This window comes from Candidatus Melainabacteria bacterium, assembly GCA_003963305.1.
Classification (GTDB): Bacteria; Cyanobacteriota; Vampirovibrionia; order Obscuribacterales; family Obscuribacteraceae; genus PALSA-1081.
In genome coordinates, this window is record RXJR01000010.1 from 57,672 (window position 1) to 115,342 (window position 57,671).

The 57,671-nt window shown below is 55.7% G+C and carries 49 protein-coding genes and 1 pseudogene (2 of these 50 cut by a window edge); 22 read left to right on the plus strand and 28 right to left on the minus strand.

The annotated features are described in order from the left end of the window. Positions 1–1,550: the 5' portion of a hypothetical protein gene (locus tag EKK48_12695; protein ID RTL41772.1), read on the minus strand. The gene continues 259 nt to the left of window position 1, outside the view; only the first 1,550 of its 1,809 coding nucleotides appear in the window; it begins with the start codon at positions 1,548–1,550; its stop codon lies beyond the left edge, outside the window. A 167-nt stretch (positions 1,551–1,717) separates the two neighbouring features. Here EKK48_12695 and EKK48_12700 point away from each other — a divergent pair, with 167 nt between their 5' ends. Then, on the plus strand, positions 1,718–2,110 hold the full coding sequence (locus EKK48_12700; GenBank protein RTL41773.1) for a tetratricopeptide repeat protein: 393 nt from the start codon (positions 1,718–1,720) through the stop codon (positions 2,108–2,110). Positions 2,111–2,208: 98 nt separating this feature from the next. Here EKK48_12700 and EKK48_12705 read toward each other — a convergent pair whose 3' ends face one another. The 4 genes from EKK48_12705 to EKK48_12720 form a co-directional block, all read right to left on the minus strand. Then, positions 2,209–2,724, minus strand: a complete 516-nt coding sequence (locus EKK48_12705) for a flavodoxin (protein ID RTL41774.1) — start codon at positions 2,722–2,724, stop codon at positions 2,209–2,211. 52 nt (positions 2,725–2,776) lie between these two features. After that, positions 2,777–3,169, minus strand: a complete 393-nt coding sequence (locus EKK48_12710; GenBank protein ID RTL41775.1) for a hypothetical protein — start codon at positions 3,167–3,169, stop codon at positions 2,777–2,779. 371 nt (positions 3,170–3,540) lie between these two features. After that, on the minus strand, positions 3,541–3,897 hold the full coding sequence (locus EKK48_12715; protein RTL41776.1) for a hypothetical protein: 357 nt from the start codon (positions 3,895–3,897) through the stop codon (positions 3,541–3,543). Between the two features lie 54 nt (positions 3,898–3,951). Then, positions 3,952–4,626 carry an OmpA family protein gene (locus EKK48_12720; protein ID RTL41777.1) on the minus strand — a complete coding sequence of 225 codons (675 nt, stop codon included), beginning with the start codon at positions 4,624–4,626 and terminating at the stop codon, positions 3,952–3,954. A 173-nt stretch (positions 4,627–4,799) separates the two neighbouring features. On the opposite strand from EKK48_12720, the gene EKK48_12725 reads away from it, so the two are divergent. After that, the gene (locus tag EKK48_12725) at positions 4,800–5,006 is read left to right on the plus strand and encodes a hypothetical protein (GenBank protein ID RTL41778.1); all 207 of its coding nucleotides are present in this window, start codon (positions 4,800–4,802) and stop codon (positions 5,004–5,006) included. 199 nt (positions 5,007–5,205) lie between these two features. Here EKK48_12725 and EKK48_12730 read toward each other — a convergent pair whose 3' ends face one another. Continuing rightward, positions 5,206–5,763, minus strand: a complete 558-nt coding sequence (locus tag EKK48_12730; protein RTL41779.1) for a hypothetical protein — start codon at positions 5,761–5,763, stop codon at positions 5,206–5,208. A 632-nt stretch (positions 5,764–6,395) separates the two neighbouring features. Between EKK48_12730 and EKK48_12735 the strand changes: the two genes are divergently transcribed. After that, a complete protein-coding gene (locus tag EKK48_12735; GenBank protein ID RTL41780.1) occupies positions 6,396–7,226 on the plus strand; it encodes a BtpA/SgcQ family protein in 831 nt (276 codons plus the stop codon). 9 nt (positions 7,227–7,235) lie between these two features. On the opposite strand, the gene EKK48_12740 is transcribed toward EKK48_12735, so the two are convergent. After that, positions 7,236–8,144 carry a DUF4388 domain-containing protein gene (locus tag EKK48_12740; GenBank protein RTL41781.1) on the minus strand — a complete coding sequence of 303 codons (909 nt, stop codon included), beginning with the start codon at positions 8,142–8,144 and terminating at the stop codon, positions 7,236–7,238. 156 nt (positions 8,145–8,300) lie between these two features. Here EKK48_12740 and EKK48_12745 point away from each other — a divergent pair, with 156 nt between their 5' ends. The 6 genes from EKK48_12745 to EKK48_12770 all read left to right on the plus strand — a co-directional run bounded on the left by EKK48_12745 (position 8,301) and on the right by EKK48_12770 (position 16,280). Next, positions 8,301–9,734, plus strand: coding sequence for a proline--tRNA ligase (locus tag EKK48_12745; GenBank protein RTL41919.1), 1,434 nt, complete (start codon positions 8,301–8,303; stop codon positions 9,732–9,734). A gap of 7 nt (positions 9,735–9,741) precedes the next feature. After that, entirely contained in the window at positions 9,742–11,190 is a 1,449-nt protein-coding gene (locus tag EKK48_12750; protein ID RTL41920.1) for a TldD/PmbA family protein, read from the plus strand. A 44-nt stretch (positions 11,191–11,234) separates the two neighbouring features. Then, on the plus strand, positions 11,235–12,626 hold the full coding sequence (locus EKK48_12755) for a TldD/PmbA family protein (GenBank protein ID RTL41782.1): 1,392 nt from the start codon (positions 11,235–11,237) through the stop codon (positions 12,624–12,626). 600 nt (positions 12,627–13,226) lie between these two features. Beyond that, complete coding sequence (locus EKK48_12760) at positions 13,227–14,117, plus strand: hypothetical protein (GenBank protein RTL41783.1); 891 nt, start codon at positions 13,227–13,229, stop codon at positions 14,115–14,117. A 113-nt stretch (positions 14,118–14,230) separates the two neighbouring features. Beyond that, complete coding sequence (locus EKK48_12765; protein ID RTL41784.1) at positions 14,231–15,253, plus strand: hypothetical protein; 1,023 nt, start codon at positions 14,231–14,233, stop codon at positions 15,251–15,253. Between the two features lie 76 nt (positions 15,254–15,329). Continuing rightward, a complete protein-coding gene (locus EKK48_12770; protein RTL41785.1) occupies positions 15,330–16,280 on the plus strand; it encodes a hypothetical protein in 951 nt (316 codons plus the stop codon). Positions 16,281–16,424: 144 nt separating this feature from the next. Here EKK48_12770 and EKK48_12775 read toward each other — a convergent pair whose 3' ends face one another. Beyond that, positions 16,425–18,641, minus strand: a complete 2,217-nt coding sequence (locus tag EKK48_12775) for a methyltransferase domain-containing protein (protein ID RTL41786.1) — start codon at positions 18,639–18,641, stop codon at positions 16,425–16,427. A gap of 154 nt (positions 18,642–18,795) precedes the next feature. On the opposite strand from EKK48_12775, the gene EKK48_12780 reads away from it, so the two are divergent. Together EKK48_12780 and EKK48_12785 are read left to right on the plus strand one after the other, a co-directional pair. Further along, a complete protein-coding gene (locus EKK48_12780) occupies positions 18,796–19,203 on the plus strand; it encodes a hypothetical protein (protein RTL41787.1) in 408 nt (135 codons plus the stop codon). Between the two features lies 1 nt (position 19,204). Further along, positions 19,205–21,181, plus strand: coding sequence for a serine/threonine protein kinase (locus EKK48_12785; protein RTL41788.1), 1,977 nt, complete (start codon positions 19,205–19,207; stop codon positions 21,179–21,181). 48 nt (positions 21,182–21,229) lie between these two features. Here the strand turns inward: EKK48_12785 and EKK48_12790 are convergent, their stop codons facing one another. Continuing rightward, complete coding sequence (locus EKK48_12790; protein ID RTL41789.1) at positions 21,230–22,261, minus strand: hypothetical protein; 1,032 nt, start codon at positions 22,259–22,261, stop codon at positions 21,230–21,232. Between the two features lie 357 nt (positions 22,262–22,618). Here EKK48_12790 and EKK48_12795 point away from each other — a divergent pair, with 357 nt between their 5' ends. Continuing rightward, complete coding sequence (locus EKK48_12795) at positions 22,619–24,199, plus strand: hypothetical protein (protein ID RTL41790.1); 1,581 nt, start codon at positions 22,619–22,621, stop codon at positions 24,197–24,199. Here the strand turns inward: EKK48_12795 and EKK48_12800 are convergent. The 10 genes from EKK48_12800 to EKK48_12845 form a co-directional block, all read right to left on the minus strand. Then, the gene (locus EKK48_12800) at positions 24,196–24,735 is read right to left on the minus strand and encodes a GNAT family N-acetyltransferase (GenBank protein ID RTL41791.1); all 540 of its coding nucleotides are present in this window, start codon (positions 24,733–24,735) and stop codon (positions 24,196–24,198) included. The two genes, EKK48_12795 and EKK48_12800, sit on opposite strands and share 4 nt — an antisense overlap. A gap of 46 nt (positions 24,736–24,781) precedes the next feature. After that, the gene (locus EKK48_12805) at positions 24,782–25,348 is read right to left on the minus strand and encodes a hypothetical protein (GenBank protein ID RTL41792.1); all 567 of its coding nucleotides are present in this window, start codon (positions 25,346–25,348) and stop codon (positions 24,782–24,784) included. Positions 25,349–25,375: 27 nt separating this feature from the next. Beyond that, positions 25,376–25,927, minus strand: a complete 552-nt coding sequence (locus EKK48_12810; GenBank protein ID RTL41793.1) for a hypothetical protein — start codon at positions 25,925–25,927, stop codon at positions 25,376–25,378. Positions 25,928–26,111: 184 nt separating this feature from the next. Continuing rightward, entirely contained in the window at positions 26,112–27,182 is a 1,071-nt protein-coding gene (locus EKK48_12815; GenBank protein ID RTL41794.1) for a hypothetical protein, read from the minus strand. 223 nt (positions 27,183–27,405) lie between these two features. Next, a complete protein-coding gene (locus EKK48_12820) occupies positions 27,406–27,825 on the minus strand; it encodes a hypothetical protein (protein ID RTL41795.1) in 420 nt (139 codons plus the stop codon). 184 nt (positions 27,826–28,009) lie between these two features. After that, positions 28,010–28,222, minus strand: a complete 213-nt coding sequence (locus EKK48_12825; protein ID RTL41796.1) for a hypothetical protein — start codon at positions 28,220–28,222, stop codon at positions 28,010–28,012. A 95-nt stretch (positions 28,223–28,317) separates the two neighbouring features. Next, positions 28,318–28,620: a hypothetical protein gene (locus EKK48_12830; protein RTL41797.1), complete on the minus strand. Its 303-nt coding sequence runs from the start codon at positions 28,618–28,620 to the stop codon at positions 28,318–28,320. 150 nt (positions 28,621–28,770) lie between these two features. Then, positions 28,771–30,135 carry a tRNA pseudouridine(13) synthase TruD gene (gene truD / locus EKK48_12835; protein ID RTL41798.1) on the minus strand — a complete coding sequence of 455 codons (1,365 nt, stop codon included), beginning with the start codon at positions 30,133–30,135 and terminating at the stop codon, positions 28,771–28,773. A gap of 142 nt (positions 30,136–30,277) precedes the next feature. Beyond that, positions 30,278–31,015, minus strand: a complete 738-nt coding sequence (locus EKK48_12840; GenBank protein ID RTL41799.1) for an HAD family hydrolase — start codon at positions 31,013–31,015, stop codon at positions 30,278–30,280. 174 nt (positions 31,016–31,189) lie between these two features. Beyond that, positions 31,190–31,849: a hypothetical protein gene (locus EKK48_12845; protein ID RTL41800.1), complete on the minus strand. Its 660-nt coding sequence runs from the start codon at positions 31,847–31,849 to the stop codon at positions 31,190–31,192. 1,192 nt (positions 31,850–33,041) lie between these two features. Here EKK48_12845 and EKK48_12850 point away from each other — a divergent pair. The 7 genes from EKK48_12850 to EKK48_12880 all read left to right on the plus strand — a co-directional run bounded on the left by EKK48_12850 (position 33,042) and on the right by EKK48_12880 (position 38,936). Beyond that, positions 33,042–34,877, plus strand: coding sequence for a hypothetical protein (locus tag EKK48_12850; GenBank protein RTL41801.1), 1,836 nt, complete (start codon positions 33,042–33,044; stop codon positions 34,875–34,877). 187 nt (positions 34,878–35,064) lie between these two features. Next, positions 35,065–35,568 (plus strand): hypothetical protein, encoded by a 504-nt coding sequence (locus EKK48_12855; GenBank protein ID RTL41802.1) that lies wholly within the window; start codon positions 35,065–35,067, stop codon positions 35,566–35,568. Positions 35,569–35,613: 45 nt separating this feature from the next. Then, positions 35,614–36,312, plus strand: a complete 699-nt coding sequence (locus tag EKK48_12860) for a hypothetical protein (GenBank protein RTL41803.1) — start codon at positions 35,614–35,616, stop codon at positions 36,310–36,312. 42 nt (positions 36,313–36,354) lie between these two features. Next, positions 36,355–37,161, plus strand: coding sequence for an HAD family phosphatase (locus EKK48_12865; GenBank protein RTL41804.1), 807 nt, complete (start codon positions 36,355–36,357; stop codon positions 37,159–37,161). Positions 37,162–37,331: 170 nt separating this feature from the next. Further along, complete coding sequence (locus EKK48_12870; GenBank protein RTL41805.1) at positions 37,332–37,679, plus strand: hypothetical protein; 348 nt, start codon at positions 37,332–37,334, stop codon at positions 37,677–37,679. A gap of 102 nt (positions 37,680–37,781) precedes the next feature. After that, positions 37,782–38,183, plus strand: coding sequence for a hypothetical protein (locus EKK48_12875; GenBank protein ID RTL41806.1), 402 nt, complete (start codon positions 37,782–37,784; stop codon positions 38,181–38,183). Positions 38,184–38,282: 99 nt separating this feature from the next. After that, entirely contained in the window at positions 38,283–38,936 is a 654-nt protein-coding gene (locus EKK48_12880) for a serine protease (GenBank protein ID RTL41807.1), read from the plus strand. Positions 38,937–39,350: 414 nt separating this feature from the next. Here EKK48_12880 and EKK48_12885 read toward each other — a convergent pair whose 3' ends face one another. Next, positions 39,351–40,703, minus strand: a complete 1,353-nt coding sequence (locus EKK48_12885; protein RTL41921.1) for a DUF1254 domain-containing protein — start codon at positions 40,701–40,703, stop codon at positions 39,351–39,353. 287 nt (positions 40,704–40,990) lie between these two features. Here EKK48_12885 and EKK48_12890 point away from each other — a divergent pair, with 287 nt between their 5' ends. Continuing rightward, complete coding sequence (locus EKK48_12890) at positions 40,991–42,385, plus strand: hypothetical protein (protein ID RTL41808.1); 1,395 nt, start codon at positions 40,991–40,993, stop codon at positions 42,383–42,385. Between the two features lie 12 nt (positions 42,386–42,397). Next, entirely contained in the window at positions 42,398–43,429 is a 1,032-nt protein-coding gene (locus tag EKK48_12895; protein ID RTL41809.1) for a hypothetical protein, read from the plus strand. Between the two features lie 154 nt (positions 43,430–43,583). On the opposite strand, the gene hflB is transcribed toward EKK48_12895, so the two are convergent. From hflB to EKK48_12935, 8 genes and pseudogenes are all read right to left on the minus strand, one after another. Then, complete coding sequence (hflB, locus tag EKK48_12900) at positions 43,584–46,697, minus strand: ATP-dependent zinc metalloprotease FtsH (protein ID RTL41810.1); 3,114 nt, start codon at positions 46,695–46,697, stop codon at positions 43,584–43,586. A gap of 648 nt (positions 46,698–47,345) precedes the next feature. After that, on the minus strand, positions 47,346–48,017 hold the full coding sequence (locus EKK48_12905) for a YceI family protein (protein ID RTL41811.1): 672 nt from the start codon (positions 48,015–48,017) through the stop codon (positions 47,346–47,348). Between the two features lie 515 nt (positions 48,018–48,532). Beyond that, a complete protein-coding gene (locus EKK48_12910) occupies positions 48,533–49,867 on the minus strand; it encodes an aminotransferase class V-fold PLP-dependent enzyme (GenBank protein RTL41812.1) in 1,335 nt (444 codons plus the stop codon). Continuing rightward, positions 49,824–51,155: a pyridoxal-phosphate dependent enzyme gene (locus EKK48_12915; GenBank protein RTL41813.1), complete on the minus strand. Its 1,332-nt coding sequence runs from the start codon at positions 51,153–51,155 to the stop codon at positions 49,824–49,826. Before EKK48_12915 ends, EKK48_12910 begins: the two co-directional genes overlap by 44 nt. 11 nt (positions 51,156–51,166) lie before the next feature. Beyond that, positions 51,167–52,699, minus strand: a complete 1,533-nt coding sequence (locus EKK48_12920; protein ID RTL41814.1) for a Y4yA family PLP-dependent enzyme — start codon at positions 52,697–52,699, stop codon at positions 51,167–51,169. Between the two features lie 31 nt (positions 52,700–52,730). Further along, the gene (locus EKK48_12925; GenBank protein RTL41815.1) at positions 52,731–53,303 is read right to left on the minus strand and encodes a hypothetical protein; all 573 of its coding nucleotides are present in this window, start codon (positions 53,301–53,303) and stop codon (positions 52,731–52,733) included. Positions 53,304–53,375: 72 nt separating this feature from the next. Next, positions 53,376–55,751: a cadmium-translocating P-type ATPase gene (cadA, locus tag EKK48_12930; GenBank protein ID RTL41816.1), complete on the minus strand. Its 2,376-nt coding sequence runs from the start codon at positions 55,749–55,751 to the stop codon at positions 53,376–53,378. Positions 55,752–55,848: 97 nt separating this feature from the next. Then, positions 55,849–55,959, minus strand: a pseudogene (locus EKK48_12935) (copper resistance protein CopA). A 1,458-nt stretch (positions 55,960–57,417) separates the two neighbouring features. Between EKK48_12935 and EKK48_12940 the strand changes: the two are divergent. Then, positions 57,418–57,671, plus strand: partial view of a hypothetical protein gene (locus EKK48_12940; GenBank protein RTL41817.1) — the beginning only. 505 nt of this gene lie beyond the right edge of the window; 254 of the gene's 759 nt are visible here — the first part of the coding sequence; the start codon lies at positions 57,418–57,420; its stop codon lies off the right edge, out of view.

A 57,671-nucleotide genomic window follows, 5' to 3' on the forward strand; every position in this document is an offset into this window, starting at 1 on the left:
AAGTGCGGGCCGCTTGGTTCGGTATATCGCTTTTTGAACGCGGCAAAAATAGCCGGTTGAATCAAACCTGGAATCTCGCGCAGTGGAGTGCCGCGGAATGACGGGAATGGTGACTGAGAGCTAATCTTGGCAATGATTGCAGGCTCATTGGAAAATTCGGATGGTGCCATTCTGTACGCGCCGCCATCGACCAGCAAACCGCTCTTGCGCATACTTTCAGGCAACTCGCCCTTAGATGGACGGTAATAGACAGGTCTCATCGCGCCAGGGATTGATGAAGATGCGGCCAGGGCTTCGGCAAGGTCATAATTTTTCCCTTCGAAGACGATCGGCTTACGAGTTTTGAGATTGTAAGCGACTATACGCAAGTTATCCTGCGGACTGAGATGATATTTGTCGACGAAACTTTCCATCGAAGAACGCATGCTGACAAAATGACTTCCAACCGCCCGCAACGGATGACGCCAGCCTCTGGGAGTCTGTCCCAACTGCTGCATATCAGGATGCACCAACTCATCCTTCATAATCTGCTCGATCTGGCGTGATGAATAGCCATTAGAGTGCAAGGCGCTCACTATGGAACCGATCGAAACCCCAGTCTCAGTGCCTACTTTGACGTGGTTATCTTCGAGATAGCGCAGCAATCCCACCAGACCAAAACCACGCACCCCGCCAGCACCGAGTACTACCTCCATACCTTCTCGTCCATGAGTCGGCAGCTCAGGTACTCTGGTCTGCACAGGCAACTCTTCTTGAGGCTTCTGCTCAGATGCGAAAACCGCATCGTTACGAACCTCGACGTCAGGCTGCGACCGACGTTGTGCCATAGCGCCTGCTGCACCGAAGAGTCCACCAATCAATCCATACGAGTAAGCAGATTGAGTTAGCTCCTGCCCTGACGCCAGTCCTTTACCGGCTAAAATCGAACCAGTCTCGGCGCCAATCAAACCGGCAGGCACACCAGATACGATACCGGAAAAGATTTGATTGCCAACAAGCCTTTGAGCGAATGTGCCACTCAACGCCTCACTCTCTGCCAGTTTGCCCAGCGCACCATTGAAACCACCCAACGCCCCAAAAGTGACGCCGCTACCAACTCCATTTTTCAGTCGCGATGTCCAGAAATTCTGTCCTGTCTCGGACGGCTGAAATATTGAGCCGAAAACCAATCCGCTACCTGCACCCTGGGCAATTGGACTGGACATAAGGGCGCTTTCACCGAGCGCAGCCGACATACCTTTGTGCACAGCCAGAAATGGCAAGACCGTGCCCAGTGCGCCACCGAGTTGCTGAGCATGCCAATCGGCCGTACCAAACTGAGCGTGCTCAGGGGCATCTATGAATGAAACAGATTTATCCAGGTGAGTGCCGGCAACCTGATCGATTAACTGAGTGGCGCCTGTGAGGGGAGCCTGGATACCAGCGTATACAGCCGAGTGCATGAAATCGACACCCAGGTCAAGCAAATTGGCGTGCTGGGAAGAATGCTCGACAGAGCTATTCTTACCGGCGCTTGAGTCGCGCATGGCTTCGCTCAGATGACTGCTCATCTCGTTCCGTTAATGAAAGGGCGTTCCCGGCCAGTTTGAAGCAGCAGCAAGCAGTTGTCAGTGTGGAAGTTACGAAGAACACATTAACTATCGCCACATTTCTCTCATCAGGCCGGAACAAAAACCGGATCTGATTCGACCCCAATGTCGAGAGGGGACCGAGCACGATGACCACGTCAATTCACGACATTCCGATACTCGAGCTTCAGCAGATGGCGGCCGAAGCTCAACAGAGCGGAAATCTGGCGCAAGCCAAAAGCATTTACATCTGTTTGATTGCAGCAATTAAGAGCAAAGACGGTCCCCGAAGCGATCGCCTGGCCAATAATTTTTTTCAGCTCGCCGAGGTCTACGGACAGGAAAAGAACTTCACCGGAGCGCAAACTTTGTACGAAAGAGCCATAGAAATCTGGCTTCACTCAACCGACGAACAGGCACAAAATATGGTGAAAGAGGCATCGAAACGCCTCCGCATCCTCTCAGAACTGGAGTCGGGACGAGTGTTGCGAGAAGAACGGAAGATCAACATATCGTCGACCGATCGTCAGGATGTTGCCTGAAATTTTGTCCGGCATCGAGGAATTTTTTCCGATATCGGAAGAAATTCAAGCGCGATACCACAAATGGTATCAACAATCGGCAGCCAAAATGTTCATGATTAAATGCTGACCAGACCGAGAGCGCGTTTAACTTGTTCAGCCCAGACACGGATGCGATCTGCAGTTTTTTCTGGTTCGTTCACTTCGTCTACAACCAGGCCGACAAACTTTCCGCCCACAACTGAATCTGAATGTGAATAATCGAAGCCCTCAGTTGTGATCTGATCGGCGATTATGATGCCGCCTTTTGACTTGATCTTGTCGTACATAATTTTCATCGCACTGACGAAATTATGACCGTAACCGTATTGATCTCCAAGGGCGAATAGAGCCACTTTTACGCCACTGAAATCTATTCTGTCCAGCTGTGGCCAGAAGTCGAGCCAATCATCAGTCAACTCGCCGTCGCCCCAGGTCGAACCTCCCAAAATCAGGAAATCGCAGGCAGCGAAGTCCTCGGCTTTAGCCGTCCAAATACCGTGCACCTCAGTTACAAGTGGACCAAATACCGACTGTATCTGTTCAGCAACGGCAGTAGTCGTGCCGGTTTGCGTGCCATAGAAAAGTTTGCCCATGTTGAATCTCCTTGGACTGAATAGAAATATTTGTTTTGAGTACTAACTTATTTCAGGAATTGCCTGCCAAACCCGCCACTGGAGCAGGTTTACACTTGCACCGATTAGCAAGACAATCGATGTGATCTTGCAAAGTTCGATGCCTGCCAATCAGAAATGCGATACGCAGCAGTTCATCTTTGCTGTGAATAGTGACGTTGCCACTATCCCAGATGACAGTGATGTCATCGTCTGCATCATGAAAGGCAACAGTGCCTCCACAATTTGGTTCACAAGCGACAGAACTGCGAGACCAGTCGATGACAGGACTTTTCGCCCAGACCCGCCTGCCTCGTAAGTCATGAGAAAAGGTCGATCGAACCGCATCAGATTGACTATTTTTGGATTTTGCCGGAACTGGAAAGTTCACGTGCAACCAATAGTGATGATTAGAGACTGTGTTCAAAGGTCACCTTATAAAACGCGCCGATTTCTGACAATTATTCTCAACTAAAGCAGGAGCTTTAGCAAGACTATTGAGAATAGTTTTCACGACTCGTGACCGAGCCGAAAATCCACACGGCTGAATGATTTCCAGCCACAAATGAACTTGACGTTCTCGTCTTGGAGCAGAATTGATGTCAGTCTTTGCAGAAATAACTGTCAGTAAACGCACAAATAGCTGAGTAAACGCACAAATAGCTGTCAGCCACCGCACCAAGAGCATTCATTACTCAGCGCTCAGACCAAACAGACGAAGAACAACAGACCAGGCAGAAATGGTGCCACCAACTGAAGCTGATGACACCAAGTAGTCTGAACTTTAACTGACTCTGCTTACTTTGCTTTAGGCGCCTTCGGTGCCTTCTTCGCTTCAGCAGGCGCTTTGTTTGCCGTCATTGATTCCAATTTCTGGGCAATATCATTGAGCATGCCGTTCAGCTTCGTTTCATCCTCTGCAGTCGTTACATCTGCATGCGCGTCTCTCAAAGCGCGCTTAGTTTTGCTGAAGGAGCGAAGGTCTCGATCCAGCTCTGAAGCCTGGTTCGCAGTGATCTGCTTGCTGTTTTTGGCGACGTTGTATCGGCTCAAAAATTCCTTGTACTGTTCATCGATAGTATCTGCCAAAGCACGCGAACAAGTGCATCCCAACATAACCGTTGCCAACGCAAAATAACCAAATTTCTTGAACATTTGTCCCCTCTTTGCCAATTGCCGAGCTTAAGAGCGTTATAGCACAACTACGGGTTATTTCTGCGAAACGTCTTCCGCCTTGCAACGATCTACGACTACTTCAACGCGACGATTCAGCTGGCGTCCGGCAGGATTATCGCTGCCGTCCTTCTTTGTATTGGGCGCAATCGGATGTTTTTTACCGAATCCAATGACGGTGGCCGCCTTTATGAACTTGTTGTCCACAAGCCAAAATTGAACTGCATTGGCACGTCTCTCACTCAAGTCTTGATTGTATTCATCGCTCCCGATGCCGTCAGTATGCCCCTCAACCTTGATTTCGTAGCGCTGCTCCTTTGCAAGCATCGGACCAAGAGCTTTCAGCGTTTGCTCCGCTTTGGGGTTAAGAAACGCCTTATCGAAGTCGAAGAGAGCATCCGCGCCAACCACATACCGATGCTCACATTTACCTTCATCTGACTGCTTAATCGCCTTTATCCCGCGGGGAATCTGGATGTTACCCGGCTTCTGGATATTCCCGGGGCTCTGGATGTTGCCGCTCGCCTGCACTTTACCGGGCACGTTCTGAACGGCCCCTGGAGTTTGAATTTGATAGGTCTTGCCTTTCTGAGCATCAAACCACTTGTTGATCTTGTCCACGTTCTGCGCAGAGGCAGAGACGCCTGTCAGTGCTTGTAAAACCAGCACTGCAAGAATGGTGTTTCTTAATAGCTTAGACGTCGATGGCATAGCAATCTCCACATTCCGAACCAATGACTGAATCTCACTTCATTCTTCCCCGGAATTTCTCAGCTCAACGGTGGAAAATCGCCATCGAACCTGGGTAACCAAGTTTCTTCATTTGACAACGCCGCAGGAGCGGCGCATTATGATTTCTGACCCCTCCACTGCGGTACGAATCTATGGCAGCCGACAAAATTGAAGGCAATAATTTCGACGCGGTTATCAAAGCGCCCACTGTCTTTGCAAATTTTTTGAGAACGGCCTTTGACGGCGCCAATGGTGGCGATTCGGGTGCAGCCATCAAATCCATGTTGAATACAGCTGCATCACAGAGCACAGTCAGCGAGCTCTTTGACGCCGGCAATCCACCCTCATTCAACGCCTGACAGGAAAGATTCTGACCTTAATTCCAACTGCTGCGACAGAGATTCACCACAAGCTACTACAAGACACAGTAGAAAAGTCCGAAAGAAAAAGCCCCAGAAAACCGAACCCCACGAGCATCGAGAGATACGAAATCCCTCGATGCTCGTGGTCGGTGGAAGAATCACAGCATCAGATGCGGTACCAGAAGATCACGTCTGCTTACTTGCTCGGGCGCTCCGAACGCAAGATGCCGAGCTTCTCCATCGTGGCGCGAACGCCGGCAGCTGCAGCCTGGTTGTTCCAGTCGATGGCAGCGTTGTAGCTTTCGAAGTAGCGAATCTCCACCTCGCGCCCAACCGGAGCCCAGCCGGCGATGGTGGTCGGATACTCGGAGAGCACTTCACCGCGGCGCGACACGTGAGCCACGCCGGTGATGGCGTTCAGAGTGAACTGCACATGGTCGTTTTCCAGGCGCAGCTTCTCCTTCGTGGCCTTCAGACCGATGAAAGCGAGACGCGCCTGCTTGCCGACTTCCGCCCAATCGGCGATCGAACGCTCGCTGCCTTCGACCGTGAGCCACTGCGAAAGCGGCGTCTCAGCGCCAACGACGGGGTTGCGGAGGATGCGCGCTGTGCCTCGGTCTTCCGAGATCTGATAGCGGAATTCGCCCTGGCTGACATGGTCGCCCTTGGCGATTTCGAGAGCCTTGATGTAGGGACGCAACCCGTGGATGGCGTGTCCGACGAGTTTGCGTGCCAAGTTGCTGGTGGTGGTCATGGGTTTTCCTTTTCCAGTTATCTGGTTATTAATGCCGCGGTCATTCAGCACCACGGGCAGTGCAAAATTGAGACTTCCGGAAATTCCGGAGAGCCTGGGAAGTGCAGCCCGACATGAGCTGACTGAGTCCACCTGCAACCTGCTGACGTCCTTTCGTTCGTTCGAGCGCTGCAACACAGCCGTGCGAACAACCGCAACGACTGGTACCGAATCGCGACTGCGAACCGGTTATGGGTGGGTACCGTCCTCTTCTCCACGCCGTGGCGAAGAGTTTTGAATGCTTCTGTAGACGCTTGCTTGCTTGGTGAAGGTGCGAGAAGACAGCGTTGGGAAAAGAGGGAGGGTTAAGTTCAAACCTAAGAAAAAAATGTAACTGGATCAACGATTAGAGACTATGGAGTCTTAAAGGTCCTCTAAAGAGATTTAGTACTCATGACAGGAGAGCAACAGCCCGTCAAAAGAGAAACTGTAAAAAATCCGACAGACTTGAAATTATTCGCTTTGAAACATGACTGGATTAATGGGTAGCGAACCGGAACAAGCACTTGGCATCATCGCTTTCCTGAGCGGCTACAGATAGCGAGGGTCCACGAGCAAACTTGTCAAGCGCGCCCAGTCAGCTGCTATCGTTAATGGCTGATAGAGCTATCCGAGGGAGCAAAGTGCTCGAAGAATTATTCGCAACCAAGAAACCCGTAATCGGTGTCATACATCTGCTGCCACTGCCCGGTTCAGCACGCTGGGACGGTCATATAGAGCCGGTTTTGCTGCGCGCCGAGCAGGAAGCCGCAGCGCTGGCAACAGGCGGCGTCAACGGCATCATCATCGAGAATTTCTTCGACGCACCGTTTGCTAAAAACCGCATCGATACCGCAACAGCATGCGCCATGACTCTGGCTGTCAAACGTATCAATGCCATCTGCGACCTGCCCATCGGTGTAAACTGCCTGCGCAACGACGGTTTTAGCGCCCTGGCAATAGCAGCGGCTTGTGGCGCACAGTTCATCAGAGTGAACATCCTCACAGGCGCGATGTTGACCGATCAAGGCATCATCGAAGGAGAGGCGCATGAGTTGCACCTCTACCGCAGACGGTTGTTAGCGCATAAACAAGTGAAAATTTTCGCAGATGTAATGGTCAAACACGCTTCACCCCTGTCAGTCGATGCAGACATCAAACTAATGGCTAAAGACACTGTGGCGCGCGGACTGGCAGATGCCATCATAGTCAGTGGCACAGGCACGGGTTCCGCGCCAGACATGTCAGACCTTGAAAAGGTTCGTCAGGCGCTTCCGGATACACCAATTTTGATAGGCAGCGGCACAGACACTGACAATGCGCCAGCCTTGCTCTCTGTTGCAGACGGTGTGATCGTGGCGAGCAGCCTCAAGCGTCAGGGCATATTGGAGAACCCGGTCGACGTAGAAAGAGTGCGCACGCTGGTGAAAGCAATTCGCGCTTGAGACAGACCTTCAAAATTCAACAGACGGTTTTGACTGTTGAGAGATCTGCGCACCGATATCGGCCGCAGGGCTGTCGACCGCCACTCCACCGGGCATAGACTCGCCGAAAAACGGACCCTGATAATCAGCTGAATCCTGACCCAACTCTTTGAAGAAATCTTCAGCGGAATCAATCGAGCCTTCGCTCTTAGCCAACTCCGCAATTATGCGACCAAAATCAGAATCAACCTGATACATCCAGCACTTGACGCGATCCACCCAGATCACCATATCGACAATAGCTTGCGAAATGTTGACGTTATCTTGTTTCAATCTGGCAATTACCCACGGAGGCAAAGTGATCTGCTCCTGGTTGGGTTGCACGGCTGCTTCTACGACCACAGCCAATCCTTCAGCAAGACAGGCGTAGACAGCTTGCACATACTCCCGGCGAGTCATCCTGAAATCAGCCAGAGCCTGAGCCAGGGTGCGCTGCCCGTCCACTCTTTCGAGAATGGGCAAAGCAATAGCCAAGAGAGGTTTAGGGGCGCGGCGCGCCTGATCGGTGACTTTAAGTATGGTTTGACCGCTGATGCGCAGCTGATCGAGATACTTCTTCTGCTCGAGATAAGCCATGCCCTCCCTGAGCAGCCGATCTGTAGACTCTTCAGGCAGAAAGGGATTGAGAGTACGGTCGACGTTGAGAAGCGGATCTTCCATAAACGAAAACGACCCACTCGCCCACAAGAAAAGCTCCATGAGAGCGTCCTTGCCGAAAATACCGTCTGCTTCCGCGTGAATAATGGAACCGCGGTCGAAGTAGAGAGTGGCGGTTCGAGCACCGTTGAGAAATGCGATTTTGCCGGTCAGCTCGCCATTGCGCACAAGCTGAATCAGGTTCGGAAGGCTAACTTTTGACAGCTCACCGGTGAGTTGCATGCATCCCCGTCACTTTCGGGCAGGCAGCCCGGTGTATCTAGTGTATACTACCCCTTCTGCGTCCGACTTAGAGCCGGACCATTTTCAGTCAGTTACACGAGGTTCGGGACGATCATGGAAGTCAAGGAAAATACCATGTCGAATGAAGAGTTAGGTATGGAGGAAGGCGACGGCGAGAAGGACTCAAGCCGTGCCAAATGGTATACCGACACAATTATGCAATCCGAGCTCGCCGATTACGCCCCCGTCAAGGGCTGCATGGTGATCCGACCGTACGGTTACGCACTCTGGGAGCACATCCAGAAAGCGCTCGACGGCATGATCAAAGAAACCGGACACCAGAACGCCTACTTCCCGCTTCTCATCCCAGAGTCTTTTATCGCCAAAGAGAAGCAGCACGTTGAAGGTTTTTCGCATGAGTTCGCCGTAGTCACACACGGCGGCGGAAAGAAGCTGGAAGAGCCTTTGATTGTGCGGCCGACATCAGAAACCATCATCAATCACATGTTCGCAAAATGGGTGCAGTCCTGGCGCGATCTGCCACTTTTGATCAATCAGTGGGCTAACGTCGTGCGCTGGGAAATGCGCACCAGACTATTTCTGCGTACACTGGAGTTTCTCTGGCAGGAAGGACACACCGCCCATGCCACCGCCGATGAAGCAGAAGAAGAAGCCAAGAAAATGCTCGAGGTATATCGCACTCTGGCTGAAGATTGGCTGGCACTGCCAGTTCTCACTGGCGAAAAAACAGCCCGGGAAAGATTCGCCGGTGCCGACCGCACTTATTGCATCGAAGCATTGATGCGCGACGGAAAGGCTCTGCAAGCCGGTACTTCGCACTTCCTCGGTCAAAACTTCGCCAAAGCTTTCGACATCAAATTCCAGAGCCCTGAAGGCGGATTGGAATACGCATGGCAGACCTCCTGGGGAGTCTCGACCCGTCTGGTTGGCGCAATTGTGCTCGGGCACGGCGACGATAAGGGTCTTGTGCTGCCGCCGAAGATTGCTCCTATCCAGGTCGTCATCGTGCCTATCTACAAAACAGATGCTGAGAAAGAGACGGTTCTGGCAAAATGCCACCAGATCGCTCAGGACTTGAAAGAAGTAGCGCGCGTTCACGTCGACAACCGAGACAACCTGACACCAGGGTTCAAGTTCAATCACTGGGAGCAGAAAGGCGTGCCTATGCGCTTGAACATCGGTCCTAAAGACGTGGCCAACAACGTCGTAGAAATCGCTCGCCGCGACACAGGCGAGAAGATTCGCGGCGTCAGCCAGGCTGGTCTGACCAACGAAGTGGCCGGGTTGCTTGTAGCAATACAGAAAAACATTTTCGAGAAAGCTCTCGAATTCCGCAAACAGAATACGTCAACTGCCTCAGACTACGATCAGTTCAAAAAACTGATCGCTGAAAAAGGCGGTTTCGTTGAAGTCTACTGGGATGGCAGCGGCGAAGACGAAGGAAAGATCAAAGACGAGACAAAAGCAACGATACGCTGCATTCCGTTTAAACAAGATCATCCGGAAGGCAAGTGCATGTTGACGGGGCGCCCAACCAGCCGCCGTGCCGTTTTCGCCAGAGCCTATTAGTGCCGCCATGCTGGAAATAGCCAAACAAGCGGTCGACACCGCCACCGCATCTGGTGCATCTTACGCTGATGCGCGGGTAATCGAACGAGAATCGCAGAACATCCAGACCAAAGGCATGAACGTCTCAGGGCTGAACCTGGGCAACAGCTACGGGCTGGGCATCCGTGTGCTCTGCAATGGCGGCTGGGGTTTCGCGGCCACGCAAGATTTGACCCGGGAAGGCATCGACAAAGCGGCTCGCAAAGCCGTGGAAATAGCCAGAGCATCAGCTCGATGCATGGAGAAGCCGATAGAGCTGGCACCTGAGCCGGCACACAAAGCCGTCTGGAAATCGCCTTGCAAAATCGATCCCTTCACCGTAAGCATTGAAGATAAGCTGGCTGTGCTCTTCAAAACAGCTGAGACGATGCTGGCCGTGAAAGGGGTGACTCTAGCGCAGACAGACATGACTTTCATCAAAGAGCACAAGCTCTTTGTCAGCAGTGAAGGTGCCGAAATCGATCAGACTTTCATTCGCTCTTCCTGCGGCTTGACAGCCAATGCTACCGACGATCACGACCGCCAGAAACGCTCCTATCCAAATTCTTTCGGTGGGCAGCATGAAAACGCCGGCTGGGAGATGGTCGGGCGATGGGATCTGCCGGGCAATGCCCAGAGAATAGCCGAAGAATCAGTGCAGCTGCTGAAAGCACCTCAGTGCCCGCACGGTGTCGGCACAGTGATCATCGGTGCCTCGCAGCTCGGTCTGCAAATTCACGAGTCGTGCGGTCACCCCAGCGAGCTTGACCGGGCCCTGGGGCAGGAAATCAACTTCGCCGGTGCCAGCTTCCTCACGCCTGACTTGCTCGGTCATCTCAAATACGGCTCACCAATCGTCAACCTGGTCGCCGATGCCACCGCCACCGGTGCACTGGGAGGCTTTGCCTACGACGATGAGGGCGTCGAGGCGCAGTGCGTGCCTCTCGTCAAAGACGGCATGTTCGTCGGTTATTTATCATCACGCGATACCGCCAATCTGATTGGCATCAAGAGATCAGGCGGCGCCATGCGAGCCGAATCCTGGCACCATCAGCCGATCATCCGCATGACCAATATCTCGCTTCGACCAGGCACGGCAGGCAGCCTGGCCGACCTGATCGCCAACACTTCAGACGGCATCTATTTCGATACGAATAAGTCCTGGTCGATAGATGATCGACGTTACAACTTCCAGTTCAGCACTGAAGCCGGTTACAAAATCAAAAACGGCAAAATCGTCGGGCTCTTGAAAAACGCCAGTTACGGCGGCATTACAACTGAATTCTGGAACTCCTGCGATGCCATTTGCAGTCAAGATTACGTCGACTGGGGCGTACCAAACTGTGGCAAAGGTCAGCCCAGCCAGACAATGTGGACCGGTCATGGAGCGGCACCGGCCCGATTCAGAAATGTTCAATATGGTATCGCCCATAGTTAGTCACCCGGAGCAAAGTTTGAGAGGCGACCCAGAGTGAAAAGCCAATTGCCAGTACCAGACTTGAAAGGCAGCAAATCGTGATCAGTGAATCAGAAAGCAAACGTCTCATAGACCTGGCTCTCGCCCATGCAGGCAAGCGAGTTGACGGCGTGGAAGTGACGGTGACAGGGTCGAACTTCGCAACCAGTCGTTTCGCCAATAACAACATGACTCAAAACCAAGCTCCCGAGAGAGTGTCGGTTTCCGTGCGAGTAATATCAGGCAAGCGTCAGATCAGACTGAGCAGCGATGACATCTCGCAGAGCGGTATCGAACACCTGGTCGACAACGCCATCAAGGCAGTGGCACTTTTGCCGGAAGATCCAACTGTTCTGCCACTGCCCGCCCTGGCATTAACAGAGCCTCTTGCACGCGACGTCGACTTCAATCGCTACGACAGAGAGACGGGCGAAATGAGCGCCGACCAGCGATCTGATTCAGTCAACTCGATGATCGAAGCGGCAAAAAAGCACAACCTGAGCTGCGCAGGCACATATGGCGCGGGCGGCGATTCTATTGCCATAGGCAATTCTAACGGCATGTTTCACTACCACAACGAGTCTGCATGCGAATGCTCGGTGACGGCGGTGGCTGCAAATTCCTCGGGTTGGGCGAAAGTGCACAATCCCAAATCGATTCATGTCGATGCTCGAGCCCTGGCTGAGTCTGCGGCAAAAAACGCCATTTTAAGCGCCGATCCAAAAGACGTACCGCCGGGCAAATACACTGTCATTTTGCCACCGTCTGCAGTGGTAGACCTGCTTGGTTTTCTCTGGGGCGATTTCAGCGCTACCAGTCATATCGACAAGCTCTCCAGCCTGCTTGGCAAAGTCGGGCAAAAAGTGTTCGGAGAGAACATCAACATCAAAGATGATGTCTTTCACCCCATGCAAGCCGGAGCACGCTTTGACGGCGAGGGATTGCCTCGCACAGTCGTCACTCTGGTCGACAAGGGCGTCGTCAAAAACCTCGTCTACGGGCGCAAAAGCGCAGCCAAAATGAACGCTAAACCGACCGGTCATGGTGTGAGCGAGCCGAGCCCTGAAGGCGAATTTCCAGTCAACCTGGTTATGGAAGGCGGCACTGCTTCAATCGATGAGATGGTCAAATCCACCGACCGAGGCATTCTACTCTCGCGTGTCTGGTATGTGCGCTTGGTCGACCCGACCACGATCTTGCTGACCGGCATGACCCGAGACGGCACTTTTCTTATCGAAAACGGCAAAATCAGCTATGGCATCAAGAACCTGCGCTTTAACGTCAGCGTCATCGACATGCTGAACAACGTTCTTACCCTGGGTCCATCAGTGCGAGCCGCTGGCGAAGACAGTTTCCCTGCTGTAGTGCCGGCTTTGAAAGTGGCCAATTTCAACTTCAGCTCGACAACAAAATTCTGAGACAGCACTCAGAAAAGTCGCAGTCACCACCACATCTAGTGGCGCCCGAAGGGTGTCAAACCGCAGTCAACCGCGCTAATTACTGCGGAGATTTTTGTTGCGGATAATTGCAAAACAATGGTCGTTCGCAAAGCTTCGCGAGCGCGCACTACCAAAACCATCTAGATCTTGAATCATAAAGACTAAGGTTATAGCCAAATAATTACTTCAGAAATCAGGAGCTTGTTCTGTCGTTGACTTTATTTCTATAGAAAACATAAAGTCCAGTCACCCGTTCTCTTTCTTCTCGACTCGACAAACCAGCCAGGTCACAAAGCGTACCCACCTTTCTCGGCACAAACATCGCAATCACAGCGGTGTCATCAAAGCCGACCTGCAGTAGTCGACTGGAATGCGAACTCAGTTTTTCCGACTTGCTTTTAGATTCACCAACTCCAACGACCTCAAACACGCGAGGTTACTTGTCGCACCTTACTCTCAGCAGCAGCCCGGTTCTGCCGTGTTGCTCAAGTTCTGTACGCGTGACGCGATCGCTATCGCCTCACTATTGCCCCTGCGACTTGTGCCAGCGTGCCAGCCACAGGGGAGTCCTCTAACGCAATGGAGTTCACCATGACTCAGTCCCATTCCCCGACTGTCTCGACTTTGCCCGCAACCGACATCGAGCTCGTTCTCGCTGCCGGCGGCATCAAGGGTTTCGAACATATCGGCGTCCTCAAGGCGCTGCGTGAAGCCAACATCCCCACCGGCAAGGTGACCGGTGTGTCCGTCGGCTCGATCATCGCCACCTTCTACACCAACGGCTACACGCCCGAGCAGATCCGCGAGATCTTCTTCGAGGGTCTCAACGGTCGCAACTCGCTGACCACGCTGCTCAGCTGCATGCGCACCATCCCTGACCCGATCACCTTCGCCATCGGCGGCTTGCTCGACTTGAGCGGTGCCGTGCGCGACATGGTCGAGCGCTACAACCTGAAGCCCAACCACAACCTGCGCATCGTCGCCTGTGACCTGATGCGTCACCAGCCCGTGGTCTTCGAAGGGGTCGACTACGACCTGGCCCACGCCATCGCCTCTTCGTGCTCGCTGCCGGGCGTCTTCCGCCCGCAGTGGCATCACGACGCCAACGGCGTTCAGTTGCTCGGCGACGGCGCGCTGTATCACTACAGCCCGCCCGAGTTCTGCAGCGGTCCGGCGATCTTCAGCATCTTCCGCCAGGCCACCGACCTGCCTTCGCAGTTCGCCAACTGGATGGACTTCTACTTCTCGGTGCGCGAGATCTACTTCCCGCTCGCCGGCAACCACCGCTACGTCGACCCGAACCGCCACCTCGTCATCGAGAGCGGTCTGGCCGATGTCGCCGGTCTCAACTTCGGCATCTCCGCCGCCAAGTGCGACGAGATGATCGAAGACGGTCTCACCGCCGGTCGCACGGCGCTGGCCAGGGCTCGCGCCGAAGGTCGCTTCACTCATCCGGGTGCGGCGGCTTGACGGCGGCAACGTAGCGGGAGCAGCGAATCGCTGCTCCCGTTGCACTTCTGTCATCTATCCACTGAACCGCGCACCGCCCCGCATCAGATGCGGTGGCTCACAGGGAGGTTTGTATGAGCATCAACACAAGCGCCTCCGACCTGGGGCGTGAGCTGTACCGAGCCGTCTGGCAGTTGGTCAACCAGACATTTTTCGACACAGCTCGACTGGCGCACTGGGGCTCGCTCGAGCACCAGTACGACAACGAGATCGTCGACGAAGAGAGCGCTCTGCGCTGCATCGACGCGATGCTGCTGACACTGAACGACGACTTCACCTGGGCAGAGCGCGTCAACAAGCCCGCTCCCGCCTGCGCAGAGGCGTCTGCCACGCAAGCCGCCACAGACGCGCCCGACTCCACCGGAAGCGCCGTTCCTGCGGCAGAGCCCGAGCCCGTCATGGCGGTTCTGCGCCCCGATGGCATCGGCTACATCCGCATCCTCACCCTGGATCACCCCGGCATCCTCGACTTGATCGAAGCTGGAGCGCAGAAAATCGCCGCCTGCAAGGGTGTCGTTCTCGACCTGCGCAACAACGTCGGCGGAGACGTGCAGACGACCGCAGCCGCTTGCGGCTCTTTCCTCAAGGACGGGCTTGTGACGACGATGGAGATGCGCCACGCCGACGGTGGCATCGAGCGCACTGAGTACGCCCTCTCTGATGACGAATTCTTCGCCAACGAGTATGTGCCGGGCCTTCCGCCCACAAGCAAACGCTACTTGCGTTCGGCTCCGGTGCTGGCAGACAAGCCCATCGTCGTCTTGATCAACAAGCGCACGATGAGCGCCGCTGAGCTGATGACTGCCGCCATCGTGCAGAACGGCACAGCAGGCAAGGTGCTCATGGTCGGCAATGGCGCCACTCCCGGCAAGGGCATCGGACAGACGAACTACCTGTTCATGGAGGGCAAGTACCGCGTGCGTGTCACTCGCGTGCGCTGGTTCGCTCCAGGCGGTGACTGGCTCGGCGACTGCGGTCAAACCGTCCGCAACCCGATCGAGCCGGATGTGCTGGTGCCCGAAGACCGCGGCATCGAAGGCGTGCAAGTGGCGTTCAAGGAGCTTCGCAAGATGCTCGACGCGGCTGAAGCAGCCTGAGTTTCGAAGTTTCGAACGCTGACTGGCGTTCGCTTAACCCGTTCACGCCTGCGTGAGCGCGACCCAAAGGACGATTATGACGTCATCGAAAGCGGGAGATTCCGTTGCTGCATCTCGGCGCAAGCGCCGGGTCAAGGCGACGGAGTCGACCGAAGTTGTTCTGGGCGGCGGCGCCTACCGTGGTTTCAGCCACTGTGGGCTGCTTAAGGCAATCGAAGAGCTCAAGATCAACACCGGCATGATTACCGGTGTTTCGATTGGCTCACTGATTGCCACGCTCTACACCAACGGCTATTCGCCCGAGCAGATCGAGGAGATCTTCGCCTCCGAGCTGACCGAGGTTCCGACCCCGAGCCTGGTTCGCTCGCTTCTGATTCCAGCGCCTGTCGGTCGTCTCTTCGGCGGCACCACAGGCGGTGGACTGATCGATTTGCCGGCCCTGTTCTCCCACCTGATCGAGAAGTACGACCTCAAGCCGCAGCCCAACCTGCGCATCGTGGCGTACAACCTGTTCAAGCGCGAGCCCGTCGTTTTCGAAGGAACCGACTATGACCTGCTCACTGCGGTCAGTGCTTCTTGCGCTGTGCCGCTGTTGATGCGCCCGGTCTGGTTCGGTCAGCCCAACATCATCAACAAGCTCACCACCGTCGCCGCTAGCTGGCTTGGGCTCTCCGAAGAGGGGGTTCTGGTCGACGGCGGCGTGCACCACCCCTGCCCTGGCGACTTCTGCAAGGGCACGGCGATCATCGGCAAGCTCGGCTTCGCGACGGCTTTGCCGCGGCGCTGGCTCTCGTCGACCGACCTCATCTTCCATGCCCTGGAGATGGTGGCGGCTCCTGTCCTGGGTTGGTACTTCAACGACCCGAAGGACCACATCGTCATCGACATCGGTCTGCCCGACGTCGCCTGCATGAGCTTCGGACTGCCGCGCAGCAAGTGCCGGCAGATGGTCACACATGCCTACGAAGTTTCCCTGGAGGCGTTGCACAGTGCCATCGAATCTGGTGCAGTCAAGACGAAGCGCTGACCCGGTAGATGGTGAACCTGCGCTCGCTCAGGCGGGTTCACCATCTTCCGAGCTGAGATTGGATGGGGCGCTTTGCTCCATCCAACTCTCCGCTTTTTCTTTTTCCCCGCACCTGCTACAAGGCGTAGTAAACAGCCTTTACGACTACGACTTAGTCTCTTTGCCCTTCGCCATCTGCCCAAAAGCAAAGGAACAGAGATAGAAGAGCGCAGAAATAATGAGCAGGCTGCGAATGCCTGTATAACTGGCCGTGTACTCGGTCAATCCACCAACAACTGAACCGAGCATGTTGAAAGCCAGCCCGATGCTGGGCGCTTCCTCGTCTTTGAAAGCGCTTGAGAAAATCATGCCAGCGAAAAATACTGGTATCGCAGACAGTAGCGCCGCAATCGAACCACCTACCCACATGCCCATCGAATTGAAAGTCTGGATAGGCACCACATAAAGCACCGTCAGGGTGCCCAGTAGCCCAGCGTACATAGCCGCATTCGACAACAGCTTCGGCCTTTGCATAATGAGAATGTTAGAAAAGATAATCGCGGTGAGAACCGCAAAGATACAAATCGAGTTAACGATCCAGGTGGTACCAAAAACCAGGGAGAGCCTGTCAATGATGCCCAGTTCGAGCAGCATGAATGCAGCCCCCAGGAAAAAGAGCTTCCAGCGACTGGCCGTTGAATTGGTTCGAATGCTCTGACCACAGGCAAACCAGGCAAGCAGCAAAATCAGCGCCATAATCGTCAAATAGAACGGGTCAAAGCTGATCGGGCTTAAATACAAAAACGGCCAGTCATCAGTGGAGGTGCGAATACCTTCCGTCGAGATATCCGAATAATCTTTGAAGCCCTGTGTACCTAGGGCAGCCAGCACCGCTCTTGTCGCTGCCGTGGGTGGAGTGTAAAGGTGCCAGATGGCACCATCGGCTTTCTTGAAAGGTAACGGCTTCTCGGGCGACGCCTCTCTCAGATTGGCAATCAAACGCTTGGAGAGAAAGTCGACCGGAGCACAGTAAGTAATGCAGTACAGCCCGCCCGGAGCCACATGAGCGATTGCATCCCTCATGCCGTCGACCGTGTAGACATAATCATCCAGCCGCACAGAAAGAGAGTTACCGGCCACCGCATGCGAGTCGAGAAACCCCGTTATGACGAGATCGTATTTGTCGTGATTCTGTCTCAAGAAGGCACGGGCATCGTTTATGTAAACGGTAACCTTCGGCGAATCGTAAGGATGCTCGGGATGAAGACGCTTACCCAACTCGACCATCATTGGGTCGATTTCGACCGCGTCAACGTGCTCGGCGCCGAGCTTCAAGGCAGACGCCACGTCGTTGCCGGTGCCACTACCCATGATGAGCACACGCTTGGCTTTGACGAAACTGTAAGGGATTTCGTACTGGTCGAAGCGAAAATCTTCCAGCTTTTTCCGTTCAGCCGGGGTCTGAGATTGAAGAAACTGATCGGACAAATTCAAGGGCTGTTGAAAGAAAGCCTTGTTAACAGCGATCTGATATCCAATCGATTGTCCGGTATCGCCAAGCTTGAGAGGAGCCACCTCGACCCGATGGTACGGCGACCAGAGAATTTCACACTTGGATGTGGCGTCATTCATGTCACCCAGAGACTTCTTCACGGGCACCACTACTGCCACCACAATCGCCGCCGCCAGCAAAGCGATACCAATTTTGTTCTTGCGCATGGGGTAAAACGCCGCCACACAGCCAACCGCAAGCCACACAGGAGGCGGAGTGCACAAAAATGAGAGCACCGAAAAGGCGGCAATGCCAAGCACCGAGCCAAACAAGTTGTACAAATAAGACTTGAGCGGTGCAGTCTTATCAAAGAGACTGCCGAGTTTCTGCCCCAGCCCTGCCATCGTGGTCGCCACCAGAATGATGATGGAAAACAAGGCCACGAGTGACAGAGCAGTGTAGAGCATCGGCTGCTCCACCATCTCCTTGGGCGGGTGGGTCCAGTCCCACCAGTTGGCGAACAGACCGCCGCCGACTCGCATCGAAGGCATCATAATGTCAGTCAAGCCCGTCCAGTTGCTGGTTGTAAGCAAAACCACAAGTACAAGCAAGCAAAGTGGAAAAGCTTTGAAGAGCTTACCGGAGCTCGACTCTTTCATGTAACCGAAGCCGAGCCCGATGTAACTGGCAATCAACGGAAAGTTCTTAAAAATCGAGAAAGCACGAACTTCAGACGATAACCACCGAATGATCACCAGTTCAAGAAACAGCGAGACGGCGCTGAACCAGAACAGATCGATGATCACATTTTTGTCGTTCTGCTTTTCTGAATTCATGTATTTTCTTTCTCTTCCGTAGCCAAGGTGCGACACCATAAAGCGCGTTGGCACACGCCTTTCCAATTCTACACGTCGAGCCAGTCAAGCTGTTAGCCCGGCTGTCTCGAGTCGCTCTTGACCAGGTCGACCGATCGAGCCGCGTCGCCTACAGCCCTGAACAGGGTAAGATCTGACGAGAGAAGAGACAGTTTGGAGAGGACAAAGTTTGAAAGCACTTTTTGCTCTTATTTTTGCAGTGCTCATCACCATGACTACGCAAATACCCGTGATCGCAGACAGTCAGATTTTTGACAAGCCTCTCTTCCTCATGGTTTTCGACGAAACATGCCATGCCTGGTGCAATAAAGTCAGACCGATCGTCAAAGAACTGAACGATCAGTACGGTACTCAGATTGATTTTGCAGAACTGGACATCACCACCTCAGTGCTTAACGAGAGCAAAAAACAAGCCAAACAGCTGGGAGTACTTCCTCTCTTGCCTGATTTTGGTGACCAGATTCCGTGTTGCGCTGTCTGCGCAAAAAAAAGGACCAATATTCTCAAAGAACTGGCCGGACCGAAAACGAAACAAGAGTACGAAGCACTTGTGAAACTTGCCCTGGGCAATAAATAGCATGAGCGAAGAGAACACTTTCACGCCAACAGTCAAGGTAACCGCTCCCGAATCGGACATCAACTTACAGCATGTGCAAAGGTGTCAAAGAGCCTCACTGATTCTGCTTGCAATGGTCTGTCTGATTGGGTTGACGGAAGCGCTTGGCTGGGCGCTGGGCATTGATTGGATCAAGAGACCTATCGCCAATGAAAGCGCCACTCCCTCTGGTGCGGCCATTCTTTTCGCGCTCAGCGCCTCAACTATGATTCTGCTCAGCACAGGCAAACCAGGGGCTCTGAGGAAATGGCTTTCAACAGCCCTGGGCATATTCATAGGCATTGCCAGTGGTGCCACATGGCTGGAGCATTTACTCGAGCAAGACTGGAGCCTGATTCATCCGCTCTATACGACCGAAGGCTGCACGCCGCTGACCTTTCCCGGTCCAATGATGCCTGACGTATCGGCCTATTTCGTCCTCGCCGCTATCGCGCTTATCCTCTTCAGCTGGCGTGACAAACTCGGGATCAAGCTAATGCAAGTGGTTTCATCCGTTATTCTCCTGCCGAACTTGCTCATCTTCCTCTGCTATTTCTGCGGCATGAAGCACCTCTGTGCCTATTTCGGATGCATAAAGTTCTCGCCTGTAACATCACTGACCTTCGCGATATTGAGCGTCGGCATGCTCCTTGCCAACCCCGAACAGGGATTGACAAACATCTTCGTGAGAGCGACAAGCGCCGGAAAAATCGCACGTCGACTCTGCCTTGTAGGGGTAATGCTCTCTGTGCTGATTCCGGTGCGAATGGTGATGATCACAGTCTGCGCCAGGTACAATCTGGCAGACGAGCCCATCATCAACCTTGTCACCGCCATAATCGGAGTGGTGGCGACAGCGGCTTTTATCGCCTGGTCGCTGCGCAAGTTCGATACGGTGGAAGCGCAAAAAAGACAGGCAGAAGCCGAGAAAAGCGAAGTGGTCAGCCAATTGGATTCGATCATCAATAAATCTTCTTCATCAAGGCGATTTAAACAAGTCTGCTTGCAGTGCGGCAGCGAATACGAAGACGACGTGACAGTCTGCATAAAAGACGGCGCGAAGCTATCCAAAGTTCTAGACAAACTGAAAGCAGGCGACATGTTCGCCGAACGTTACGAGATCAAGAAGACTCTGGGTGCTGGCGGAATGAGCACTGTTTATCTGGCCAACCACGTGCTCATGAACAAATTGATGGCAGTCAAATTGCTGCATGACCATCTGGCAACCGATATGAGCGCCGTGCAACGCTTTCAACGCGAAGCGCAGACGGTCACTCTACTCTCACATCCCAACATCCTCGCCGTGCACGACTTTGGCTTGTCACCAGATGGTCTGGCGTACCTGGTTATGGATTACCTGGATGGCGCCAGTCTGCAGGAGTACATCGCACTGAAGACGAGAGTGCAATGGCAAAAAGCATGCCAGTTCTTCCTGCAAGTCTGTTCGGGATTGCAACACGCGCACATCAAGGGCGTTGTGCACAGAGATTTAAAACCGGGCAACATCATGCTGACCCGAGACGAAAACAAAGCCTACGTACTCAAAATCGTTGATTTCGGTCTGGCAAAAATTTGTGGTGACGACTCCGCTCAACGCCTCACTCAAACCGGCGAAATCTTCGGCAGCCCGCTTTACATGAGCCCCGAGCAATGCCAGGGCGCCACACTTGATCACCGCAGCGACATTTATGCGCTCGGCATCATCATGTATGAAACGCTGACAGGTGAGCCACCATTTCGCGGCAAGAACATAGTCGAAACCTTCCACAAACAGATCATAGAACCGCCAGCACCGCTGTCAGCCGAGCTTGGCGTGCCTGAAAAACTGGCAAGTATCATTTATAAATGCCTGGCTAAAGACGCAGACGATCGTCCGCAATCCGCATCAGAAATTACCGAAGCTATCAATGAAGCGCTTAATCAAAACACAACTGCCAACTGGCGAGGACCGCTACAGTAGCCAGATGTGACGGACCACTTTGCCGGCGAGATTTGACCATAACAAAAATCAAAAGGTGCGCACATATCTAAGGCTGATGCCAACCGGCGCGATCAAACCGAGGTTGCGCTTGGGCGTAAAAGGAGCAGCAACAAGGCCCTTAGCCGTAATGTCAGGGGTATCAGGAACGGCGCTGACGCCGGGATTGATATATTTAGCAAACGCTATCGGCACATCGGCAATGAGCAGATTATTCTTGTAGGCATAAGTAAATCCAGGCGCGAAAGTCATAACATAACCAGGTTGACGATAACCGGAACTACCGCCTATCAAGTCGTGAGTTGGAATTCCCTGAAAGCCGTAAACCAACCGACTGCGCAAACCTTTCAACCTGGGCTTGTCCCAGGTACCGGGAACTTTCAGTGAAGCTCCCACCTGCACGTTGTACGAATCAGTGACAGAGTTAGTCAATCGGCTCAGATACTGCGGCGCCAGAGGCACCCCAAGTGAACTGACGATCGACGCCGTGCCGTTGGTATCACGGGGATTGCACAGATAGCTGGCTGAAGCGAAGACAGTTTGTCCCCGCAAAGGCAAGGGCTTTCGAAAAGTTCTGAAGGCCGTGCCACCAAAAATGATACCAGTACCACCGTCACCAGGCATGACCGACGGTGGATAAACCGCCCGATTCATAAACCCCTGACCATCAAGATTGGGAAGCACTCGCTGCACGTTCCAGTCACCACTGGGAATCTTGATACCGACACCGAGCGCTACATTGCTGAACGGATGGTCAATCGGTTTGAGCAACCATGACTGGGTGTAAACGGAGATATCGCCGATGCCTGTAGGACTCCAACCAAAGCGGCGATCGGGATCTGCCAGCGGGCCTGTGCCATTGGGAGGGAAGAGCTGCGAATATTTATTCATCACGATGGGCAAAGTGGTAAGCACGCTGACCCGGTTGTTCACTTTGTAGGCAGCGGTCGCATCGAGAATGCTCAGGCGCATCTCGGGTCCCCAGTTATGAGTAAAGTTATGATTGACGTGCGACTTGAAGTAAGAGCGGTCGGCATTCGACTGCCGCCACCCAACTGACAATTGCCACTTCCCACCACCAGTCGAGCCTAACCCGGGCACGATTCCACGTGCGGCCGGTCAGCCCTGCCCCCAGGCAGTTTTGATCGAAAGCAGTGCCGCAATCGATACGGAGATGGACAATTTGAAAATCTTAAGCGCTGATGGCGCCAATCTCAAACACTCCCAACATGGTACAGACGCCACAGTGATACCGCGTCTAGGATGACATGCAGTTTTGAAAAGGACAAATGCTTGACATGAACCGGCTCAAGCTTGGTCAAATAGCTACATCCGAGCTGATAAACTAGCCTGGACGGCAATGCAGCCTTCAACACGGATCCCGCCACAGCGACAGGTTGACCACTCTTGAAAAGCAGGATGAGGTTACAACCACAAGGTCGGGATAAATCCAAACTGGCTGTCTCGAACAGCATGTTCGCTCGTCTCATGGCGCCACTACTGGGAGTGGCAATCACACTGTCTGCCTGCCCCACCAATTCATCGGCCCAGGCTCAGCAAAACTCGCCCCAGACTTCATCCACCGACCAGGTGAAGACCGCTTCCGAAACCGACTCCCCCGCTTCTGACTCCAACGCTACCGGCTCAAAATCTGCCGACGCCAGGTCTCTTTCCTGGAACGCTCCGGCAGACCAGGACTCGCCGCCTGCCTCTACGGCACGCAAAGCCGTTTTCGAGCTCGATCGAAGCATCATCCTCGAATGCGCCGACCTGGCAAGATTCAGGCTACGCTTTCACATGCAGGCCAATCGCACCGGCTTCTGGCGTTCATGGATCTATCCAATCGAGCAGCAAACCGGTACCAGCCTCAGTTTTGCCAACACCTTGACCGATTTAAGTCAACGCGCCCGGGGCTTGCACGACCCTGACAAAATTTCCAGTACATCAGTCAAAGGCGGTCTGGCATGCGCAATCACAGGGCAGACGATCACAGCCACCAGCTCCTCAATCGAATTGCTCCACAACGGCTATGTCGCATGGCGTGCTGCGCAGAATGGCTTCTCTCCAGGTAAATCGGAGACTTTCGTACGGCATTCAATAGAAAAAATAGACAGACTCCTCGCTGAAAGAGAAGCCGTACTGTCCGCCAATCCTGAGCTACCGAATCTGAAATCGCTGCAATTACAAGGACGACTGCTCAAACATATCCGCAATCAACTGCTTTACTCATTTAAAAACTTCAGCGCTCGCTCGAGAGAACAAGCCTGGAGTGAAAACACCTTCTATGCCATCGACACAGCCCAGGCACTGCTGCAGTTCAGCGCCTCATGCATGTCGCTCAAGGGCTATACGGACCGCAAATATGTCGGTCTGGCAGCGGTCACCAATATAGTCGCCAACAGCATGGTGACAAGCAACCCGATCATACGCACGGCGGTGGGTCGATACATCGCACACCGTCAACTCAAGCATCTTGAGCGCGTATTCCCTCAGACAAAGCCACGCACGATGAAACAGCTGAAGGAAAAGTGGCAAGACTTCGCAGATGTCTTCCCCGAAGATCCAAGAATGGCATTCGATACAAGCGACGCCACAATACGCGAGTTGGCCTTCCTGTGCATGCAGTCACAGGTCGTCGATCAATCGTTGAAACGAGAAACTAACGAAATCAACCGGCTCCACCGCGTCGCTGACCAGCAAGCCATCGCCGGTCCAATCATCGGTCTTTTCTCCCTGGCGCGTTCTACCTGCTCTACTGTCTCTTATTTCCAGTATCCAGACGACCGCGTTCGAGCCAACCAGATCAGTTTTGCCGGGCGAATTTCACAGGCCTGCGGTCAGACTTATTCGCTCATTGCCACTCCCAGAGCCAAGATCAAATCGGTACTCTACCAGCGCAAACTGGCCAGAGAAGGAAAGTTGCCGTCACAAATAAACGCACAGAGTATGAAGCGCTGGGATGAAATAGAAACGGCCGTGAAAGCAGCCAAGCTGAATTAAGACGGCAACCTGATGCCCGATTGATTTTCGAACTGCGACCAGGCCACTTCATCTTCGTCAGACTGGATCAAAGGGCGGAAACCAAACTGCAAATACAAACAGATTGCCGCCAGGCGGGCTGTCGAAGTCGACAAACACCCTTTGCGATGTCCTACCAGGACAAGCTTCCGGCATACAGCTGAAAGAAGCGCCTTAGACAAGCCCCGCCCCTGGTGCTCCGGTACAATGGCCAGCCAATGCACCCTGCCGCTATGCAAGCCGCGGCGCTCGTCCCAGGCCGTAGCCGTGCCGACCGGCTCAGCATCACCGTCAAGCAGATAGTATTGGCGTTCGGAAAGCAAATTGAAATCACGCCCAAACTGATCGACAAAGACAAATGGCGTGAAAACATTATGCTGGTCAGATCGCTCATGAATACGCAGCCAGACCTGCTCGTAACCAGGCTCGAACAGCCGCATCGAATATGGTTGCGGCAGATCGAAAACGGGCGCCTGAAGCAAATCTTCGTGAACCATCCGCACCTGCAAATTTTCCATTCATTCCCCTCACGTTCGAAGAGCGCGTCTCCTCAAACACTCAGCTCTAGCCTGAATGAGCGCGCAAATAAGCCGCCAGAGACTCAGATCTGGAGAACAGTTCTTCTATAAAATCAGGAGTTCGTTCAGAGGGATAAGCAATCAAGTATTCGACGAATTCAATCATCGCTTCTATTTGCGCTCCAGTAAACTCATCCAGGCGCTCAGACTCATGCTCTTCCAGGAGCTGGGTAACTTTGAGAAACTCGCTTGAGAGCCCCGGTAGCATCGCATCTGGTGGCAGAAGGGAAAGACCGGGGGAGCCACCCGGCAAACCTGAGATAACTGCTTCCCAGACGTCGCCATCAGGCTTTTCCAGAGCTCGCATCATATAGGCTGGCAAGAAATATTGATAGCCCTGGTCTGTAAATATGGGCAATGACTGGGCAAATTTGTCGACGACTCGGCCGGGCACATCTTGCCAGGAAAACGGCTTGAATTCGACTTCCATAGCCAAACCTTCGCAGCTTTTGCTCTGACAGTCGCAAGCGATCTCACCAGCGGCCGGATGCGCAACATCTGCAAATGCCGCCTTGATCTTTTCTCTAACTCGATTCAGGGCGGGCGTGCTCAAATTCTCAGACACCGCCTGGAACAAGTCTTAGACCAGATTCAACTCTTTCATCATCGCCACATCTTCCGGTTTAGCCTTTGCCACCTGACCAGTCAAATGATCAGCGAGAGGGCAGACAATGTTGAAATTGCGACCGGGATACTTGTGGTGAAGGTAGTGATAACGAGCCAGGGTTTTATAGAGCGGATTGTTCGAGAGCCACGGCTTGGTCGGAACATGCATCTCTTCGTGAATAAGATTCCAACAGAGGTGATGCAAGATGATCATGCCCAGAAGGATGGAGCCGCCAAGCCGGTTGAACAACATCAATGTCAACCAGACAGGAGCGAAGACAACCAGGTTGAGCATTATCTCCAGGTGAAGATTGTGAAAACGCCCATGCTCATCGGGCTCGTGATTGAATTTCTTGTAGTAGACGCCGTGGTGAAGAACAGCGTGCGACTCATAGATCCACATCTGCTTCGGCATGAATCGCTGCGGCAATTCTTTTCGATGCATGAACCATCTGTGAATGGAATGCTCACCAAAAGAGATGATCACGTAGCTTATACAAATCCAGGCTAGAATCTCAAACCACATAGGGCTTCCATGCAATGTCGCGCGCAGAGGCCGCAACGTCTTGGTAACTGGGCGATCATATCTTGCACTTGTGCAATCTGTCTACATACTGATCGGGGCAAGTCCAACCAGATCACGGCTGGAAGCAGCACAGCACAGCGATTCAAAGTTTGCTCATCTTCCGTTGCAAAGCTGACTGTTCTCTTTACTTGATAGGAACAGGCACTTTCCTGCCATTGTGAGTACCCCTGAGTAACCGGGTTGCCAGTTGCAACTGCTTGTCAGAATTGCTGGCAGCGACTTTGATGGCAGGCTTGATTCCGACACCATGGATAGTGGCACCAGAAGGCAGCTTATAAGCCGCGGAAGTGATCTTGACACTGGTTTGATCGTCAAACTCCCAGACCCGCTGAATCACGCCTTTACCATAAGTTTTTGTGCCGATTATTTTCGCCCCGGCGCTATCACGCAAAGCTCCAGCCAACATCTCGGCTGCAGATTTTGTCTTTCCGTCCACTAAAACGAGCAGCGGTCTTGCTCTGGAGAGGTTCTGCTCACGACTGCGAATTTTTGTGGAACGCCCTTTCTTATCAAATAATTTTGTCTTGCCGACGCTGAGCCGCTCCTTAATAACGTTCTTGCCGTCGATGCCAGTCATAGAGGCGAACTTTCCCGTTCTCACAAACATGGAAAAGATACTGAATGCATCCTCGACAGAGCCGCCCTTGTTATCGCGCAAATCCATGACAATGGCACGGGCGCCATGCAATTGCTGCATGCCGTTGCGCATCTCTCCGACGCAGTTCTTAGAACAAAATGTCTTGAGACGAATGTAGCCCACATTCTTGCTCACGAATTTGTAATTGACGACGTTGGTTTCCAGGTCTTCCTGCTGGCGTTCGCTTGTGGCGGAAACGTCACGATAGTAGGTGTAAGGGTCGTTGAGCGATGCAAGCATGGCATCACAGGCTGCTCGCATCGCCTCAGACGAAGTTAATTGCTCGTCGAATCTATGCCGCCAGCGGCCCCAGTTGTGCAGACGATTACGATAGAGGAAGTGTCGTTGCACAAGCTGCCAGATCTGGTCGTAATGACGAATATACTTCGACTGCTGAACGTAATCGACGGCACCTGAATCGATCACAAAGGCGCCCGAGCGAGGTATCAAAACAACCGGCATGAAACCACCGAGACCGGCAGCAGCAGCGGAGATGGAGGGGGAGGCAAGCAGGAGCGATGAGAGCAGGAGAGAGAAAAACTTGTTTCTTTTTTTCATGCCTGGCCTGCGCAAAAGAACAGCGGTCTTGTTTCATATATGCCCAGCGCCTGATAATTTCAGACATAAAATCTGAACAAAAACTGCATGGACACTTGTTCTCGTAAAGGAAAAGCCCTTTTACACTATAATTTATAGTAATAAACGACAAAAAGCAAAGCGCCGAAGCGCCACCATTTCTGGTGGCACCCCGGCGTCATGCTTTGTTGTAGTAGTTCCCCGACTACGAAGCGATCAGCGCCATTCCAGCCTGGAGGACAGGCAAGAAGGAACGGAACAGATGCGTCTCGCAGCTGGGCACGACGTGGACGACACCGTCGACAGCTGGCGTGAACCAGGTGCGCCTGAGATGCACGAGCCAGACCTGGTCTTTCTTGTGACCGGCCGGGTTCTCGGCGCTCTCGAGCGAGAAGTCGACGGGAATGCGACGCCCATTGCTCTCCAGATGACCGTCGATACCACGGCGGTCTTCGTCGGAGCCGGGAGTGGTGGGCGTGAATGTCCAACCACAGCCACGGGATTCGAGATGAGTGACGACGCAAGCGGCAGCAGCGAGCTGACACTTGATGCCGTCGAGGTCTTTGAGATGAGCCGGCACTTCCTGCATCCACGCCAGGTAAAGTGCCGACCTCTTAGCAGTCATGTTCACGGTAATTCTCCCTTGTTCGCCCCTTTCGGCGAATGTCTAGTTAGAGATGAGAAAAACGAGAGAGTGCGACAAGAAAGCGGAGCCCCCGAAGGAGCCCCGCTTTCCGTCTGCACTGCAGGCTGAGAACAAGCGCCGTCAGAACACCTCAGTGTTCATGACCACGCTTGCCTGCCGCCCGTCAGGACGTGGCGTAGGCGTACGCCAGGTTCTCGTGCGTCACCGACGGGTCGGGCATGACGTCCCTGCGCTGCGAGCCGTCGTCGAAACGGTTCGTGTCCCAGCAGCCGAGCTGGCGGCCGGTACGGGCGAGGGCACTGGAGATGACGCCGAAGACGTTGCTCGATGCGGGCTGGGTCGCGCGACCCGTGCCCTGTTCCAGTTGCGTTTTCATTTGAATTCACCTTTCCGCTTTTCGCGAATTGAGAGTTGAAGACAGAACCGGTGCGCGCTTCGAGATGAGGCGCGCACCGGACGTGGTGCGGGTGACTAGCCGCAGTGGGCCGCGAGCAGCTTGCCGCCCGCGTACACCAGCGTGATGCCGTCCTCGCGGACGACGCCGTCGCGCACCGGCTTGACGCCCGTGCACGCGCAGATGTTGGTCGAGCCGCGCTCCTCCTCGAGGTCGCCCTCGACGTCGAGCAGCGCGAACGCGAACGCCTGGTCCGCCGAGCGGCGACGGGCGTTGACGCCGGTCGACTTGTCGTCGAAGCGGTGCTGACGCCAGGCCGTCTCGCCGCCGAAGCGAGCGCTGTTGCGGTTGGTCCGGTCACCCTTCACGAATTCCGCCATACTTGATTCTCCTGATTGGTTACGATGGGCGTTTTTCGACGCCCGGTCCGATGAAGCCTCAAGCTCGAACGCCGGCGAGTTGACCCCGCCTTGGTTCGAGCCTGAGGTAGTAACGGTCCGTTTCCGGACCTGTGCACGAAGCCCTTGCCGTCAGGCGCAGGCGCGCTCGTCAGCCGCCACCCGGGAGTTGCCCTCGAGGTCGAGGATGGTTCCCAGGAACGTGGTGGCATACGAGCCCGAACGCAGGCTGAAGGTCACGAACCACTGCTCATCCTCGTAGCGACCCTTGAGATCCTTGACGGGAATGAACAGCTGACGCCACGGTCCGCCGCCGTCACCGCGAGCGCTGAGGAAGAGCTCCCTGACGTCGCGGTCGATGCGGCTGGGGATCGCCTCCGGCAGGAACCTGCGGTAGAAGCGATTGGCCACCGGGTCGTCGATGTAGAGCGGGATGGACCGCCCCTTCGGCGTGAACTGCCCCGAGATGACCCGGGACAGCATCTGGTTGAAGTAGAAGGACTGGTACGCGCCCACCCAGAGGGAGAACTCGTCCTTCATCTGCGCCATGACCGCGCGGAAGCCGTCACGGTAGCCGACCGTGAGGATCTTCTCGACGATGTCGCACTCGATGGTCATGTTGCACTTCTTGCGCAGCGGCTCGAGACGGGAGCGCATCGAGTCGAACTCCATGTACTGCTGCTCGATGCTCTCTCCCTTCTCAGCGGCCTGCCGCTCCGCCTCGTTCCACAGCTCCAGCAGTTCGCCGCGCACCTGGGTGGCGAGCGGACCCTCGTTGGGAGACGTGTCGGTGAGGAAGAGCTTGATGGCGGGACCCGGACCTTGCTCGATCAACGTCTTGCCAACCGACAGGGTGTTCTGCCGGAGACCAAGCCGCTGATGCCCGTACGCGTTCGGGAAGCCGTAGTCATTCGCGTGGAGGTGCGCCAGCATGGGAGCCAGGTAGCCCTCGATCTGAGCCGCCGACATCCCCGGCAGAAGCACACGCAGGGTGAACTTGTTGCCGGAGAGGTCGCCCTTGCGCATCTTCTTGCCGCCGGGGAGCGGGTCCTTGATGAAGTAGTCGGCGCGTCCGTCGACGAGCTCGTGCGGCCGGCAGTTGGCCATGAGCTCGCTGTAGGAGACGCCCTCGATGTGGAACCGCTGAGCGGTCTTACCCCAGCGATCCTTCAGACCTCCGTAGGTGATCTGCTTGGGGTCGATGCCGAGCCGATTGGCGAGGTCGGCGCGGACGTGGAACGTGGTCATCTGCAGCTTCACGACCGTGACCGACCACGACCTGCCCGTCTTGGGGAAGTCGGTGTGCGGGGGCAGGTCGCTTGCCGTCGAGACCGTGCAGAGAAGGTTGAGCTTGGCCTGCTCCTCCTCCACCTGAAAGTCGGTCGGCTTGGCCTTGATCTGCGCACGGGGCGCAGTCGCGGCACAGACGTGTCCGAAGAAATCCGAGATGTTCTGCGGCAGGAAGTTCGCCGCAGTGAACGGGATTGACTTAGACATGGTGTTGTCCACCCTTCTGTAGAAGGCGCGGTCGCAACCGAGGCGGATTCCCCGGCTGCGCACGGCCTGTTAAGTGCGGTGCTTTCTGCAGCCCGGTCGTACGACCTGGCCGCTTGAGAAACCGAGACCTGGTCAGTTGCCGTTAGGCTGCGACCAACTGACGCAAATCGTGCAGGTAGACAGCTCCCGGGATGTCCCGGATGTCCGCCGGAGAGAATTCCCCCGGACGGTCAATGAGAGCCGGACGCATGCCGACGCGGGCAGCGCCACGAACGTCTGCCTCGACGTTGTCGCCAACGAAGAAGCAGTTCTCAGGGTCGACTCCGAAGCGGCGAGCCGCCTCGAGGAAGATCTGAGGTTCCGGCTTGCGGAAGCCAACTTCGTAGCTGCCGATGATGTGCTCGAAGAAACTACCGAGCGTCACACCGTTGAAGTTGATCCTCTCGAAGATGTGCTCGAACGGGAACGCCCAAGCATTGGAGACCACGCCGAGTCGATACCCCTTGGCGCGCAGCGCTGTCAGGGTTTCGAACACGTCGCCGAAAACGGCGGTGCACATCGACTCGCCCCGGAGTACCTTGTGGAACTCGGTGAGGCTGTCGGGGCGCACGATGCCGTTGAACTTGTAAGCCGCGTGCTCGAGAAACGCGCTCGGATCGGTGATGTTCGTCGTCAGGCAGTGCTCGAGGAACTGGTCATCGGTGACCACCTCGACACGACCACCATCACGGCGCGACACCTGATGCTCGATGATGCCCTGCAGGTTCCAGACCGGCTCCTTGCAGTGGCTGGTGACGAGCGTCTTCCAGAGGTCGAACAGAACGACCTTGGTCGACGGATCCAGAACAGGCTCCTGTGCGTTGTGAATGGACAGTGACATAGGATGCTCCTTTTAGAGCGCCCTCTCCACCGGCGAGCTGCTATGGAGAACTGGTCTCCAGGCGGCACGCCGGCAGGTTAGGTGCGATTAATTGCCTGCACCAGGGGCGGTGTCAGGCACGTAGAAACGAATCGCTACTGGGGAAACCCGAGAGAGCGACTAATCCCTACTCCGTTAAACGATCCACGTCAGCTCGGCGCGGATGGAACGCGAACCACCGCCCTTGACGAAGCTGATGGTGCGAAGCGAAGCGCCGTCGAAGTGGCCCGCGACGGTGCTGAAGCCGGCGGCAACGAGCTTCTGAGCCGCGAGTGCGATGCAGGCCGGAGCCCGCTTGGCCTCGACGGAGTTGAGCACGTTGCCGTCGTCGGAACCCTGACCCTTGACCGCGAGCACATCGTCGACGTTGCCGCCGTAGGTGATGCGCAGGCTCTCGAGACAGGTGGCGCCGGTGAGGGCGACGCTGTTGATGTCGAGCACCGACGCGTCGACGTCGTTGAGAGCCAGCTGCGAGCCGACCTCGGCGACATCGCGACCGTCGAGCTGGTTGCCGACCGCGGTCAGACGCATGGTGACGTCGCTGAGGCGCTCGGACGAAATCAGGCTGGCGACCAGGTCACGGATGCCCTGCGGCTGCTTGAGGATGCGCTCCTTGCAGTTGTCGGGCAGCGGCTGGCTGAAGCCGTTGAAGATGTTCTCGACGCGACCGTCGCTGAGGAGGCCGGAACGAAGGCTGTCGCCGTCACAGATGTCGCCGCCGACCTTGCCAGTCAGAAGACCGACCGGGCAGATGGCGAACGAGCCCGGGACGCGGGTGATAGTCGTTGTTGTCATATTCACTCTTTTCTGGGACTTCCGTCCCCAGGGTTGAGAGAGTCGGTGTCAGCCGAATCTCCGAATTGGCACTGCCTGAGTCATTGCGCGAGCTCGAGCAGCACCGGGTCCAATAAGACGACAAGTTCCGGCAACTACAACCATCCCGATTGCAGATGCACGAATTCCAACACACAGCTCAGAGCAAGCAGGTAAAGAGCCTATGCGGTACAGAGAGATCGAACTGGGTGCTTGTTTGTGCTGCTCTGGGTGTGTGGGGGAATTGAAACTTGATATCACCCTAGGTATTTTTCAGCTTGACAAGCAACTTAAAGTTAAGCATTTATGTCTTTGAGTAATGAACTCAGATCAAGAGCCTCTCATGAGCTCTGAATCAGCCTATTTATCAATATTAGCGCCAAATTGCCGGTGCGCCTCGCGCAGCTCTTGATAACCAGTTTTTTTGCGAATGCTGGTAGGTTCCCGAGATTTTTAATGCCAAACTCAGGTGGCGCGGCTTGCGTCAACAGATGTTCCCCGTTTAATCTTTCACCAGAAACAGATGAGAGAGCTCTCACTAGAGGACGGCAAATATGGTTAGCCGGCTCTCACAATCATGAAGCAAACGACATTTGTGACGGTTCGCGCTAACTCACGCGAGGACTGTTACTGCCAGTAGCTTTTTTCTGCTTGCCTGACAACTTATCTCGCGCAGCTATTACGTCTTTATCTCGAAATCTGGCTCGCGCGACCAACTGTCATAGCCATAGATCTAAACCAGCAAAGAGTTTTAGAAGATCACCTATTGCTTTGATCATGAATATTTATCTACGGTGGATATATCAACTTCTCTCCAAACCCAAAAAGGAAACACTCACCCACTCTAGTCCGCAGCACTTCATAGTCTCGAACGAGTTTGGGTTCCTTTAGGGCGCCGAGTAGTTGACTGTTTAGCTTCCCGTAGCGCCAGTTCTTGCCTCTCCATAATCGCCATCCTGAGACTGCACCATGTTTCAGCGGCGACCACGTGGAGAAGCTCTGGTGATGCGGGATTTCGTTACTTTCACAGGTCAAGTGTTCAGACACCCCGGTTCTGAATATCCCCTGTGAAACACCGTTTGTTATCCAGAACAGCCACACGCATTCAGCGGGTGGATTTCTCAACCCGATGCGCCTTCGACCGGGGTCGATTGCGCACGAAAGGAAGTTTGCCATGAAGAAGCACAATCCCACCGAGGCTCTCGTCAGCCGCCTGATCGGCGACACGCACCAGGCCGACGACAAGCCCATCATCGCGACGCCCCGCCCCGCCTACCTGGCCGGTGTGCGCGACATCGCAACCGACAGCGACACCCACGTCGAGGTCGACTTCAACGAGGCCGGCGAGGTGCGCAGCATCGTCGGCGCCGGTCTCTTCGCGGACACCTTCAGCGGCGACGCTGTCGACTACGCGACCAAGTTCATCAACTCGCCGGCGGTCAAGAAGACCTTCGGTCTGCGCTACGCCACGCTCGTCGCCGGCGACACGCAGGAGTACGAGGCGTTCACGCGCGTCGAGTTCAAGCAGGTGGCCAACGTCAGGGGCTTCGCTTCGGCGATTCCCGTGCGCGGCGGCTTCGTGCACGTGTTCATCGACAAGCAGGGCGACATCATCCAGGTCAACTCCACCGTTCGTCACGGCCGCAAGCCGGCGTCGATCGGCAAGGTGATCACCCAGGAGAAGGCGATCGAGCTGGCCATCGCCAAGCTCGGCATCCCGTCTGCGACCGCGGTCAAGTGCACGTTCGTGCTCTCGAGCCACGAGAACAAGATGGACCCCATCTACGAGGTGACGCTCGCGGCCGACGAGCCGAAGCGCCTGATGATGTTCCTCGTCAAGGCCAAGGACGGCGAGGTCGTCTACGCCGAGAACAAGCTGCACTTCAGCCAGCGCCGTCAGGCTGGCGTCGGCGACCCGACGCTCTTGGCCGGCATCGCCGCCAACACGTTTCTTCGCATCCCGACCTACGACCCCAAGCAGCCGATCACGCAGCAGGTCAGCAAGGCGGTCATCGAGGGCACGGAGCTGAAGAACCCCAAGCTGCTCGCCAACGACCGGTACACCATGCTGGTCAAGGAGAACGGCAAGTGGCAGACGGTCAAGGCCAACGCCAAGGGCACCTTCGAGTTCGACCCGCTGTCGAAGGACAAGGTCGAGGTGTCCAAGTTCTCGGCGGTGGTGGCGTTCCTGTGGCTCAACACCCAGGACGCGACGCTCGAGTCGTGGGGCGCCGTCAAGGTGCCGCGCGCCATCCCGGTCTACATCGACGACGAGTCGGTGACCGACAATGCCTACTTCGACCCCAACGCGTGGGAGATCCACGACGGCGTCGGCTCGGGCATCGAGAACGGCGGTCTGGTCAAGCACATCTCGTGGGACCCGGGTGTCAACCTGCACGAGAACACGCACAAGCGCAACGCCGCCGAGGCTCCCGGCAAGGACCTCCCCGGCGAGCAGGGCATGGCGGCAGGCGAGGCCACGTCTGACGTCTACGGCGACCTGCTCTTCGACCTCTGGATGCGCTTCAAGGGTGGTGCCATCCTCGGCCACACCCTGACGCTGCAGGACATCATCGACAGCACCGGCGTGATCGGCCAGTACTGCATGGCGCCGAGCGGCATCCGCAACCAGGACAACAAGGCGCAGTACCCGCGCGACATCGAGCACGAGGAGCACACCGACGGTCTGATCATCGGCGGTGCCTACTTCGACCTGATGCGCGCCATGGCGACCCTGCCCGGCACGACCGTCGAGGACGTGCTGCGCAACAACGGCAAGATCTACCTGAACGGCACCCGGCTCCTGCCGGCGCACAAGGTCCTCTTCACGGACTACCTGCGCGCCTTCCTCACGGTGGACAAGACGATGTTCGGCGGCGTCTACAAGGACATGATCGTCAAGGCCTTCGGCGACCATGGCATCAAGCTCGGCACGGTGGTCCCGGCCAAGCGCAAGACGGGCGGCAAGAAGACGGGCGGCAAGAAGCCGAACCGTCGCAAGGTCGCCTGACGAGCACGGGAGCTTGACCGGCTAGCCGGTCGGGCTCTTGCGCTCAACCACCCGGGCAAGGGTCGGCACTGCCATCAAAAGCGGTGCCGACCCGCGCCTATCACGTAACACCCTTACCTGCGGAGGATCTGCAGCCAACCAGCGCGAGCACTGCTCAGCGCGCAATGAGGAGAGTAGGAATTGAGCCATGAAAACGCTAAAAGAGACCCGCCGCTTCGCCATCAAGGCACACGGCGCGCAACCGTATGGCCCGTTCCCCTACTCGTATCACTTGCGAGCAGCAGAGAACGTGGCCCTGCGCTTCGGCTTCAGAAGCCATATCGTCCGCAAAGCCATCTGGCTGCATGACGTCATCGAAGACTGCAAGCTCTCGGTATCACACCTGGTGCTGGCAGGACTCGACCCGCGCTCTGTGCAGATGGCCTGGGCGGTCTCGGACGGCGAGGGTAAGACGCGCAAGGAGAGAAAGGCTTCGACGTACGAGAAGATTCGCAGCACACCGGGCGCCAAGCTCGTCAAGCTGTGCGATCGCATCGCCAACGTCGAGTTCTCATCCTCCGGGCTCGGCGACCCGCGCAAGTTCGAGATGTACAAGAACGAATATGCCGAATTCCAACGGCAGCTGAGGGACAAGACTGAACTGGAACTGGAGCCACTCTGGCTTCACCTGGACAGTCTACTTTGCCAGTGAGTTGGTCGTAAGAAAGCCAACCGCTGGAGACGGAGGACAAACGGTTTGAAAATCGTGATCTTTCGGCTACCATTCCGCGGACCAACAGATGAGTTTTTGCCGTTACGCGGAAATCCTGCCTACGAGGTCGAATGGGTTCGGCCTCAGGATTACGACGGCAAAGCACGCGTCATCATCCTGCCCGGTTCCGGCAGGACGATAGACGACCTGGCTGCCCTGCGCGAGTCTGGTGGCGCCGAAGCGATTCGGCGTCATCTGGCTCAGGGTGGTATCGTCGTCGGTGTTTGCGGCGGCTACCAGATACTCGGACAATGGCTCTACGACCCCAGGCTCAGCCAGGGTTCCGAAAAGCTGGTTGCCGGTCTGGGTTACCTGCCGCACAGCACCATCTTCGGTCCGACCAGGGTCGAAGACGACGCGAAGACGCCATGGCTTTCCAGCAAGACCACCGGTCAACTGCTGGTCGGGCGTGGCAAAGGCGGAACAGTTGTGGGCGAGGAACGACGCAGCGGTTACTCATTCGTGAGGCAATCCGATGCTTCGTACTTGCCACTAGTGGCGGTGCAGGAACGCCAACTCCACGAGGCGCTGCCTGACGAAGAAACCATCAGCGAAGTGCTCTGGCAACCAGGTCACGAGCAGATGGACGGACTCGTCTCGGCAGACCGCAAAGTGTGGGGCAGCTACTTGCACTTGATCTTCCACAACGCGGCCTTTCAGAGTTCCTTCTTCGAAGTGCTCTAGATAGACGTTTAACAGAGCGGTAAGCGAATCATCGCCTGCCGCATGCGAGCGCCACCTGACACAGTGGGCTCGCTTTTTTTACAACGGTTGTCAACCAGAAAGAGGCGAGCTATGAGTAAAGAAACCCCGAGTACCAGCGCGTCATCGCAAAGCGGTGGCGCGACAATCATCGACCCGTTCGACCCGGACAGCTTCAAGGAGCCTGCTATCATGGCAAGCGGTACCACCGCCCCAGCGCAGGAAAAACCGGAAGTGGAGCTGCTCGTTTTCGACATGGGTCACGTCTTTGTCGACTTTGACTGGAGTCAAGTCTGCCAGGGCTTCTGTGACCGCGCCGGCATGACACGCGAGCAATTCAAAGAAGTGCTCGCCTTCGTCGGCGCCCTCGGTTACGAAGACGGCAGGGTGATGACGGAAGGATTCGTCAAAGCGCTCAACGAGAAGCTGTCGCTGACGCTGAGCATCGCCGAGTTCGACGAGCTGTGGAACTTCGGTTTCCACGAGAACGTGGAGATGGCTGGCCTGCTCACCGAGCTGGGCAAGCGCTACCCGCTCTACCTGCTCTCCAACACCAACGAGTCGCACTACGGCTTCCTGTCGTCGAAGTTCAAGGTGGACCGCCACTTCAAAGAGCTCATCTTGTCGCACAAGGTGGGCTTCACGAAGCCGGACCCGCGCATCTACCAGGAAGTGCTGAAGCGCAGCGGCATCGCCGCGCACAAGTGCCTCTTCGTCGATGACCTGGAGCGCAATGTGGCAGCCGCAGCCGAGCTCGGCATGCACACGATTCGGTTCGTGGGCATCGACGACCTCAAGCAACGGCTGAGCGCGCTGGGCATCATCGCCTAGCACTGTTCGGCGCAAGCAGCAGTTCTGCATCAGGTCTCAAGACCAATCACGACACGACAGGCACCCTCGAAAGAAGGTGCTCTGTCATTACCCCCAAACCGGGACGCAAAGGACTTGCGCCCCGGCACTGCATTGGCTGTGAAGCCCGTGCATCGGAGCAACAATCAAGTATGAAGAAATACCTAGTAGCTACAGGCATCGTCCTCTTCCGCATCGAGGCCGAAACTCCGCAGCAAGCCATCGCCACGCTCAAGGCACGCATCGACGCGCGCCGACACGAGGTGTTCCAGAATGCCGAGATCGGCATGTCGCTGGTAACAGCGCTGGACGAACACCGTCTCAGCTTCATCGTCATGGATGAGGGTCGCACCTCGCTCCTGGGCGGTGAGCTCAACTGGTTCGAAGATGGCGTGCCCAGGAGCCGCTACGAAGAGGTCGTGACGCGCCGGCTGGTCAACACCATGCCTGCGCTGGTAAGCGAGCACCTGTACTACCAGACCGACCACACGACTGCCTGATAGTCGTGCAGACGCCGACGACCGCGCCACAACCGTGACGCGGTCACCACCGACAACGCGTAAAGGCAGGTTTGCCCAAGCAAGAAACGAAGGATTCGTACTATGACGATCATGCCCCTCAACACCCAGATTCTCGTCCTCGACACCGTCGCGGCACACAACGGACTGCTCGCGATTGTCGAGTCGAGCTTCAACTGGTTCGAAGGCGCAGTCGCCGGCTCGGAAGCCACCCAGAACATCGAGGACAAGCTGGCCGAGATGGACTCCGAGCTGAGCAAGCTCAGGGGTCTCAACGAGACCATGCGCAATGAATGGGGCACTTTCAAGCGCACCATCACCACCGCCTACGGCAACTTCGGTCGTGACGTGGTGACTCGCATCGGCTACGACGAACAATCGCACGTACGCGACCTGGCCCGCAGCACCGCCGCTGGTGCGCTGACGCGCATCCGCGACAACGCTCGCCTGCACCTGACGCGAACGCTGGAAGGCATTCGCGACTGAACAACAGCCTGCTGCGTTCTGCAAGGGCTGACCGACACGAGGGGCACGACTGCGGTTGTGCCTCTCAGTTGTTTCTCAACATCTAACCGGGAGACTTCTATGATCATCCAACCAGCAACTCGCAGCTTCGATGAAATCATCGACCAGCTGCAGACTGCATGCTCGCGCACCGCCGAGTCGGTGGGCATGATGCATGCGCGCGTGCAGAGAGCAGACCGCACCGAGTCGTCGGTCGGCACTGCCTACTGCGTCGACAAGCGCGGCTTCTTCGTCACCGCACTGCATGTGGTGGCGGGGCAGCTCGACTCGTTCATCTCGATGGACAGGCTCTACGAGACGCGCATCGTCGCCGTCGACCTGACCAACGACCTGGCTCTCATGCAGGTCGTCAGCGGACACGGGCTCTTCCAGCCGGTTGTCTTCGCAACCAGTGTCGGCGATGACGAAATCGTCGGCGGGCTCGGCTACCCGGAGCGCGGCATGTCGATCGAGCTGTGCTCGTATCTGGCACGCTATGCGGGTCCGATCGTGAACGGGGTTGGTCCCAACGGGCTCATCCTCGAGGGCGACATCCTCAAGCAAGCACTTTCCTTCGTCGGCGGCGAGGAGCACACGCAGGGTTACTCCGGCGGGCCTATCGTCAACGAACGCGGGGAAGTGGTGGCAAGCACGATGAAGGGCGATGACGACCTCGGTTTCATCATCGGTCCGTCGTTCACCACGGTTCGCGCGCTCATATCTGCACACGTGTAATCGACGGGAAAAGCCTTGACTTGACCACGGTCAATCAAAGCTCTTCCCACCATCGAGAACCCGAAAACCGCGCCCTGAGCCTTCGGGCTCTCGGTGCGTTTTTTGGCGCTCAGCATACTGTATAGTATAGTATTACTCAAGACGAGCACGCGAGACGCGTGCGTTCCATACTGAGCAGTACCGTACACCACGACACAGCATTCCATACTGAGCACAGCTACACCACGACACAGCATTCCATACTGAGCACAGCTACAGCATTCCATACTGAGCACAGCTACACCACGACACAGCATTCCATACTGAGCACAGCTACACCACGACACAGCAATGCACACAATCGGAGAGCCTGGAAACCGAGACGATTTCCAGGCTCATTACGGGCATTTTCAAATAGGCGCTGAGCCTTCTAAATTAATCCACGCGAACTATAGGCGGTGGCAACCAATCACCGTTGAGAACAGCAGTTTTCGGTGCATACAAGCGCATGGTCAAACTGATCTCACCAGATGCAGGTGATGGTAGCCAGTTTGATTCTTTATCCGGACCGGGCGATTCGTGTTGAACATACAAATCAATCGAGCCGTCAGCGTTTTTCTTAAGAGGCATCCAGGAACTTACCGCAAATCGATTCAGTACGTTTGCGACCTGGAAACCTTCTTTGTCGTACATTGTCACCGACCAGAATGCATCCACTGGTGGCACATGCTCTTTATCAAAGTGCAAGGTGTATTTCTTGTCACCGGTGATTACCTGGCCTTTGCTGTCGAGCACGCTAATCGGATAGATAGCGTCTTCCGGCTGATTCGCACCCAATCCAGCTAAGGCTACGATAGCGCGCTTGAAGTAGGAATCACCGTAGACACCCATCGTGTCTACACCGATTGACCAGCAGCCCTTAACCTGACCTATGGATGCAGTTTTTGCCTGCATCTGTTTAAGAGCCTCTTCAGTTCCACGTTTGAATTCAGCCGCAGTAGCAGCATCGAACTGTTTCAGATCAAATGGCTTACCAGGTGCAAAGCCGATCCGTTTCAGTCTGGTCAGCATGGACCAGTCAGTGCTGTGCGGCGGATTCAGTTTCATCAATTCGGCACCATATGCAAAAAACTTTTCAGGCGGCATTTGCGCAACATAACGAAGCGGCTCGGTCTTAGGGTCGATCTCCGGATCGGCTTTAGCCTCTAGCGGCTGGGCAGTTTTACCGACCTGCGAAAGCGGTGTGACTGTGAAACCGTCTTGCACCTTGTGCACTGCCTCGTAATCAGCCGGTCCGTTGGTTTGCGTACGGCCGATGATCCAGAAGTGCGGAGTTGGACTCTCAATTTTCTCGGCATCGGCAGGAAGATTTCCTGACCAGCCGGCGCTCACCACAGCGAATTTTTTCGCACCAGTGCCGCTGGTTCTCCAGCCTGGAACAGCAAAAACATCTGACCACATATCAAGCATAGGCAACAGATAATAGCGACCACCAGTGTCGGGAACGCTTACAATCACTGGTTCTTTGGTTACATCTACCCAGGCGATACTGTACAGCGTATCGAAGTTGGGTCTGACGACTGTCCTCATCTCGGCAGGCGGATATGCACGAATGTGTTGAAATGAGTTGGTTGGTCCGAAACCAGGCACTTTTCCGGCTGGAATGCTGGTCATCTGGCGACGAGTAACGTCCATCAACACGAGTGGATACAGATAACAATAGCCTTGCAATGCGATGTCATGTACTTCCGCCTGCGTAACAGGCTTCGTTTCTGCAGCTGTAACCATAGGTGTTTCTCCAAAGAAGTAATAAAGCGCACAGAGGATAACAATAAATAATTTGGCCATTTGGTCTCCAAGAAGCGAATCTGTGCCTGATGCTCATCAGTTCTGAGTATTATAGACAGCTATTGTCGCCCGCTAGTTATCTTTCATTTGCGCAAACACCTCGACAACTGACAGTCGGGCATTGCATCTGGATCATTACAAGACACCGACAGACTGCCGCTTTCAGTACTGAAAAGCTTCATAAGTCCCCGCTTCGAGATCTCTTTTCACGGAATCTTTATTGTTGAATGAAAAAGTTTATCGCTCATAACCGTTCAAAAAACCTGATTCTTTCACTTTTCTTTCTGCAACTTGTTTGTCCGCCGGCCTTAGCCGAAGCCGTGACAAGCAGCCCGGCGGCGCCTGTTCAAGCAGATTTTAGAAGCCAGTATTCAGCGATCACCAAACGTATCTTGATGGAGTCAATCGCGCTGGAGCGCCTCAGTCTGGAATATCGAAGAAAGAGTGTGCATCGTTCGCAGTTTAACAAGTTTGTCTTCTTCGGAACACAAGAAGCTGGCGCAGCTACCGGTTTAGCCTTTGAAGCAACCGCTGTGCAACAGTTTGGCAGAGCACGAAGACGAGTGCGTGACTTTGAACCGGACACTCTGGGCAACGGACTTAGAGCGGTTGAAATCGGCTCGATCGTTGCAGGATCAGGCTCTGGATACATGCTCTCAGCCAATCTCGCTAAATACATCCAGGCGCGCAAACAAGGAAAAGACACCGCGTCGACCAACAGAGCCGTCACTGCACATCTAAAAGAAGTCGACAAGCTACTGGCAGAAAGAAAACAACTGGTCGAAGCAAATAGCGGCGATCCCATTTACAACCGAGCCGTGATTGAAGGAAAAGTGCTTGAGGGTCTGCGTGGATGCTTTGTCGATGAGTACAGCCAGTTCAGCGCTAACACTACAAGTTCTGCGGCGACGGAAAACCTCTTTTTCCTGCTTAACGCATCCTACAATATCCTCGGCGCTGTAGCAGCCGAAGTCGGCTATAAGTCACTGACCCAGCCACGCTTGAACGGTACCTCCAACATCCTGTTCACCATCAGCGGTGCCATGGCTGCAGCGACTCCGCTCTTGTGTGCAGCCGAGTTGAAACTCTATCGCAAGCATTTGCTGGCGGCACAGCAACGCAAATTCGGGGTTTCGCAAAAGCAAATCGAAGAATTACCGGCGCTGCGCAAACAACTGGAAGACCTGTCTGCTGCCACGCAAGAGACGCCTTCGACGAATTCCACGCAACGACTGGCTATCTACAGTCAAGCGGGTGATCTGTTCGAGAAGCAATTAAACAGTGAAGTAAAAACGATGCAGCAACTAAATAAGGTGGCACTGCAAAACTCGATCGCCGGTCCTGCGATTGGTTCGCTGCTGATGACGCAAGGCATTTTAGGCACCAGAGGCTATTATCACTACTTTCCCTGGCGTGTGCGTAAGCAATTCGACCTGAACTACAAGGGAGCAATTTGCGGTACAGTCGGAACCAGTATGGCTGTACTCGGCAACGCATCCTGGCTGGTGGCCAGCATGGTGTACGAGCACCATCTGAAGAAGCATAAACGTATGCCAGAACAGTTAATCGATCAGCGACTGGAACACCTGAAAGAAGTCGAGAATTATGTTTCAACTCTATAACGGAGGCATCAGATGCGAGTAAATGCTCGAATTGTCAGATCTTTGAACCATGCAGCGTTATCTCGCGGTAGCGCTTCATCTTTTGCCACACCGTCATATTTTGTTGGCTCGATATTTTCTGCTCTTGTTGGCGCCGCATTTTTCGCCGCAACGCCGTGTTTTGCCGTCAACACCGATATGGCCCTTCTGCAAGAATCGAAGCCACTTGTAACAAGGGCGGGCGCCTGGCACAGCTGGGGCGATAATCTTCATTTGAAGACTGGTCAGGACAGACTACCACTTGTTTTTGAAGTTGAGAATGGAGCGGAAGGAAGACCGAAAGCATCCGACCTGCAGATCACGCTCAACCGCAGTCCTCTGGCTGACTTCAGCCACTTCAAAGGCAATGCGAATTTCACAATCGATATGTCCGGCAAATTACATACGGGAAACAACTCACTGCAGGTGAGAGGATTTGGTCCATCAGGTGCGTGGCTCAAATGGCGGCTTTTCATCAAAAGACCAATCATCACCTCGGTAACACCACAGACTCTCAGTGCCGTGGACCGGCTCACCATACGAGGGCAAAATTTCTGCGAGCACAAGGACCGCATCAAAGTAACGATTGGAGGCAAGCCCGTCAGGCTCATTAGCAGCAACGCCAACGAAATCGTTTGCAAACCACCTGAGCGCGTTGACCCAGGCAATCAGAAGCTCACTGTTTCCGTACATTCTGTGGAAAGTACTCCATTTGACGTTTCGGTTAAAGCCGCTCCTCGAATTACATTCATCGACACACTCTCAACACCGCCCCTGCACGATGTTACGGTGCGCGGCGATGGCTTTTCCCCTGTCATCTCAGAGAACACTGTCATGGTAGGAAGCCGCTCGGCGCGGATCGTATCAGCCACCAGATCTAGTATTACATTCACGATTCCGGACATGCACTTTCCGGACTGGCATGTGCCAATTAGAGTAATAACAAATGGAATGACATCGAAAGAAAGAATATTCATCCATCTCGACATGCGACTGATACCAAACGAAGGACATCCGATTCCCTAAAACGCTCATGCAGTGAGGCAGAGCGGCGGGCTCAAAGCAACACTCTAATGCTCAGAATTCATCTATACTATATTGATTAATAGTAGCAGTCCTCAAAAAAGACACTCAGAGAAGAGCCGGGGTGGGCACCTGATACGGTGCCCACCCCTCAGCTCTAACTACCCGCGCCGACCCGCTCCTGACGGGGCTTACGCAGGCGAGGCACACGCAGCCCACCGAGCGCTCCCGCCAACGAGCGAGCGCGACCGAAATCGGGCAACGTGATGGTGCGACGTCCTCGCTCAGCCTCGGCCTTGATCTCGACCTCGACGGCAGGAGTTACATCTGCAACGGCGCAGACATGCTCCTCCACCTCGACCACAGCAGGCTTGACCAGAGGCACAGTGTCGCCGCCGGCAATGATCTGAGCGAACTCCGGGCCGAGAATCGTCTCCTTCTCGAGCAAGACCTCGACCAGGCGGTCGAAGTTGGCACGGTTGCCGACGATGATGTCGCGTGCGAGAGTCTCGCACTGCTTCAGCACTGCCTGCACCTCGACCTCGATGAGGCGCTTCTCCTCCGGCGAACGCTCGACTCCTTCGATCGTCGTCAGCGGTCCCAGCCGTGACATGCCGTACTCAGCCACATACAGGTACGCCAGACGGCGAGCCTGCTGGAAGTCGCTCGAGGCACCAGTGTCGGTGAAACCGAGCACGATATCCTGAGCGGCCCGACCTCCCAGCGCCATGGCGATGCGCACCAGGATGTCCTTGTCGGTCATCATGAACTGGTCGTCGTTGAGGGTCTGCACGTGACCACCGCTGTCACCGCGAGGCATGATGGTGATGCGAGCGATCGGCTCGCCCTCAGAGGCGACGTGATACACGACAGCGTGTCCGCCCTCGTGCACCGCCACGTTCAGCTTCTCCTTCGCACCCATCAGACGCGACTTGCGCGGGGCTCCGATGAGCACCCGAGTAATGGCGTCGTCGATGTGCAAAGCCGTGATCGCAGGTGCGTTGTCGCGCGCCTGCAAAAGCGACGCCTCATTGGCCAGGTTGGCGATAGAGGCGCCCGAGAAGCCGGCTGTGTTGTGAGCGAAGTGGTCCAGGTCAACGTCGTCGGCCAGAACCTTGCCCTTGAAGTGGTACTGCAGAAGCGGCAGGCGGTCTGCATAGTCAGGCTTGTAGAACGTCGCCTGACGGTCGAAACGTCCCGGGCGAAGCAGCGCCTCGTCCAGAATGTCCGGGCGGTTGGTGGCCGCCAGAACGATCACCTCAGTGTCGCCACCGAAGCCGTCCATCTCGACCAGCAGCTGGTTGAGCGTCTGCTCGCGCTCCGAGTCGGAGTTCTCGGCGCGCATGGAACGCTTCTTGCCGATCGCGTCGATCTCATCGATGAAGATGATAGACGGCGCGTTCAGCTTCGCCTGCTCGAACAACTCACGCACACGAGCCGCACCCACGCCGACGAACATCTCGACGAAGTCCGAACCCGAGATCGTGAAGAAGGGCACCTCAGCTTCACCCGCAACCGCACGAGCGAGCAGAGTCTTACCCTCACCAGGAGGACCGACGAAAAGCGTGCCCTTGGGCATCCTGGTACCACGCGCCTTGAAGGCGACCGGGTCGCGCAAGTAGGCGACGATGTCGGCCACGTCTTCCTTGGCGATCTGCTGACCGATGACGTCGGCGAGCTTGATCGAGTTCTCGTCGGCGGCAAAGCGCTTGGCCGGCGAGCTCGAGATCTGCTGCTTGATCTCCTTGTCGACAGCGGCGAGGAGATACGCCTGCGTCACCGTCACGTCATCCTCATGCCCCTCATCAGCGAGCATGAGCGCCGCCTCGTTGCAGATGTTCTCGATGGAAGCGCCGGGCAGACCGACCGCCTTCTTCGCGATTGCCTCGAGGTCGACATCGGCTGCCAGAGTGAGCTTGCCTGCATAGTGCTGGAACAGCTTGATCACGTCAGGCAGCTTGGGCACGGTCAGCTTCACCTTGCGGGTGAAACGCCCTGCCCGGAGGAGCGCCGGGTCGAGAGCCTCGCCCCGATTGGTCGCCGCCAGAACGATGATCGGGTGCGGATGCGCGTTGGTCTTGAAACCGTCCATCTCGGCCAGCAGAGCCGTCAGGGTGCGCACCTGCTCATCATTGCTGCCACCACCTTCGCCGGCACCACGCGAACGCTTGGCACCGATGGCGTCGATCTCGTCGATGAAGATGATGCACGGAGCGTTGAAAGCTCGCGCCTGAGCGAACAGGGCACGAACGCGCTGCGAGCCGACACCGACGTAAGTCTCCATGAAGTCAGAGCCGTTCATGGAGAGGAACTGCACCCCCGCCTCACCGGCGGTGGCACGCGCGAGCAGTGTCTTGCCCAGACCGCCGGGACCGGTGAGGAGCACACCGCGGGGGATGCGCGCACCGATCTTGTTGATGCGGCTGGGGTTCTTCAAGTAGCGAACCACGCCCATGAGCGCCTTCTTGGCGTCATCCTGACCGATCACATCCTTGAAGCGAATCGTCTCGACCAGAGGCGCGTCGCTGTTCCTGGATGCAGAGCGAGAGAACATGCCAGTCGGTGCACTCGGCTGCGCTGTAGAACCAGCACTCTGTCCAGGCTGTTGCGCAGCCAGAGTGGTAGCACGACGACGCAAAGCGTAGACTGCAAGAGCGAGCAACAGCATGATCACAAGCACCAGAGCCACAGTTCCGACAACAGAGTTGTCACCACTGTTTGCCTGAGGGGCGGCAGTGCTTGCGAACGGAACGTCATGCTTGATCGCCAGCGCCCGGATGTTATCGAGGTCGAAGGCGTCGGATGCGTAGACCGTGTAGGTCGTCTTGTTGTTGAACGTCACCGTGACGACGTTGGTGCCGTTCTGGAACTGCAGCGACTTGACCGTTTCGGGCTTGTCCTGCAGCACCTTGTAGAGGTCGGACTCAGGCTTGATGTTGGAAGCAGCGCCATTGCAGCTGTAACGGGCTCCAACGCAGTCAGCGATGGTGCTGGTGGTGCTGTCGGTGCTGTCGGCTGAAGCGGCAGCGTTGGCGTGCGTCGAGTCGCCACCAGAGACGGTGCCAGGGTTGTTCGCCACCGACGAAGATGTGGTGGAAGAAGTAGCACGTCCAGGAGTCACGGGCGCGCTGGAAGAGGAGAGAACAGCAGCTGCGATAACCGCTGCCACGAGCACGAGACCAAGACCGAGCAGAACCGGAGTCTTGTGCGTGCGAACGAAGCCGGCGAACCTCTTGAAGCGAGTGCCGAGGTGATTCAGAAAGACTTTCATCTTTCTGCTCCCTTCTTGTCATAGCCGTCTAATGCGGCCTGATTGATAACAGTCAAGCGTTCAGGAACAATTCCTGAACTCACTGAACTATGTCAGCGAAGAGCGAGCGTTGTCCATCGCCATTGTTGGCGCTCGCCTGGCGAAGAGCTCTCACATTGCTCGAAACCTCAAACTCGGGTCTTAAAACACTGAACGGAGCCGATTCCACGCCGGTTATGGCGCAAGCAGATAGGCTTTCTTCAGGGCAAGTTACAAGTGGGCCGAGAGTTTCGTTTGGTTAGGGGCAAGAGAGATACTCTTACCGTATTGAACTGCTCGGCTCGATGTCAAGATTAATCATACAGAGAACATTAAGCCCCTGTGTGAGCCCGGCAGTGGCGCTGCGCAAGCAAGTAAGAGATTCGACGGCTGGAACCCTCCACCCCACGCGCCCTGGACTCATGTAGCGCCGCTGCGCCACCTGGCCGGTCAGACAGTCCATCCGACAGGGCTAGCGCACTCGCCGCAGCAGTGTTGGAGAAATTAGCTGCGGCAAGACTTTATTGATTTATTGCAGCACCTTGTTGCCTTTCAATGCCCACTTCTGAATCAGCAAATCGATGTCCGAATCTTCCCAGTTGTGGTGCCACAACTGCCAATAATAGGTCACTATTTCTTGACCGCATCTATCTTGATCACGATCGTAATGGCTTTGTTGATCCAGACGAAGCCATCAGGATGCAGCTTCTTCAAGGTGAGGTTGTAATCACCTTGATCCACGACGGTTGAACCGATGGCAGAGAGGCGACTCTGACCAGCTTTACCAGTGGTTAGTTTTGGCAAATCCATGAGGACATCAACAACTCTGGTCACACCGTGAAGGGTAAATTTGCCAGTCAATACATACTTATTCGTTGAACTCTTCGAGCCTGAGTTTTTTCCATTCAAAGCTCTCTTAGCGCCGCTGCCGCTGCCCGCCTGCTTAGCAAATTTAGTCGAAACGAATGAGGCATCGGCATATTTCGCCACATCGAAATAACCAACACTTTTCAGGTCTTCATCCCTTTTGACGATGCTTGTTGAAATCGTACTCAAGGGAATCTTCGCCAAGACCCTGGAACCATCAGGCATGGCAGGGTCGTACTGCACTTCCCCTGATACATTGCTGAAGGTGCCCTGAACACTCATTGATGCACCATTTTTTGTATAGAAGTGCACATTCGAAGTTTTGCTGTCTATAGTCCAGCTACTCGAACCAGCCATTGCATGCAAAGGGAAGCCAGACTGAACTGCAATCAGGCAAAGCAAGAGACTACCGTATTGGATCTTCAACTTCTGCACTTCGCGGGGACACCTTCTGGTTCCATATTGCCAAACCTGGCGAAAATTGCAAGCCCACCCCTTGGTGAGGTTTACACAACCTCAACTGATGCTCTACAAGTTCACAGATCTCACTGCGTTTCGGCGGTTCGGCGACGCACTATCTACTTAGTATAGTAGAAAACTGGGAAAGAAATAGCACTATCAGCAGTGGCACATTCAGAACCATACAACAGGGATTCGAATCAAGCATCCAGGCGCTCAAGGCAGCGTGCAACCGCCTTGAGCAACCCGATGCTAAAAGAAACTAGAAGATCGAGACGCCGAAAATCATCGTCGCCACAAACGCGCCCAGCGTGCCGGCGACTAGAACAGCGAGAAACGTGAGCGTGTAATACTGCGGCGGAACCGGGTCAGGCACCGTGTGGTAGCCTTCCAGCTGACGCAGGAAGTGACGGTCTGGCAAGTTAGTAGGCATCCGTTTTGCTCCAGATTGGCGGGTGGCAGCCGGAGCAGAGACCACCCGCGCTGATTGACTAGATGTTGCTGCGAAGCACTTCAATCAAGCGATCGATTTCTGCCTCGCTGGTGTACACATGCATGCTGACTCGCACGTAGTCGTCGCCATCCTGAACAGTGGTCAGGCAGTGGTCGCCGGTGCGCACGAGTATATCCTCGCTTTCGAGCAGAAACGCCAGGTCACTGGTCGAGACATGCTCGAATCTGAACGAAACGATGCCGAATCCGCGATGGCAACCACAGCGGTCGACTCCCGGCGAAAAGTCAATTCCAGGCAGGGTTTTCAGCTTGCTGTACAAGCTACGAGTCAAAGCCGACAGCCTGCGATCCACGACGCCCAAACCGCCAATGGACTCGATGAAATCCAGAGCAGCGCCCAGCGAAAGAATAGCGGGAATGTTCTGTGTGCCCGCCTCGAGCAGAGTCGCTGCCGATTGCGGCGAAACGCTGAATTCACTTCCGGGCGCCCTCGTCATGCCACCACCGACGATGACAGGCTTAAGCTGCCCCAGCAACGACTTGCGCACATAGAGCACGCCAACGCCGTTGCTGCTGAACATCTTGTGCCCTGAGAAGGAAAGAAAATCGACGTTGAGTCGCCTGACATTGACCGGGCGATGCCCGATGCTCTGACTGGCGTCAAGCGAAATCAAGACTTTCCGTCCGACAATCTTGCGAATCTCACCGATCTCCATGTCCAGTCCGAAAAGATGATGAACATGGCTGACCGCAATCAAACGAGTGCGATCGCTAAGAGCTTCGCGAATGCTCTTGAGCTCATAGTCGCCCTCATGGTGAAGCCGAATCGGAACGATGTTGATCTCGATTCCGAACTGCTTGAGAGTCGACTGCAAGTTCAACCACGGCAGCACCGTCGACTTGTGGTCTTGCAAACAGAGCATGATCTCATCGCCGGATTTGAGATTAGCCAGCCCCCACGACAGAGCCACGAGATTCAGACTCTCAGTAGCTCCGCTCGTGAAGCAGACTGTTTCGGGAGTAGCGCCGATAAAACGAGCGACGCGAGCGCGCGTTTCTTCCAGGCGAGCACTGAGTTTAGTGCTGCGTGCGTAGGCAGCGCGCGCAGAGTTAGAGCACTCATAGGCGAGGAATTCACTCACCACGTCGATAACAGTCTGCGGCTTCTGAGTCGTAGCAGCGTTATCGAAGAAGATGGTGTTCGGTTCGCGTTGAAACACAGGAAACAGCTGCCGAACCGCATCTACAGAGAAAGCCTGCGGTTCGACAGCGCAACTGTCAGGCGGTGGCGTTGCACCACTGACCTTTCTTTTCTTGGTCATAAGAACCTCACTTCCTGGCAGAGACAGACTTCTGCAAGGGCTTGCCCGCATCGCGCCAGGCGATGAAGCCGCCTTTGAGCGATGCACAGTCGATGCCCTTGCTGGCGAAGTAAGCGACGAAACGCTTCGACTGGTCACCGACCGGACAAACGAAGAGAACACGCTGGTCTTGAGAGAAGGGCACGCCCCATTCAGCCAGATCGTCCAGCTGTTCTGTCGGCAGGTTGATGGAACCAGCGATGCGACCTGCTTTGAAAGCGAGCGCCCCACGCAGGTCGACAACCAGAGCTGACTTGCCGCCAGCGAGCCATTTTTCAGCAGCTGCCGGAGCCAGCTCCTTTGCTTTGCTCACCTGGCCGGCGTTGACGTTGCGCGGTGAGTCTTTGCGGGCTTCGACGCCAAACAGTTGCGGGCGGTACTTCTGCAGGTAACTGAGATACCACTCGACACGGTCGTTGACGATGAAGACAGCCTTTTTAGGCTCCGTCAAGGTCGCGTCGATTTCGCGCAACCGCTTCACGGCAGCGGTGAAGGCAGCGCCCGAGGTCGGTCCCGCCAGCACACCCATGCGCGTCAGCGTGACGATGCCATCGATAGCGTCATCGATTGAAACCTCTACGATCTGCTGGTAGAGCTCTTTGCGGAACAGCCCCACCTCGAACATTTCGTCGGCATTGCGAATGCCGGGAACACCGTCGCCCTTCTTCGCCACCACGCCAATCAGCTGCAACTTTTCGTTGTGCAAGCGCAGAAACTCGCTAGTGCCGCGAGACGAGCCTGTCGTACCCATACCGGCGATGAAGTAGTCGACAGGCGCGCCGCCGAGATCAGCGAGAATTTCAGGACCCGTGCCGTCAAAGTGAGCCGCTGTGTTCATCTCGTTGGTGAACTGCGTGGTATGCACGTACTTCCCCGGCTCAGCCGCTACCAGCCTTTCGATCCAGGCGATCGGATTGTTCGGGTCGCTGGGGTCGGGGCAGGAAGACATGCCCGGAAACTCGGTCACTTCAGCGCCGAGCAACTGCAGCATCTGCTTCACCTCACGCACCTGAATGCGGCTGGTGACGACGCGGAAGGGTACGCCGTGCATGTTGCAGATAATGGACATGGCTTTGGCCATGTTGCCGCTGGAAGACTCGATCACGGTCTGGTCGAGGGCAGCAGCACCGGCAATCTGACCTTGCAGGATCTTCCAGGCCGGGCGGTCCTTGAGCGATCCGAACGGATTCAGATGCTCGAGCTTGGCGTACAGCGTGATGTTTTTCAACCCGTGCACGGACGGGTCGATTTCCAGAAGCGGAGTGCGACCGATCAAATCGGTCATTTTCTTAACAAGCATAATCAGTCTCCTTAGCGAGTCAGACGCCAGATGGGCGTGTACTGCTCATCCAGCATCCAGTGAAAGCGCCTGCGCTCACGCACAACCGCAACGCGTCGCGCTGGCGGCTGCATGATGGAATTGGTGGCACTGAAGTCCATCATGTAAGCAGCAGTGTTGATGAAAGCGACGAGGTCGCCTGGCTCAGGCAGGAAGGGCAGAGAGACCCTGTGCCGGAAGATCAAGTCGCCCTCCAGGCAGAGATTGCCTGTAAAGAAAACAGATGCACCAGAGGCAGCAACTGTGTCCGCACCAGAAGCAGCTGTGTCCGCACCATGGACAGTGCCGGCATCGACATTCTTCCCAGCGGCCGATTTGCGGCTAATCACCACCGGGTCTACGAACACCTCCTGGTCAAGGAAGCTCAGGTCCTGGCGCTTCATGTTCAAGCCGACCAGAGTATCGCCGCTGGCTGAGACTTTCACACTGTTGACCCGAGCAACGGTGACACCGCACTGATCGAGCAGAGCGCGGCCCGGTTCGATCCACAACTCGATCATGTTGTCGCGCAGGACCTCACCAACAGGGCGTCCGCCCAATGAAGGCAACTGCGCATTGAGGATGTCATCCAGGAAAAGCGCACCGGGACGAGACTCGAAGTACGAGTATGTGTTGAGCTTGCCGCGCAAAACACCCTGATCAGCGGCCAGTCCGAAGAAGTTATTCTGCCAGGTGAGTTGCTGACCGGCACCCAGAGCAGCTTGCTTCAGCGCAGAAACATAGGCCAGCCACTCTTCCTCGTTCTCGAGATAGCTAATTTTGAAACCGCCGCCGATGTCGAGTACACGCGGCTCAAGCCCCATCGTCAGCGCTTCCTCAAAGGCAGAGAGGCAGTTCTCCACCGCCACGACGCGTTCATCAACAGTGACGGTGTCGAGGTGGAAAGAATAGCCAAGCAGCGTCAGATACTTGCTCTTCGCCACGAACTCCAGAGCTTCTCGCCTGGCATCGAATGCGATACCAAACCGACTTTGCTTCTGCAGCACAGGCGTATGAGCAGCAAAGAAACCGGAGAACCGCAAAAGCAGCCGCGCTCGCTCTTTCAGCCTGAGAGTACGGGCGACCTTTTCGATATCCCGCAACTCAGCCAGACTGTCGACGTTCAAGACGACGGCATGCTGCAGGCACAAGGCAATGAACTCGGGCGACTTGGGACCTGTCGCTTCCAGTCTGTCACCGGTGAAACCTGCTCCCAGTGCATGACGCAGCTCCTCCGGAGAAGCCACATCTGCACCAACCACCTCGGTCGCCAACTGACGAATCAGGCTATGCGACTGATTCGACTTGTGAGCAAAAAAGATCCGACCGGAAAGCCCGTGGTCGCTCAAGACACGCCGGAAAGAAGCGACGTTCTCAGCCAACTGTTCGGGAAACAAAACATTCAAAGGCGAGCCGCAGGCAAGCGTCATATCTTGCAAGAAAGGACGCTTATCCAGAAAGGCCGCCACCAGAGCCGAAAGGCGAGGACGCAGCCTCAGTGGTGCGCCCGCATTAGCGTTATTCATGTCATTCTCCTTGGAAAACTCCAGGCTCAGGTCACATGGACATATGCGCCATGAAGAGCGAAGGGGCGATCGACATGACCAACATCACACCACCCATGGTGGCGTGAGCGAGGTCGGAACCGATGTAAAAGAGGCTGCGCGATTTGAAATCGTGGCAGAACTCGTAGATGTAATAACCTGTCAGCCACAGCCAGAAAAGGCTGAGCCCAACACTCAAAGGCATGAAGTGCACGCCTGCATACATGACGGCCATACCGCCCAGCATGCCGACGTGAGCCCAGTCCCACCACCACCTGGTGGCGTAAGGCACTCGCTTGCCCCAGGTCAGGGCGCGGGCGGTGAAGTAGAGTGCCGTCACAGACAGAGCGACGGTGAAGACGAAGTTGGGAATGGGCAAAAGCATAGGCGCCAGCATGGGCACCATAGCCAGAGCGCACAGTCCGTGCCCGAACTCATTCTCCAGGTCGGAGTATCCGTAGACGGCTTTAACCGACTCCGGAAAGAGCCCACGGTAAAGATAGAAACAGGCGACGCCGAAGAACCAGACGGCGAAAGGAAGCAGCACGGACTCCGGAAGAGCCGCTGTGACGTTGATAAGGTCCATAGGGAACTCCTTGATGCAAGTGAAAACCCCGGTCAGAACTCTCTGACCGGGGAGTTATGGGTGCCAGGGCAATCAGAGACTGATGTTGCGCAGGCGCAAGGCGTTTGCAATCACAGCCACGGAGCTGAAAGACATCGCCAGGGCTGCCACCATCGGATCCAGAACGAAGCCGACAGTAGAGACCAGGAATCCGGCCGCGAGCGGCACGGAAAGCGCGTTATATGCAAAGGCGAGAGTAAGGTTCTGGCGAATATTCCTGACCATAGCCTGGCTCACCTTGCGACCGTTGAGCAGCCCGGTCAGGTCACCCTTGAGCAGAACCACGTCAGCGGCGCTGACAGCGATATCAGTACCGTCAGACATGGCAACGCCGACGTCTGCCGTGGCCAGAGCCGGCGCATCGTTGATGCCATCACCGACCATGACGACCTTGCCGCCGGCATCCTTGAGACTGAGCACCAGAGCCGCTTTGTCTTGCGGCGTCATCTGCGCGTGCATCTCCTCGATGCCCAGAGCACGAGCCACCGCCTCGACAGACTGCGAATTGTCGCCGCTGGCAAGCACGACGCGCAGCCCGGACCGCTGCAACTCGCGCACCACGTGCGGTGCAGACGACTTGAGCTGGTCAGAGAACTCGAGCACCCCGGCTGGCGCACCGTCCACTGCAACGAGACTGTGCGTACCAGCACCAGCAGATGAGACTGCCAGTCCGAGTCCGTTCAAATAGCGCTGATTGCCGACAGCGACCCGCCGTCCGTCGACGGCTCCGACCATGCCACCACCTGGCTGTGCCTCGAAGTTCTCGACCCGAGCCAGAGCGATACCTCTTTTGGAAGCAGCCTGTACGACCGCCTTGCTGAGCGGATGCTCGCTCACAGCAGAGAGACTGGCGACAAGCCGCAACAGTTCCGCCTCGTCCATGGACGCAGCAGGTGCACTGCCTGACGGCGACAAGGCTGCCAGACGCGTCAGAACAGGCTTGCCTTCGGTGAGGGTGCCGGTCTTGTCGATGACGACTGTATCGGCACCACCAAGCAACTGGGCTGCCGCCGCTTCTTTGAAAAGCACCCCGGCCTGCGCCGAACGGCCAAGAGCAACGACGATAGACATCGGCGTAGCCAGACCAAGTGCGCAGGGGCAGGCGATCACGAAGACGGCAGTAGCGAAAGTAAGCGCTGCCGTCAGACCAGCACCGACTGCAAGCCAGTAGCAGAAGCTGGCCACCGCAACCAGAGCAACAAGCGGAACGAAGACAGCCGAGACCCTATCGGCCAGCGTCTGAATCGGCACGCGAGTGCGCTGAGCTGCACCGACAAGCTCGATCACTCGAGCCAGAAGCGTCTCTTCACCGACTTCACGGGTATCCATGACGAAGGTGCCGGTCTGGTTGAGAGCACCGGCTCTCACACCATCGCCCGAGACACGCTGCACGGGCAGCGATTCGCCGGTGATAGCCGACTCGTCGATCAGCGTCTCGCCTTCCACGATCATGCCATCGGCCGGAATACGCTCACCCGGACGCACACGCACCCGACAGCGATCGAGAAGATCCGAGACCGGTACCCGCTCTTCACTGCCATCGGCAAGCAACACGCAGGCGTCAGCAGGGAGCAGAGCAACCAGCTCTCGCACGGCGCTCGTGCTGCGAGTGCGAGCACGCGACTCCAGCAACTGCCCAAGCCAGGCCAGCGTCGTTATCACACCAGCCGACTCGAAGTAGACCATGTGCTCTGCAGTGCTGCCCTGTGCGAAGAAAGTAACCGCGATCAAAGAGATCAAACTGCTGACGAAAGGAATGGCGATGCCCAGTGCCAGCAGCGTGAACATGTTGAACTTGCGCGACAGCACCGACTGCCAGCCCCGCTTGAAGAACGGTTGAGCAGCATAACCGACGATCGGCAAAGCGAGAGCAAACTGCAGCCAACATGACACCAGATGCGATGCACCACTCATAGACTGGCCGTGCGTGGCAAACATGGCACTCATGGAGAGCAAAACCAGAGGCACAGTGAAAAGGGCGCTCAAACGCAAGCGTTTGCTTGTTTCGAGCTCTTCCGAATCATCGATTGTGGCGCCGACTACAGTCGGTTCCAGTGGCATGCCGCAATCGGGACAATCACCCGCCTTAGCCGAAACAACCTCGGGGTGCATCGGGCAGGTGTAAGAAGCTGCCTGCTTCGCTTTGGCACGCTTGCGCGGCGTGCCGCTCAGATATCGCTCCGGCGCCAGGTTGAACTTGCGCCTGCAACCGGCGCAGCAGAAGTAGAACTGCTGCCCGTTATAGGTGAGCTGATGAGCCTGGTCGGTGACCTTAACCGACATACCGCAGACCTTATCCACCGCTCGGGGTAGACCGTCGTGCACGGGAAGCGCCACCGCTGATGGTGCAGCATTGTGCTTGCCAGCACCACCACAGCATGACTTCCCGCCGTGAGATTTGTTTTCCATAAGTCCTCCTGGATAATGGTTGCACAGAAGAAAGCGCGCCGAACATTCGAAACGTTTTTGTTTCGAAATTCGACGCGCCGCCTTGAACTTACTTCTTGGAGCCGTGGTCCATGCCGGGCATGTTGTGATCCATGCCGGACATGCCGTGACCCATGCCGGACATGTTGTGATCCATGTCGGACATGTTGTGCGGCATGCCGCTCATGTTGTGCTGCATGCCGGGCATGTCGCCATGACAGCAGCAATCACCCATAGCAGGCATCATCGCCATGGGAAAGAGAAGCATGAGCAGCATGACGAAGCCCATAGCAGAGTGAGCGATGTCTGAACCCATGTACAGCACTTTGCCCGTGCGCGAGTCATGGACGAGCTGATACAGGTAGTACGCACCCAGCCACGCCCAGAAGAGACCGAAGGGGATGGTGAGCCAGAGCGGCGAGAAGCCGGCGAACATGATGGACATGCCACCCAGCATGAGCACATGCGCCCAATCCCACCACCACCTGGTGGCATAGTTGACACGCTTGCCCCAGGTGAGGGCACGAGCAGTAAAAACGGCGGCGCCAACGCCCAGCACCCACGTCCAGACTGCAGCCGGGATGGGCAAGAACGCCGGAGAGAGCATGGTGACCATGGCAAACATGCACAGACCGTGACCGATCTCGTTCTCCCAGTCGGAGTAGCCGTAAGTCGCCTGCACATGCGAGGGGCGCAGCAAGCGATAGAGGTAGAAAAGTCCACCAGCCGCAAACAATGCGGCGAGCATATCTAGATAGTTCATAACTTGGTTCCTTTTTCTGTCTTAGTGACAACGGAGGAGCGGCGAATCTGACAGAAACGCCGCAGACAAACGCCTCAAGCGCCGCCACCGCTCACAATCAGGCAAGCATCCCAGCGCACGGAAGTGCGCTTAACGGCGGATTGCTTGAATCTGAAGATGGAGAAGTCGGAGGCAAAAACTCGAGAACGATGAAGTTAAACAGGACATCTGACTATGCAACTGGTTCGAGCACTCACGTAAGCTCCCCCACGGGATGCCTGAAAACGAGAGAACATGGCAAATACGGCTTTTCATCAGCTTCTTAATCAAGTCATAAGGTCAAAACAAGCTCGCAGAGCCGGATGTGCCAATCCCGGGGTAGGGGTTCAGGTAACAATCCGATATATTCAGCCAGTCAATATGCGCACAATCCTGGCGCTCACGCGAGCTATTGGCGCGCTCTGCATTGGCATGGTCACAAAGGTACTGCGCTAGCTCTGCAAATGTCCCAGCTAGTTTAAGGATTGGACATCTTGGCATCACGAGATCTTAACCAACCCTGATGGGCTGCGCCTTTGAACAGTGAAATGGCAGCGGTCAGGCACCATAAGCCGTGTTGTCAAGCGATTGTCGTCAGAGGGAGGAAGCCAATAGGTTGAATATGTCCAGTTTCCTCTTGCCCCACGAGAACATAACCAAAAAAGCCTGAAGCGCTGCCCAAAGCTTTAGAGTCCTTTTTTACATACCTTCACGCCAGGTCTCGTGGTGCGGCTCGTGCTCGATTTTTCAGCGATTCATTTTCACATCGTCTGGCGCAGCAAATCGCGTGGTTTTCAGACGCGTGTTCGCAATGTCCTACTGCCGGCAACTCCGCCGCGCAGTTCCATCCACGTCTAAAGGACAATCATGAAGTCTCACATCAGGGCTTTCTTCGGCCACCGGGCTGTGCAGGTTGTGACGTTCGTCGTCGCGACCGCGGCTGTGCTCGGTGCGTTCGGAGTCTACGCCAAGGACAACGGTCTTCTGACCGGCGACAAGACCCCCAGCATCACCTGGCTGACCCGGTCCAATGTCGCAGACGAGCTCAACATCCAGCAGTCCTCCACGGGTGCAGTCACGGCCAAGCCTGGGCAGCCCGTGCTCCTGATCGAGTGCCCGAC

What these genes read in the sequence shown, in the direction of transcription:
- EKK48_12725 (RTL41778.1), top strand. Translation starts at nt 4,800, where the DNA reads ATGGCAGCCGACAAAATTGAAGGCAATAATTTCGACGCGGTTATCAAA.
- EKK48_12895 (RTL41809.1), top strand. Translation starts at nt 42,398, where the DNA reads ATGCGAGTAAATGCTCGAATTGTCAGATCTTTGAACCATGCAGCGTTA.
- truD (RTL41798.1), bottom strand. Translation starts at nt 30,135, where the DNA reads ATGTCTAAGTCAATCCCGTTCACTGCGGCGAACTTCCTGCCGCAGAAC.
- EKK48_12745 (RTL41919.1), top strand. Translation starts at nt 8,301, where the DNA reads ATGGAGGAAGGCGACGGCGAGAAGGACTCAAGCCGTGCCAAATGGTAT.
- EKK48_12760 (RTL41783.1), top strand. Translation starts at nt 13,227, where the DNA reads ATGGAGTTCACCATGACTCAGTCCCATTCCCCGACTGTCTCGACTTTG.
- EKK48_12880 (RTL41807.1), top strand. Translation starts at nt 38,283, where the DNA reads ATGATCATCCAACCAGCAACTCGCAGCTTCGATGAAATCATCGACCAG.
- EKK48_12810 (RTL41793.1), bottom strand. Translation starts at nt 25,927, where the DNA reads ATGTGGTTTGAGATTCTAGCCTGGATTTGTATAAGCTACGTGATCATC.
- EKK48_12800 (RTL41791.1), bottom strand. Translation starts at nt 24,735, where the DNA reads ATGGAAAATTTGCAGGTGCGGATGGTTCACGAAGATTTGCTTCAGGCG.
- EKK48_12875 (RTL41806.1), top strand. Translation starts at nt 37,782, where the DNA reads ATGACGATCATGCCCCTCAACACCCAGATTCTCGTCCTCGACACCGTC.
- EKK48_12920 (RTL41814.1), bottom strand. Translation starts at nt 52,699, where the DNA reads ATGAATAACGCTAATGCGGGCGCACCACTGAGGCTGCGTCCTCGCCTT.
- EKK48_12750 (RTL41920.1), top strand. Translation starts at nt 9,742, where the DNA reads ATGCTGGAAATAGCCAAACAAGCGGTCGACACCGCCACCGCATCTGGT.
- cadA (RTL41816.1), bottom strand. Translation starts at nt 55,751, where the DNA reads ATGGAAAACAAATCTCACGGCGGGAAGTCATGCTGTGGTGGTGCTGGC.
- EKK48_12840 (RTL41799.1), bottom strand. Translation starts at nt 31,015, where the DNA reads ATGTCACTGTCCATTCACAACGCACAGGAGCCTGTTCTGGATCCGTCG.
- EKK48_12740 (RTL41781.1), bottom strand. Translation starts at nt 8,144, where the DNA reads ATGCAACTCACCGGTGAGCTGTCAAAAGTTAGCCTTCCGAACCTGATT.
- hflB (RTL41810.1), bottom strand. Translation starts at nt 46,697, where the DNA reads ATGAAAGTCTTTCTGAATCACCTCGGCACTCGCTTCAAGAGGTTCGCC.
- EKK48_12850 (RTL41801.1), top strand. Translation starts at nt 33,042, where the DNA reads ATGAAGAAGCACAATCCCACCGAGGCTCTCGTCAGCCGCCTGATCGGC.
- EKK48_12705 (RTL41774.1), bottom strand. Translation starts at nt 2,724, where the DNA reads ATGGGCAAACTTTTCTATGGCACGCAAACCGGCACGACTACTGCCGTT.
- EKK48_12830 (RTL41797.1), bottom strand. Translation starts at nt 28,620, where the DNA reads ATGGCGGAATTCGTGAAGGGTGACCGGACCAACCGCAACAGCGCTCGC.
- EKK48_12855 (RTL41802.1), top strand. Translation starts at nt 35,065, where the DNA reads ATGAAAACGCTAAAAGAGACCCGCCGCTTCGCCATCAAGGCACACGGC.
- EKK48_12735 (RTL41780.1), top strand. Translation starts at nt 6,396, where the DNA reads ATGGCTGATAGAGCTATCCGAGGGAGCAAAGTGCTCGAAGAATTATTC.
- EKK48_12890 (RTL41808.1), top strand. Translation starts at nt 40,991, where the DNA reads ATGAAAAAGTTTATCGCTCATAACCGTTCAAAAAACCTGATTCTTTCA.
- EKK48_12700 (RTL41773.1), top strand. Translation starts at nt 1,718, where the DNA reads ATGACCACGTCAATTCACGACATTCCGATACTCGAGCTTCAGCAGATG.
- EKK48_12795 (RTL41790.1), top strand. Translation starts at nt 22,619, where the DNA reads ATGAGGTTACAACCACAAGGTCGGGATAAATCCAAACTGGCTGTCTCG.
- EKK48_12925 (RTL41815.1), bottom strand. Translation starts at nt 53,303, where the DNA reads ATGGACCTTATCAACGTCACAGCGGCTCTTCCGGAGTCCGTGCTGCTT.
- EKK48_12815 (RTL41794.1), bottom strand. Translation starts at nt 27,182, where the DNA reads ATGAAAAAAAGAAACAAGTTTTTCTCTCTCCTGCTCTCATCGCTCCTG.
- EKK48_12915 (RTL41813.1), bottom strand. Translation starts at nt 51,155, where the DNA reads ATGCTTGTTAAGAAAATGACCGATTTGATCGGTCGCACTCCGCTTCTG.
- EKK48_12825 (RTL41796.1), bottom strand. Translation starts at nt 28,222, where the DNA reads ATGAAAACGCAACTGGAACAGGGCACGGGTCGCGCGACCCAGCCCGCA.
- EKK48_12765 (RTL41784.1), top strand. Translation starts at nt 14,231, where the DNA reads ATGAGCATCAACACAAGCGCCTCCGACCTGGGGCGTGAGCTGTACCGA.
- EKK48_12820 (RTL41795.1), bottom strand. Translation starts at nt 27,825, where the DNA reads ATGACTGCTAAGAGGTCGGCACTTTACCTGGCGTGGATGCAGGAAGTG.
- EKK48_12845 (RTL41800.1), bottom strand. Translation starts at nt 31,849, where the DNA reads ATGACAACAACGACTATCACCCGCGTCCCGGGCTCGTTCGCCATCTGC.
- EKK48_12720 (RTL41777.1), bottom strand. Translation starts at nt 4,626, where the DNA reads ATGCCATCGACGTCTAAGCTATTAAGAAACACCATTCTTGCAGTGCTG.
- EKK48_12715 (RTL41776.1), bottom strand. Translation starts at nt 3,897, where the DNA reads ATGTTCAAGAAATTTGGTTATTTTGCGTTGGCAACGGTTATGTTGGGA.
- EKK48_12885 (RTL41921.1), bottom strand. Translation starts at nt 40,703, where the DNA reads ATGGTTACAGCTGCAGAAACGAAGCCTGTTACGCAGGCGGAAGTACAT.
- EKK48_12910 (RTL41812.1), bottom strand. Translation starts at nt 49,867, where the DNA reads ATGCGGGCAAGCCCTTGCAGAAGTCTGTCTCTGCCAGGAAGTGAGGTT.
- EKK48_12770 (RTL41785.1), top strand. Translation starts at nt 15,330, where the DNA reads ATGACGTCATCGAAAGCGGGAGATTCCGTTGCTGCATCTCGGCGCAAG.
- EKK48_12785 (RTL41788.1), top strand. Translation starts at nt 19,205, where the DNA reads ATGAGCGAAGAGAACACTTTCACGCCAACAGTCAAGGTAACCGCTCCC.
- EKK48_12865 (RTL41804.1), top strand. Translation starts at nt 36,355, where the DNA reads ATGCGAGCGCCACCTGACACAGTGGGCTCGCTTTTTTTACAACGGTTG.
- EKK48_12870 (RTL41805.1), top strand. Translation starts at nt 37,332, where the DNA reads ATGAAGAAATACCTAGTAGCTACAGGCATCGTCCTCTTCCGCATCGAG.
- EKK48_12730 (RTL41779.1), bottom strand. Translation starts at nt 5,763, where the DNA reads ATGACCACCACCAGCAACTTGGCACGCAAACTCGTCGGACACGCCATC.